Origin of the sequence: Nocardia sp. NPDC050378 (assembly GCF_040655675.1) — a bacterium.
Classification (GTDB): domain Bacteria; phylum Actinomycetota; class Actinomycetes; order Mycobacteriales; family Mycobacteriaceae; genus Nocardia; species Nocardia coubleae.
Map to the genome: position 1 here is coordinate 1 of NZ_JBFAKI010000014.1, position 57,671 is coordinate 57,671.

41 protein-coding genes (1 of these 41 running past the window's edge) are annotated in these 57,671 nt (G+C 67.8%); 25 read left to right on the forward strand and 16 right to left on the reverse strand.

Translation table 11 applies throughout. The features are described 5' to 3' along the window. The first annotated feature begins 118 nt into the window (after positions 1 to 118). Positions 119 to 1,759, forward strand: a complete 1,641-nt coding sequence (gene pgi, locus AB0I35_RS25095; RefSeq protein ID WP_357398725.1) for a glucose-6-phosphate isomerase — start codon at positions 119 to 121, stop codon at positions 1,757 to 1,759. On the opposite strand, the gene AB0I35_RS25100 is transcribed toward pgi, so the two are convergent. From AB0I35_RS25100 to AB0I35_RS25115, 4 genes are all read right to left on the reverse strand, one after another. After that, complete coding sequence (locus AB0I35_RS25100) at positions 1,728 to 2,276, reverse strand: potassium channel family protein (protein ID WP_357398726.1); 549 nt, start codon at positions 2,274 to 2,276, stop codon at positions 1,728 to 1,730. The genes pgi and AB0I35_RS25100 overlap by 32 nt on opposite strands. A gap of 110 nt (positions 2,277 to 2,386) precedes the next feature. After that, positions 2,387 to 3,046, reverse strand: coding sequence for a nucleoside/nucleotide kinase family protein (locus AB0I35_RS25105; protein ID WP_357398728.1), 660 nt, complete (start codon positions 3,044 to 3,046; stop codon positions 2,387 to 2,389). Positions 3,047 to 3,229: 183 nt separating this feature from the next. Then, positions 3,230 to 4,858: an acyl-CoA dehydrogenase family protein gene (locus AB0I35_RS25110; RefSeq protein ID WP_357398730.1), complete on the reverse strand. Its 1,629-nt coding sequence runs from the start codon at positions 4,856 to 4,858 to the stop codon at positions 3,230 to 3,232. Between the two features lie 17 nt (positions 4,859 to 4,875). Next, a complete protein-coding gene (locus AB0I35_RS25115) occupies positions 4,876 to 5,481 on the reverse strand; it encodes a TetR/AcrR family transcriptional regulator (protein ID WP_357398731.1) in 606 nt (201 codons plus the stop codon). Positions 5,482 to 5,545: 64 nt separating this feature from the next. Between AB0I35_RS25115 and AB0I35_RS25120 the strand changes: the two genes are divergently transcribed. Together AB0I35_RS25120 and AB0I35_RS25125 are read left to right on the forward strand one after the other, a co-directional pair. Next, entirely contained in the window at positions 5,546 to 6,334 is a 789-nt protein-coding gene (locus AB0I35_RS25120; protein WP_357398732.1) for a crotonase/enoyl-CoA hydratase family protein, read from the forward strand. After that, complete coding sequence (locus AB0I35_RS25125) at positions 6,334 to 7,614, forward strand: hypothetical protein (RefSeq protein WP_357398733.1); 1,281 nt, start codon at positions 6,334 to 6,336, stop codon at positions 7,612 to 7,614. Before AB0I35_RS25120 ends, AB0I35_RS25125 begins: the two co-directional genes overlap by 1 nt. Before the next feature lie 29 nt (positions 7,615 to 7,643). Here the strand turns inward: AB0I35_RS25125 and AB0I35_RS25130 are convergent, their stop codons facing one another. Further along, positions 7,644 to 8,333: a TetR/AcrR family transcriptional regulator C-terminal domain-containing protein gene (locus tag AB0I35_RS25130; protein ID WP_357398734.1), complete on the reverse strand. Its 690-nt coding sequence runs from the start codon at positions 8,331 to 8,333 to the stop codon at positions 7,644 to 7,646. 146 nt (positions 8,334 to 8,479) lie between these two features. Further along, positions 8,480 to 9,169 (reverse strand): pyridoxamine 5'-phosphate oxidase family protein, encoded by a 690-nt coding sequence (locus AB0I35_RS25135; protein WP_357398735.1) that lies wholly within the window; start codon positions 9,167 to 9,169, stop codon positions 8,480 to 8,482. Between the two features lie 79 nt (positions 9,170 to 9,248). Between AB0I35_RS25135 and AB0I35_RS25140 the strand changes: the two genes are divergently transcribed. From AB0I35_RS25140 to AB0I35_RS25155, 4 genes are all read left to right on the forward strand, one after another. Next, the gene (locus tag AB0I35_RS25140; protein ID WP_357398736.1) at positions 9,249 to 9,671 is read left to right on the forward strand and encodes a GntR family transcriptional regulator; all 423 of its coding nucleotides are present in this window, start codon (positions 9,249 to 9,251) and stop codon (positions 9,669 to 9,671) included. After that, positions 9,634 to 10,629, forward strand: a complete 996-nt coding sequence (locus tag AB0I35_RS25145) for a PLP-dependent aminotransferase family protein (protein ID WP_357398737.1) — start codon at positions 9,634 to 9,636, stop codon at positions 10,627 to 10,629. The genes AB0I35_RS25140 and AB0I35_RS25145 overlap by 38 nt, the downstream gene beginning before the upstream one ends. A gap of 71 nt (positions 10,630 to 10,700) precedes the next feature. Then, complete coding sequence (locus AB0I35_RS25150; RefSeq protein ID WP_067485911.1) at positions 10,701 to 10,946, forward strand: DUF2630 family protein; 246 nt, start codon at positions 10,701 to 10,703, stop codon at positions 10,944 to 10,946. After that, positions 10,943 to 12,376: an NAD(P)/FAD-dependent oxidoreductase gene (locus tag AB0I35_RS25155; RefSeq protein ID WP_357398738.1), complete on the forward strand. Its 1,434-nt coding sequence runs from the start codon at positions 10,943 to 10,945 to the stop codon at positions 12,374 to 12,376. The genes AB0I35_RS25150 and AB0I35_RS25155 overlap by 4 nt, the downstream gene beginning before the upstream one ends. On the opposite strand, the gene AB0I35_RS25160 is transcribed toward AB0I35_RS25155, so the two are convergent. After that, positions 12,377 to 13,246 carry a DNA-formamidopyrimidine glycosylase family protein gene (locus AB0I35_RS25160; protein WP_357398739.1) on the reverse strand — a complete coding sequence of 290 codons (870 nt, stop codon included), beginning with the start codon at positions 13,244 to 13,246 and terminating at the stop codon, positions 12,377 to 12,379. It lies immediately after the preceding gene. Between the two features lie 14 nt (positions 13,247 to 13,260). After that, entirely contained in the window at positions 13,261 to 14,001 is a 741-nt protein-coding gene (cobF, locus tag AB0I35_RS25165) for a precorrin-6A synthase (deacetylating) (protein WP_357398740.1), read from the reverse strand. Between the two features lie 45 nt (positions 14,002 to 14,046). On the opposite strand from cobF, the gene AB0I35_RS25170 reads away from it, so the two are divergent. The 6 genes from AB0I35_RS25170 (at position 14,047) to AB0I35_RS25195 (ending at position 18,249) form a co-directional block, all read left to right on the forward strand. Next, entirely contained in the window at positions 14,047 to 14,850 is an 804-nt protein-coding gene (locus AB0I35_RS25170; protein WP_067641800.1) for a thymidylate synthase, read from the forward strand. Then, on the forward strand, positions 14,847 to 15,338 hold the full coding sequence (locus tag AB0I35_RS25175) for a dihydrofolate reductase (protein WP_357398742.1): 492 nt from the start codon (positions 14,847 to 14,849) through the stop codon (positions 15,336 to 15,338). The genes AB0I35_RS25170 and AB0I35_RS25175 overlap by 4 nt, the downstream gene beginning before the upstream one ends. A gap of 107 nt (positions 15,339 to 15,445) precedes the next feature. Next, positions 15,446 to 15,772 (forward strand): cupin domain-containing protein, encoded by a 327-nt coding sequence (locus tag AB0I35_RS25180; RefSeq protein ID WP_067485336.1) that lies wholly within the window; start codon positions 15,446 to 15,448, stop codon positions 15,770 to 15,772. A 34-nt stretch (positions 15,773 to 15,806) separates the two neighbouring features. Beyond that, positions 15,807 to 16,856 carry a Dyp-type peroxidase gene (locus AB0I35_RS25185; RefSeq protein WP_357398744.1) on the forward strand — a complete coding sequence of 350 codons (1,050 nt, stop codon included), beginning with the start codon at positions 15,807 to 15,809 and terminating at the stop codon, positions 16,854 to 16,856. Positions 16,857 to 16,870: 14 nt separating this feature from the next. Beyond that, on the forward strand, positions 16,871 to 17,668 hold the full coding sequence (locus tag AB0I35_RS25190; protein WP_357148260.1) for a family 1 encapsulin nanocompartment shell protein: 798 nt from the start codon (positions 16,871 to 16,873) through the stop codon (positions 17,666 to 17,668). Between the two features lie 56 nt (positions 17,669 to 17,724). Further along, positions 17,725 to 18,249: a PH domain-containing protein gene (locus AB0I35_RS25195; RefSeq protein WP_357398746.1), complete on the forward strand. Its 525-nt coding sequence runs from the start codon at positions 17,725 to 17,727 to the stop codon at positions 18,247 to 18,249. Position 18,250: 1 nt separating this feature from the next. On the opposite strand, the gene AB0I35_RS25200 is transcribed toward AB0I35_RS25195, so the two are convergent. Continuing rightward, positions 18,251 to 19,249, reverse strand: a complete 999-nt coding sequence (locus AB0I35_RS25200; protein WP_357398748.1) for a DJ-1/PfpI family protein — start codon at positions 19,247 to 19,249, stop codon at positions 18,251 to 18,253. A gap of 121 nt (positions 19,250 to 19,370) precedes the next feature. On the opposite strand from AB0I35_RS25200, the gene AB0I35_RS25205 reads away from it, so the two are divergent. Further along, positions 19,371 to 20,192 (forward strand): alpha/beta hydrolase, encoded by an 822-nt coding sequence (locus AB0I35_RS25205; protein WP_357398749.1) that lies wholly within the window; start codon positions 19,371 to 19,373, stop codon positions 20,190 to 20,192. 35 nt (positions 20,193 to 20,227) lie between these two features. Here AB0I35_RS25205 and AB0I35_RS25210 read toward each other — a convergent pair whose 3' ends face one another. Next, positions 20,228 to 20,887 carry a helix-turn-helix domain-containing protein gene (locus tag AB0I35_RS25210; protein ID WP_357398750.1) on the reverse strand — a complete coding sequence of 220 codons (660 nt, stop codon included), beginning with the start codon at positions 20,885 to 20,887 and terminating at the stop codon, positions 20,228 to 20,230. A 217-nt stretch (positions 20,888 to 21,104) separates the two neighbouring features. Here AB0I35_RS25210 and AB0I35_RS25215 point away from each other — a divergent pair, with 217 nt between their 5' ends. The 4 genes from AB0I35_RS25215 (at position 21,105) to AB0I35_RS25230 (ending at position 26,408) form a co-directional block, all read left to right on the forward strand. Then, on the forward strand, positions 21,105 to 22,634 hold the full coding sequence (locus AB0I35_RS25215; RefSeq protein ID WP_357398751.1) for an amino acid permease: 1,530 nt from the start codon (positions 21,105 to 21,107) through the stop codon (positions 22,632 to 22,634). Positions 22,635 to 22,918: 284 nt separating this feature from the next. Beyond that, positions 22,919 to 23,653 carry a DUF1989 domain-containing protein gene (locus AB0I35_RS25220; protein ID WP_357398812.1) on the forward strand — a complete coding sequence of 245 codons (735 nt, stop codon included), beginning with the start codon at positions 22,919 to 22,921 and terminating at the stop codon, positions 23,651 to 23,653. Continuing rightward, entirely contained in the window at positions 23,650 to 24,267 is a 618-nt protein-coding gene (locus AB0I35_RS25225) for an urea amidolyase associated protein UAAP2 (RefSeq protein ID WP_067485316.1), read from the forward strand. The genes AB0I35_RS25220 and AB0I35_RS25225 overlap by 4 nt, the downstream gene beginning before the upstream one ends. Next, entirely contained in the window at positions 24,264 to 26,408 is a 2,145-nt protein-coding gene (locus tag AB0I35_RS25230) for a 5-oxoprolinase/urea amidolyase family protein (RefSeq protein WP_357398753.1), read from the forward strand. Before AB0I35_RS25225 ends, AB0I35_RS25230 begins: the two co-directional genes overlap by 4 nt. A gap of 9 nt (positions 26,409 to 26,417) precedes the next feature. On the opposite strand, the gene AB0I35_RS25235 is transcribed toward AB0I35_RS25230, so the two are convergent. After that, positions 26,418 to 26,585 carry a hypothetical protein gene (locus AB0I35_RS25235; protein ID WP_357398754.1) on the reverse strand — a complete coding sequence of 56 codons (168 nt, stop codon included), beginning with the start codon at positions 26,583 to 26,585 and terminating at the stop codon, positions 26,418 to 26,420. A 215-nt stretch (positions 26,586 to 26,800) separates the two neighbouring features. Between AB0I35_RS25235 and AB0I35_RS25240 the strand changes: the two genes are divergently transcribed. From AB0I35_RS25240 to AB0I35_RS25255, 4 genes are all read left to right on the forward strand, one after another. Then, positions 26,801 to 27,202: a hypothetical protein gene (locus tag AB0I35_RS25240; RefSeq protein ID WP_357398756.1), complete on the forward strand. Its 402-nt coding sequence runs from the start codon at positions 26,801 to 26,803 to the stop codon at positions 27,200 to 27,202. Then, on the forward strand, positions 27,202 to 27,822 hold the full coding sequence (locus tag AB0I35_RS25245) for a hypothetical protein (RefSeq protein WP_357398814.1): 621 nt from the start codon (positions 27,202 to 27,204) through the stop codon (positions 27,820 to 27,822). Before AB0I35_RS25240 ends, AB0I35_RS25245 begins: the two co-directional genes overlap by 1 nt. Positions 27,823 to 27,824: 2 nt before the next feature. After that, the gene (locus AB0I35_RS25250; RefSeq protein WP_357398757.1) at positions 27,825 to 33,320 is read left to right on the forward strand and encodes a putative T7SS-secreted protein; all 5,496 of its coding nucleotides are present in this window, start codon (positions 27,825 to 27,827) and stop codon (positions 33,318 to 33,320) included. Positions 33,321 to 33,456: 136 nt separating this feature from the next. Continuing rightward, a complete protein-coding gene (locus AB0I35_RS25255) occupies positions 33,457 to 34,023 on the forward strand; it encodes a hypothetical protein (RefSeq protein ID WP_357398758.1) in 567 nt (188 codons plus the stop codon). An 847-nt stretch (positions 34,024 to 34,870) separates the two neighbouring features. On the opposite strand, the gene AB0I35_RS25260 is transcribed toward AB0I35_RS25255, so the two are convergent. Then, positions 34,871 to 35,338, reverse strand: a complete 468-nt coding sequence (locus tag AB0I35_RS25260) for a MarR family transcriptional regulator (protein WP_357398759.1) — start codon at positions 35,336 to 35,338, stop codon at positions 34,871 to 34,873. Between the two features lie 107 nt (positions 35,339 to 35,445). Between AB0I35_RS25260 and AB0I35_RS25265 the strand changes: the two genes are divergently transcribed. Continuing rightward, positions 35,446 to 36,588: a GDSL-type esterase/lipase family protein gene (locus AB0I35_RS25265; RefSeq protein ID WP_357398761.1), complete on the forward strand. Its 1,143-nt coding sequence runs from the start codon at positions 35,446 to 35,448 to the stop codon at positions 36,586 to 36,588. Between the two features lie 24 nt (positions 36,589 to 36,612). On the opposite strand, the gene AB0I35_RS25270 is transcribed toward AB0I35_RS25265, so the two are convergent. From AB0I35_RS25270 to AB0I35_RS25280, 3 genes are all read right to left on the reverse strand, one after another. Continuing rightward, on the reverse strand, positions 36,613 to 37,068 hold the full coding sequence (locus tag AB0I35_RS25270) for a hypothetical protein (RefSeq protein ID WP_357398762.1): 456 nt from the start codon (positions 37,066 to 37,068) through the stop codon (positions 36,613 to 36,615). Beyond that, positions 36,989 to 37,645 (reverse strand): DUF433 domain-containing protein, encoded by a 657-nt coding sequence (locus tag AB0I35_RS25275; protein ID WP_357398764.1) that lies wholly within the window; start codon positions 37,643 to 37,645, stop codon positions 36,989 to 36,991. The genes AB0I35_RS25270 and AB0I35_RS25275 overlap by 80 nt, the downstream gene beginning before the upstream one ends. A 113-nt stretch (positions 37,646 to 37,758) precedes the next feature. Next, positions 37,759 to 38,766, reverse strand: a complete 1,008-nt coding sequence (locus AB0I35_RS25280; protein WP_357398766.1) for an NAD(P)-dependent alcohol dehydrogenase — start codon at positions 38,764 to 38,766, stop codon at positions 37,759 to 37,761. An 83-nt stretch (positions 38,767 to 38,849) separates the two neighbouring features. Between AB0I35_RS25280 and AB0I35_RS25285 the strand changes: the two genes are divergently transcribed. Then, positions 38,850 to 39,491 carry a TetR/AcrR family transcriptional regulator C-terminal domain-containing protein gene (locus AB0I35_RS25285; RefSeq protein WP_357398767.1) on the forward strand — a complete coding sequence of 214 codons (642 nt, stop codon included), beginning with the start codon at positions 38,850 to 38,852 and terminating at the stop codon, positions 39,489 to 39,491. An 85-nt stretch (positions 39,492 to 39,576) separates the two neighbouring features. Next, positions 39,577 to 40,029: an SRPBCC family protein gene (locus AB0I35_RS25290; RefSeq protein WP_357398768.1), complete on the forward strand. Its 453-nt coding sequence runs from the start codon at positions 39,577 to 39,579 to the stop codon at positions 40,027 to 40,029. Positions 40,030 to 40,100: 71 nt separating this feature from the next. Here AB0I35_RS25290 and AB0I35_RS25295 read toward each other — a convergent pair whose 3' ends face one another. Next, positions 40,101 to 57,671 carry the final stretch of a non-ribosomal peptide synthase/polyketide synthase gene (locus AB0I35_RS25295; protein ID WP_357398769.1) on the reverse strand. Its footprint extends 26,424 nt past the window's final position, so the window shows 17,571 of its 43,995 coding nt (coding positions 26,425–43,995); its start codon lies off the right edge, out of view; the stop codon is at positions 40,101 to 40,103.

Genomic DNA, 57,671 nt, shown 5'->3' on the forward strand with positions numbered 1-57,671 from the left:
ATACCGCTGGGCCCAAGGTAGGCGACGAAGGAGCAAGCAACGGCGCCTGATCGTCGGGACTTGCGGGGCCGCCGACTCGAGCGCGCCAGCGCTCCACAAACACAGTAGTCTCGGGCGGGTGAGCAGCGACATCACCGCGTCGGCGGCCTGGCAGGCACTGCAAACCAATCACCGCACTGTCGCACCCCTGCATCTGCGGCAGTTGTTCGCCGAGGATCCGGCGCGCGGGCGGGAGTTGACCGTGCAGGTCGCCGATCTGCACATCGACTACAGCAAACATCGCGTGACCCGCGAAACCTTGCGCCTGCTGGTGGATCTCGCGCGCGCGGCCGGGGTGCCGCAGCGCCGCGACGAGATGTATTCCGGCAAGCACATCAACACCTCCGAGGACCGCGCGGTGGGGCATATCGCGTTGCGTCTGCCGGTGGGCGAGCAGCTCGACATCGACGGGACCGACGCCGATGCCGCCGTGCACGACGTGCTGCGCCGGATGGGTGAGTTCGCCGATTCGGTGCGCTCGGGTGCGTGGCGCGGGGCGACCGGTGAGCGCATCACCACGGTGGTCAATATCGGTATCGGTGGCTCGGATCTGGGGCCGGACATGGTGTATCGCGCGTTGCGCCACTATGCCGATCCGGAGATCGAGGCCCGGTTCGTGTCGAATGTCGACCCGGCCGATCTGGTGTCCAAGCTGGCGGGTCTCGATCCGGCGCGCACGCTCTTCATCGTCGCGTCGAAGACGTTCTCCACCTTGGAGACGCTCACCAATGCGACCGCGGCGCGGCGCTGGCTGGTCGCGGCGCTCGGTGAGGACGCGGTGGCCAAGCATTTCGTCGCGGTGTCGACGAACGCGGAGCGGGTGGCGGCTTTCGGTATCGACACCGCGCACATGTTCGGTTTCTGGGATTGGGTCGGCGGCCGCTACTCGGTGGATTCGGCGATCGGTCTCTCGGTGATGGTGACCATCGGCAAGGAACGGTTCGGCGAGTTCCTCAGCGGAATGCACGCCGTGGACCGGCATTTCGCGGCGGCGCCGTTGGAGTCGAACGGTCCTGTGCTGCTGGCGATGCTCGGCGTCTGGTATTCGAACTTCTTCGGTGCGGAATCGCGTGTGGTGCTGCCGTACTCGAACGATATGGCGCGGTTCCCCGCGTATCTGCAGCAGTTGACGATGGAGTCCAACGGCAAATCGGTGCGCGCCGACGGCACTGCGGTCACGTCGTCGACGGGCGAGATCTTCTGGGGTGAGCCGGGTACCAACGGCCAGCACGCCTTCTATCAGCTGCTGCACCAGGGCACCCGGCTGATTCCGGCCGATTTCGTCGGTTTCGCCCGGTCGACCGACGACCTGCCGACCCGCGACGGCACCGGCAGCATGCACGACATCCTGATGAGCAACCTGTTGGCGCAGACCAAAGTGCTCGCGTTCGGCAAGACCGCCGAGGAGATCGCGGCCGAGGGCACCGATCCGAAGCTGGTGCCGCACAAGGTGATGCCCGGCAATCGGCCGAGCACCACGATCATGGCGCCGGAGCTCACACCGTCGACGATGGGTCAGCTGATCGCGCTGTACGAGCACCAGGTGTTCGTCGAGGGGATCATCTGGGGCATCGACAGTTTCGATCAGTGGGGTGTGGAGCTGGGCAAGCAGCAGGCGCTGGCCCTGATGCCGTTGCTGAGCGGGCCGGAAAAGCCCGAGTCGGTGGGTGACTCGTCGACCGACTCGCTCATCGAGTGGTATCGCGCGCGGCGGCGCTGACTTCGTTCGCGGCGCGGATCCGACTGGTGACGCTGGTGGTGACGATGGCGAGCAGGGTGCCGAGCACCACCAGGTCGAACACGATCTGCACCATGGTCACGATGCGGGCGGCCTGGCCGGTGGCGTGGATGTCGCCGTAACCGATGGTCCCGAGGGTGACGAGCGTGTAATACAGTGCGTCGGTTCGGGTCTCGAGCCCGGTGAACTGGTTCGGGTGTAGCTGCTGCATGCGGTAGTAGACGAGGGCGAACACCACGCACACGATGCACAGCACGAGCAGCACCCCGTCGACCCGTTCCCCCAACGCGGTCGACTCCTCGAGGAGGTGCTCGATCCGCTGCCACACGAGCCAGCCGAGTCCGGCGACGCTCGCGGCGAAGACGACCACCCCGAGGACCTGCCCCGGCCACGCGTCGAGTTCGAACACCCACCCCACCGGGACGCTGTAGTACAGCAGCAACGCGCAGACCGCTGCCGCGCCGTTGCGGACCGCGTGCACGGGGACTCGTCGCTTCATCAGTCCATGATCGCGCCGAGTCCGCCGCTTTCCGCGCGGCACACGCCCGGCGTGCCGCGCCGCAACGGGCACCACGGCGGACCGAGCGCAGCCGAGAGGTTCAGCGGCGGTCAGGCCAGGGCGTAGCCACGGCCCGTCGCGATCAGGACGCGATCCGCGCGGCTTCGGGTGGCGGCGATGAGGTCGGCATTGCGCAGGTCGCTGTCCATCACTTTCACCCGCGCCTCATCCCGGGTGCGCCCGCCTGCGGTGTGCCGGTCGAGCAGGCGTTCGGTGAGCACCTGCCGTGGCGCGTCGAGATACCAGCATTCGTCGAGCAGTCCGCGTACCGGCGCCCAACCCGGTGCGTCGGTGAGCAGCAGGTAGTTCCCCTCGACGACGACCACGCGCTCGTCGCGCACCACGACACCGCCCTCGGTCGGTTCGTCGACGGCCCGGTCGAACAGCGGCCACGGCACCGGTTCGCCGACGGGTGTTTCCCGGAGCAGGCGAAGGCCGGTGACGAACGCGGCCGCGTCGAAGGTGTCGGGCTCGCCTTTGCGGGCCAGCGCCCCCCTGGCTCTCAGCACGTCGTTGCGCAGGTGATAACCGTCCATCGGCGCAACGACCGCACTGCGCCCGAGACGATTCAGCTCGTGGCAAAGACGTTGCGCGAGAGTCGATTTACCGGCTCCCGGCGGGCCGGCGATACCGAGGAGAAACCGGTCCGCGCGCGTCGGCACCAACCCGGTGAGGTCGCCTGCCGTCAACACATCGTCCGCTCGAGCCACGCGATCACGGTACCGTCACCTGGATCGTCCACGAAGGAATCGGCCGGGCCACAGGATTCCCGGTCCCCGCGGCGGCATGATGCCCCCTTTCACGGCGGCTGGGTGCAGGCACCCGACCGAACCGCCGGCGAAGACACGCACGTCGCCCTCGGCTCAGGGCGAACGGCACCGCGCGAAGCCGGCTCAGTGTGTATCGACGAATCCTCGTTCGAGAATCGCGCCGGTATCGACACCCACCGGCAGGGTGCCGTAGGCGATCCCCCAGTCGCCGCTCAGCCGCGTCGCGCAGAACGCGTCGGCGACGGCCGGATGACCGTGGCGTACCAACTGCGCTCCCTGCAACACCAGCGCCATCAACTCGACCACCCGGCGCGCCCGGTACTCGATATCGGACAGGTCGGTGAGTTCCTTGCCGACCCGGTCGATGGCGTCGTCGAGACGCGGGTCCACGCCACGAGCCAGGCCGACCTCGGCGAAGTAGGCTTCGACGGTCTCCGGCTGACGCCCCATGGCGCGCAGGGCGTCCAGCGCCGCCACATTGCCCGACCCCTCCCAGATCGACATGAGCGGCGCCTCCCGGTACAGGCGCGGCATCCCCGATTCCTCGGCATACCCGTTGCCGCCGAGGCATTCCAGCGCTTCGGCGGCGTGCGCGGGCGCCCGCTTGCACACCCAGTACTTGGTGATGGCCAGCGCGATCCGGCGCAGCGCCGCCTCGGCCGGGTCGCTGCCCGCGCGGTCGGTGGCCCCGGCCAGACGCATCATCACGGTGGTCGCCGCGTCGGATTCGACGATCAGGTCGGCCAGCACGTTGCGCATGGCGGGCTGGTCGATCAGCTTCGCGCCGAACGCTTCTCGATGCCTGGCGTGATGCACGGCGGTGACCGCACCGACCCGCATGCCGGTGGCCGAGCCGATCACGCAGTCGAGGCGGGTCATGTTGACCATCTCGATGATCGTCTTCACTCCGGCACCTTCGGCGCCGACGAGCCACCCGGTGGCGTTCTCGTATTCGATCTCCGAGGAGGCGTTCGACTTGTTGCCGAGCTTGTCCTTGAGCCGCTGGATCCGGATCGGGTTGCGGGTGCCGTCGGGCAGCACGCGCGGCAGCAGGAAGCACGACAGCCCGCCCGGCGCCTGCGCGAGGGTGAGGAACATGTCCGACATGGGCGCCGAGGTGAACCACTTGTGCCCGACGATGCGGTACGACCCGTCCGATTGCGGCGTGGCGGTGGTGGTGTTGGCGCGCACGTCCGAGCCGCCCTGCTTCTCGGTCATCGACATGCCCGCGATCAACCCCGCTTTCGACGAGGGCTCACGTAACCCGAAATCGTAAGTGCGCGAGCCGAGCAGCGGCTCGAAGCGGGCGGCGAGTTCGGGGTTGTGGCGCAGCGCGGGCACCACCGCGTAGGTCATCGAGATGGGACACATGTGCCCGGCGTCGGCCACACCCCAGGTGTAGAACTTGGCCGCGCGGGCGGTGTGCGCGCCGGGGCGCTCGTCGAGCCACGGCGAGCCGTGCAGGCCGTGCGTGACCGCCACATTCATCAGGTCGTGCCAGTGCGGATGGAACTCGACCTCGTCGACGCGGTGTCCCCACCGGTCGTGGGTGTGCAGCACCGGCGGGTAATCGTTGGCCAGCCTGCCCCACTCCTGTGCGGCGAACCCACCTGCGAGAGCACCGAGTTCACGTACCTCGGCCTCGGCCCAACCCGCACCTTCCCGGTGCAGGCCCTCGATGAGCGCGGGATTGCGCGAGGCGTCGAAGGGGACGAGCGGTGGTACCTGATTGAACACGTCATGGGTGATCACGGCGGAACTCCTTAGGGCTACAACGATTCCGGGCGCGCACCGAGCGCGCGAACGGCGAAAGCGACCAGGCCGGGAACGACCGACTCGGCGGGCGGGGCCGTGGCGAGGGGGCCGACCAGCACCTCGCCGATGGCGCCGACGAGCGCGGCCGCGGACAGGTGCGAATCCTGCGGTGGCAGTGCGCCTTCGGCGACGCCGTGCGTGATGGCCGCTTCGAACGAGGCGGTGAAGGCGCGGCGGAATTCCAGGCGTTGCACGTCGACGGCGGCGTCGACGGGTTCGGCCAGCAATACGTAGGCGAGTCGCGGATTCTTGAGCGCACGCCCGGCGAAGGTCTCCACGGCCGCGCTGACCCGCTGCATCACGTCACCCTCGGCGACCGCCGCGCGCACCGCGGCGACCTCGCGGGCGACCACCTTCTCGAACACGGCCGACACCAGCGCGGCCTTGTTCTCGAACTGCTTGTACACCGTGCCGGTAGCGATACCCGCCTCGGCGGCCACCGCGGCCATCGACAAGCCGGCGAACCCGTCGCGCGAGAGCACGGCCGTCGCACCCTGCACGATCAGCGCACGTTGCGCGTCGAGCCGGGCCTGCACGGCGGGCGTCCTCCGGTACACCATACGAAGAAGTGAACCACCGATTCACCTCTTCACACAAGGGTGGGTTTCGTCGTATGGTCAAGCTATGAGCTCAGGTCCCGCATCCGATTCGGTGCGTGTCGAGAAGGCGGGGCCGGTCACCACGGTGGTCCTGAACCGTCCCCACGCCCGCAACGCCGTCGACGGGCCGACGGCCCGCGCCCTGGCGGAGGCTTTCCGCGCGTTCGACGCCGACCCGACCGCCTCGGTGGCGGTGCTGTGGGGCGAGCACGGCACGTTCTGCGCGGGCGCGGATCTGAAGTCGCTCGGCACCGAGCGCAGCAACCAGGCGAGGCCCGACGGTGACGGACCGATGGGTCCCACCAGGATGCGGCTGTCCAAACCGGTGATCGCGGCGGTCTCCGGGCACGCGGTAGCCGGTGGGCTCGAGCTGGCGCTGTGGTGCGACCTGCGCGTGGCCGAGCAGGATGCTGTGTTCGGGGTGTTCTGCCGCCGCTGGGGTGTGCCGCTCATCGACGGCGGCACGGTGCGTCTGCCACGCATCGTCGGCGAGGGCCGGGCGCTGGACATGATTCTCACCGGTCGGCCGGTGAGCGCGCCCGAAGCGTTGCAGATCGGGCTGGTCACCCGTGTGGTTCCCACCGGGGATGCGCGCCGGGTGGCCGAGGAGCTGGCCGCGCAACTCGCGGCGCTCCCACAGACCTGCCTGCGTTCCGACCGCGAATCCGTGTACGACCAGGTCGGTCATTCCGAAGACGAGGCGCTGCGCATCGAATTCGCGCACGGTGTCAAGGCTCTCGCCGACGGTGCGCTCCAGGGTGCGGCCCGCTTCGCCGCGGGCGCGGGCAGGCACGGCGCCGCCTCCACGTCGTAATGGACCGCCTGACCGTCGTCGACGAGATCTTCCTGCGTACCCATCGAAGAATGGGCACGCCGATCGCCCTGCAGGGACTGTGGCGAACGCCGGACACGATGGATCAGGCTCTGCTGCGACAGATCCACCGCGAGCTGAGTCATGGTCAGCTCGGCCGCAGAGTTGTCCGCGCCCGCGTCCCCGGCGCCCGCCGTGCCTGGCAACCCACCGTCCGCGCCCACCCGCTCGACTATCTCGCGTCCGATGCCCACCCTGCTCCCCTGCGTGAGGGGGAAATCCTGCCGTGGGCCGATACGCTCGGCGCCGACCTCGATCCCGAGTTCTTCCCCGGTTGGCGGTTGTCGGCGGCACCTCTGGCAGGCGGTGGAACCGTTGTCGCCCTGACCTGTTCGCATGCCCTTGCCGACGCGCGGGGACTGATCCACGCCGTCGCGCTGGCCTTGCGATCACTGAACGGCGCGTCTACGGAACCCCCGTCGACCGCGGTCGCCTCCACCGCACACCACCCGCGCCGCGAACGGTCCGCGGACGCGGCCCGTTCGGACTGGGCCGATGCTCGGGCGCAGTGGGCCACGGTGCTCGGTGGGACCGCGCGCGCACTGCGCAACGGAGTTCCCAGACCGCCCGAGACCACCGTTTTCTCGGTGGCTCCAGGGCGCACCGTCCGCAGCTCCCTGCTGGCTTTCGACGCGCGACAATGGGATTCCGTCGCGGCAGCAGCCGGTGGCACGCCGAACAGTCTGTTCATCTACCTGGTCGCGAATATCCTGTGGGAGAACGGCTTCGGTGACGACACCATCACCGCGAGCCTGCCGGTGGATACCCGCGACGAACCACGCGTGGACAACGATCTCGCCGTGACCGAGATCCGGATCGACCGTGCCGACACCCCGGCGACCATTCGCGTCCAAGCCCGCGACGCCTATCTACGCCGGATGTCGGCGCCCGCCGGGTTGCCCGAGGAAATCCTGCAGGTGATCCCCGACCGCCTGGCCTACGCACTGAGCAAAGGCGCTGGCGAGCGCGACATCCTGTGCTCCAATATCGGCACGATGCCCGACGCCCTGCGTACCGTCGGCCCGCATGAATGCACCCGCGTGGCCGCCCGCGCCATCCATCCGGGCATCACGGTTTTTCCACGTACTCGCCTCTGCGGTTACCTCTCCCGTCTGGCCGACACCTACACGCTGGCACTGGTCGGCTCGGATACCCACGAAACACTCAGCGCGGCAGCGAATCGTGTGCTGTCGAAGGCCAGGTTGTCCGCAGAGCCCTGGTGAGATCGCCGTGACCCCGGGGTTGCGGCGACTCAATTCGCCGTCATACCGACGAGCAGAACCCTCAGCCCCCACACGAATTGGTCGACGGAGGTCCACGCCGCGATCTCGTCCACATGCGCGGCGGTACGCGTCCAGCGATCCACATCCAGCTCCCTGAGCTGCTCGCGCCGCCGCGCGATCCGTTCCGAATCAGCCGGCAGCGGCGGTATTCCGCCGGTCTCCGCGATATCGAGCGCCGTGGAACCGAGGATATAGACGAGCACCGCGTAGACCCCGCGCGCCCGCATCTGCGTATGCAGGCCGCCGCGCGCGAAGCAGGCGAACAACGCCTCCTCGATATCGCGTGCGGCGGGCCCGTCCGCCGCCGGACCGTCGTGCGGACCCGACATCATCAGTACCGCGACCGCCGGATGCTCCCACAGCCGCGACCGCATACTCAGTGCCAACTGGATCACCGCCGAGACCCACTCGACACCCCGGTCGTAGAGCGGCCCGAGCCGCACCGTCGAGAGCACGCGTTCGATGGCGGCCCGTTCCAGTCCGCTCCGATCGCAAGCCAGCGCGGCCGGGTCGACGCCGAGTCGCGCGGCCACCGCCTCGACCGTGAGCGCACCCGCCCCACCCTCGTCGAGCACTGCCAAGGCCGCGTCCACCACCCGGTCCTCGGTGCACGACAACTGTTCGGGCGGCTCGCCCCCGCTGAGCGGACTCGACGGCATAGGCCGGACTGTACCGAGCGCGCACCCGCCCACCGAGGTGCCACGACGAGCGAATGGCACGACTGGGTCGCCGCACTGCGCGACCTGATCGAATCACCCGGTCCCGGCGGCCGTGCGCAGCGGTCTGCGGAACGTCGACCCCTTCCCTATCGCAGCGCGACCGGCGTCGCCGAATCCGCCCGATCCACCACCTCGGCGGGCACCGCGATCCCCGGTTCCAGGTCCGCCGACGGCACCGGCGCACCCCATACCTGCCGCAGCGGGAGCTCCCCGGCCCACACCCCACCTGCGGCGACATCGTCCTCGTCGTCCTTAGGCCCGCCGGTCCGGACTTTCACCGACGCCTCGGTGAGGTCGAGAGCCAGCACCATCGTGGCCGCCATCTCCTTGCGACTCGGCGGGCGGACCCGGTCCCAGGATCCGGGCGCCGCATGCTCGACGATCACCCGCAGCGCTTCGCGGCGTTCGTCCTCGTCGGTGACCAGTCCGGCCCGCCCGCGCACCACCGCCGACCGGTAGTTCATCGAGAAGTGCATCGCGGAGCGGGCATAGATCAGGCCGTCGACATGGGTCACCGCGATGCTGATATCGGTGCCGATGGCGGCGCGCATATTGCCCGCGCCGGTGGAACCGTGCAGGTAGATCGTGTCGCCCGCGCGGCCGTACACGGTCGGCAGCACCACCGGCGAACCACCGAGCACCACTCCGAGGTGACAGATCAGCCCCGCGTCGAGCACCGCGTCCAGTTCGGCCCGGTCGCTGCGGGCGCGTTCCTTGGCTCGGGTCACCGTGGTGCGCGGGGTCGGGGACAGCGGCGTTCTGGTGTGCGTGCTCATACGATGAGCATCGCCGCACGATTGGCCCTCGCACAGGTCCAATTCGATGCGGGAATGACAGTCCAATCAGAGGTGGGCGATGCTCGACGACTTCCCGATCCCGCTCGACCGCTCCGCCACCGAGCCCCTGTCGGTGCAGGTAGCCGATGCCCTGCGCACCGCCGCGACCACCCGCGTCCTGCGCGTCGGCGACCGGCTCCCGCCCTCGCGCACCCTCGCGCAACGGCTGGGAGTGAGCCGGGCCGTGATCGCCGCCGCCTACGACCAATTGCACGCCGAGGGCTGGCTCACCGGTCGGCGCGGGTCCGGCACCTACCTGAGCACCGCCCCCGCGACAGCACCGCCGAGTACCGTCGCGATGCAGGGCATCGAGGACGAACCGGCCCTGCTCGACCTCGCCGCGGGCGCACCGTGCATCGAGGCCCTCGACCGCGCGGCGTGGCGTCGCGCGTGGCGCTCGGCCGGTGACCGCGCACCCGAGGCCCAAGGATCGAGCGGGTGAGCCCGGCTATCGCGATGCCGTCGCCGAGCATCTGCTCCGGCATCGCGGACTGGCCGCGGGCGCGGCGTCGGTGGTACTGGCGACCGCGGGCACGAGCACCGCCGTCGGCGAACTCGCCGCGGCCCTGCTCCGTCCCGGCGACACCGTGGCCATCGAAGACCCCGGCTATCTGCGCGCGGTCGGCGCGTTCCAGGCCGCGGGAATGACGGTGCTCCCGGTGCCCGTCGACGCGCACGGGCTGTGTGTCGACCGCATTCCGCCGGGTGTCCGTGCCGTGTACTGCACACCGGCACACCAGTTCCCGATGGGCGCGCGGATGCCCGCCGGACGCCGGGTGGAACTGGTCGAATTCGCCCGCAGCACCGGCACTCTGGTCATCGAGGACGACTACGACGGCGAATTGCGCTACGACACGGCACCCTTGCCCCTGTTGGCGGCGATGGCGCCGGACGTGGTGGTCCACCTCGGCACCACGAGCAAGATCATCGCCCCCACCCTCGGTGTCGGCTGGCTCGTCGCTCGTCCTGACATCACCGAGGCCGTCCTCGCACACCGCGCCCGCATCGGCAGTTCACCGAGCCCGGCCGGCCAACTGGTGCTCGCCGAATTCGCCCGCAACGGCGACCTCGCCCGGCATCTGCGTCGCCTGCGCCGGGTGGTTCCGCCCCGGCGCGCCCTGCTCGTCGGTGAACTCGCCGACCGCGGCCTGCCGGTCCTCGGTGACGACGCCGGGTCGCATGTGGTCGTGGAACTACCCGACGCCGCCGCCGAGGCCGCCGCGGTCGATGCCGCCCGAAGCCGCGGAGTTCTGCTCGACGGGTTGGCCCGCCACCACCTCGCCACGCCGCACAAGTTCGGTGTCGCCCTCGGCTACACGGCCCTGACCAGCACCGAATTGGCCCGGGCCGTCCCGATCGCGGCCGACTGTCTCGCCGCCCATGTCACCGGGCGGTCGTAGCATGGACCACGACCCCGCGCGGGTCGCGGTTCGCCCGGCACTACCCCTCCGAGAATCGAAGTGGTGAGCACATGACCGATCAGGACATCCTGGCCAAGATCAAGCAGCTGGTCGACGAAGAACACGAACTGCGGTCCAAGGCGACGGCGGGCGAGATCGACCCGGTCAGCGAGCGCAAGCAGCTCGCCCAGCTGGAAGTGATGCTCGACCAGGCCTGGGATCTGCTGCGCCAGCGCCGCGCCCGCGCAGGCGCCGACGCCTCTCCCGAAGACACCCAGATGCGCTCGCCCCGTGAGGTCGAGGGTTACTTGCAGTGACCGACGAGTACGACGTCATCGTGATCGGTGGCGGCCCGGCGGGCGAGAACGCCGCCGCGTACGCCATCGCGGGTAGCGACCGCACCGCCGCGCTCGTGGAACGGGAACTGTTCGGCGGCGAATGCAGCTACTGGGCGTGCATACCCAGCAAGACACTGCTGCGCACAGGCGCCGTGCTCGATCTCGCCGCCGGGTTGCCCGGGCTGACGGCGAGCGGCCCCGAGGTGGCCGATGTGCTGGCCCGTCGCGACACCTTCGTCCACCACCGCGACGACACCTCCCAGGTCGACTGGGCGAAATCGGCGCGCATCGACCCGGTACGCGGTGCGGCCAGGCTCGCCGGGGAGCGGCGGGTCGAAGTGCACACCGACGCGGGGGTGCGGGAACTGCGCGCCAGGCACGCCGTCGTGATCGCGACCGGAACAACAGCCGCGATTCCCGACACTCCCGGTCTGCGCGATGCCCTGCCCTGGATTTCGCGCGACGCCACGAACCTGACGGTCGTACCGCGCCGGGTCGCGATCATCGGCGGCGGTGTCGTCGCGTGCGAGACGGCGACCTGGCTGATCGAACTGGGCGCGGCCGAGGTGACCATGCTGGTGCGCGGTGACCGACTGCTGCCACGGGTGGAACCCTTCGCCGCCGATCTGGTGCTGCGAGGTCTGCGTGACAAGGGCGTCGAGGTTCGCCTGAACGCCGAGGCGCTGATGGTGTCGCGCCGCGACCCCGCCGACACCGGGGTCGGCCGCATCCACGGCGGTCCGGTCACGCTGGTGCTCGACAACGGTGAGCTCGAGGCCGACGAGTTGGTCGTCGCGACCGGTCGCGCACCCGCGACCGACGACCTCGGCCTGGATACCGTCGGCCTGTCGGCAGGCTATCTCGACGTCGACGATCACCTGACTGTCCGCGATGTCCCCGGTGAATGGCTGTACGCGGTGGGCGATGTGAACCGCCGTGCGGCACTGACACATATGGGCAAATACCAGGCCCGCGTGTGCGGGGATGTCATCGCCGCCCGCGCACAGGGAACGGCGCTGGACAAGAGCCGCTACACCGCGAGCGCCGACCACGAGCAGATTCCCCAAGTCGTCTACACCGCACCGGAACTCGCCGCCATCGGCCTCACCGAGCAGCAGGCCCGTAAGGCGGGATATGCGGTCGACACCGTCGAAATGGATATCTCGGTAGCCGGTTCCGCATTGTCGCGCGACGATTTTCACGGCCGCGCGAAGATCGTCGTCGATACCACCGAAAACCGCCTTCTCGGCGCCACTTTCGTCGGCCCCGACATGGGCGAACAATTGCACGCCGCCACCATCGCGGTGGTCGGACGGGTGCCCCTGGACACCCTGTGGCACGCGGTACCCGCGTTTCCCGCGGTCAGCGAATTCTGGTTACGGCTGCTGGAAACCTGGCGGGACCGCTGACTACTTGAGCAACCGCGACATCCGCCGGTCGGCGAGCACCTTGCCGCCGGTCTGACAGGTCGGGCAGTACTGAAAAGAGCGCTCCGCGTAGGACACCTCGCGTACCGTGTCGCCACACACTGGACACGGCTGCCCGGTCCTGGCGTGCACCCGCATGCCGGATCGCTTCTCCCCCTTCAACCGGGCCGCGTCCTGCCCGGTCGAACGGTCGACGGCATCGAGCAATACCGAACGCATCGCCGCGTACAACTGTGAAACGGTTTCCGAAGGCATCGTTTTCGTATTGGCGAACGGCGAGATGCGCGCGGTGTGCAGTATCTCGTCGGAATAGGCATCACCGATCCCGGCCAGCAGGGTCTGATCCACCAGTGCGGTCTTGATGCGTTGCGATGTGCCGCGCAGCAGGGCCGCGAATTCGTCCTCGGTCACCGCGAGCGCGTCGGGACCGAGCCGGGCGATGCCCGGAACCGACTGCGGGTCCTCCACGACATACACCGCGAGGCGTTTCTTGGTTCCCGCCTCGGTGAGGTCGATGGCGGGTGTCGCGCCTTCGGGAGTGAAGAAATGCACGCGCAAGGCGAGCGGGCTCTTACCGCCGGGCTTGGGCGGCAACGGGTTCGGTTCGTCGACCCATCGCAGCCAGCCGCCACGTGACAGGTGGGTGATCAGCCACAGCCCACCACAATCCATGCCGAGAAACTTGCCCCACCGGCCCGCGCCGGTCACGTCCCGGCCGGACAGTGCGGTCACCGGCGGATCGAATGTCTTCACCGCACTCAACGCGGCCACGTCGACGCGACCGACCACCGCACCGACCGCATGATCCCGGAGGAACTGCGCCAACGCCTCTACCTCGGGTAACTCGGGCACAAAGGTCAGTCTAGCTATTCGGGACGCAACAGGTAGACGTCCATGATCCAGCCCTTTTCGGCGCGCGCTCGCGTACGACGTTCGAGAATGGATTTCTCCACCTCGCGCACATTGCCTTCGATCAATATCTCGTCGGGCATACCGAGATAGGCGCCCCACCAGATGTGGATATCGTCGCCGGGCACCTCGGTGAACGAGCATTCGCCGTCGAGCATCACCACCGTCGAACCCGGGCCGAGGCCTTCTTCGCGCAGTTTGCGCCCGGTGGTGATGTGCACAGGTTCACCGATGCGGTGCAGCACCACCCGGTGGGCGGCAGCCAGAGCCGCGACGCTGGTGACGCCGGGAATCACCTCGTAATCGAACCGAACCCGCCTGCGGTCGAGCACCCGCTCCACCATGCGCAGGGTGCTGTCGTAGAGGGCCGGATCGCCCCAGACCAGGATCGCGCCGTCGCCGTCCACCTGCTCGAAGGCCTCTTCCAGCAGCACCGCGCGCCGTTCGTGCCAGTCCTGCACCACACCGGTGTAGTCGGCGGGTGCGCGGTCGCGGGGCGGATCGGCGATCTCGAGCACCCGGTGCGGGCCGTCGACGTATTCGCGCAGGATCGCGGTGCGCACATCGACGAGTTCCTGCTTCTCGGCGCCCTTGCCGATCACGAAGAACGCCTCGGCCCGCCGCATGGCCTTGACTGCCTGCATCGTCACCTGGTCGGGGTCACCGGCACCGATACCGATCACGTAGAGCTTGCGCATACGCGCAGAGCTTGCCAGGTGCGCACCGCAGTAGAATCGGCAGGCGTGGCCACCCCTGATACGCAGTACGAAGATCTGCTCCGGCGCGTGCTCGAACACGGCACGCCGAAAGCCGATCGGACCGGCACCGGCACCCGAAGCATCTTCGGCCATCAACTGCGCTACGACCTGGCCGAGGCGTTTCCGCTGATCACCACCAAGCGGGTGCACCTGAAATCCATCGTCTACGAGTTGCTGTGGTTCCTGCGCGGCGACTCCAATGTGTCGTGGCTGCGCGAGCACGGCGTCACCATCTGGGACGAGTGGGCGGATGCGGACGGCGAGCTCGGCCCGGTGTACGGCGTGCAGTGGCGTTCCTGGCCGACACCCGACGGCACCCACATCGACCAGATCGCCCAGGTCCTGCACACCCTGCGCACCGACCCGGATTCGCGCCGGATGATCGTGTCGGCGTGGAACGTGGCCGACCTGGACAAGATGGCGCTCGCCCCCTGCCACGCCTTCTTCCAGTTCTATGTCGCCGACGGCAAGCTGTCGTGCCAGCTGTACCAGCGCAGCGCCGACCTGTTCCTCGGTGTGCCGTTCAATATCGCCAGCTACGCGCTGCTCACCCTGATGGTCGCCCAGCAGACCGAGCTGGAGCCGGGCGAGTTCATCTGGACCGGTGGCGACGTACACATCTACGACAACCACGTCGACCAGGTGCGCGAGCAGCTCACCCGCGAGCCCTACCCCTTCCCCACCCTGCACCTGCGCCCGGCCACCAGCCTGTTCGACTACGCCTACGACGACATCGAACTGTCCGGGTACCAGCACCACCCGGCCATCAAGGCGCCGGTGGCGGTGTGAGCGAGCGCATGATCGGCCTGATCTGGGCGCAGGCCAACGACGGTGTGATCGGCGTCGACAACACCATCCCGTGGCGGCTGCCCGAGGACATGGCCAATTTCCGGGAGACGACCACCGGTCACCCGGTGATCATGGGCAGGCGCACCTGGGACTCGCTGCCCGCCGCCTTCCGGCCGCTGGCCGGTCGACGCAATATCGTCGTCACCCGCCAGTCCGACTGGGCCGCCGAGGGCGCCGAACGCGCCGCCTCGCTGCCCGACGCGCTGGCCATGACCGGCACCGCCGACACCTGGATCGCGGGTGGTGGCGAGATCTACCGCCAGGCGCTGCCGCTGGCGACCACGCTGCTGGTCACCGAGGTCGACACCACGGTGGCAGGCGATGCTTTCGCCCCGGTCATCGGCCCGGAATGGCAGGCACCGGATACCCCGTGGCGCACCGCCGAAAACGGCCTGCGCTACCGCATTCGGCACTACGTGCGGCAGTGACAACACGTCGCTAACGGTCGCGGCAAAACGCCCGGGCGCGGGTGTGATGTCGGGCATACTCCCAGGCGAAGACCTGCCCGCGAGAAGCCTGCGAAAGGCGCGTTCCCATGGACAAGAAATCGCTGACCGCGGTGGCCCGTCAACAGTTGAAGCTGGCGGCCACCTCGACGAGTGGTCGGAGTTCGCAAACCCTCATCGGCGGCCACACCCACGCCCTGCGCCAGACCGTCGTCGCGCTGGCCGAAGGGCAGAGCCTGGCCGAACACGACAATGCCGGCGACGCGACGATCCAGGTCCTCACCGGCACGCTCGTACTGATCGCGGGCACCGACGAGTGGAAGGGCTCGGCAGGCGATCTGATCGTGGTTCCGCGCGCCCGCCACAGCGTCAAAGCCATCGACGACGTGACCTTCCTGCTCACTGTCGCCAAATAAGTACCTGTCGGTACGGCGTCGTACTCTGGACGCCATGGGTGAGCCACAACCGATTCTCGATCCACTGTCGCCTGCCGCGCTCTTCCTCGTCGTCACCATCGACGAGGGCGGCGAATCGGTGGTGCGCGATGTGCTCGCCGATATCAACGGATTACGGCGATCGGTCGGATTCCGGGTGCCCGGCGAGGGCCTGAGTTGCATCACCTCGATCGGTTCCGCCGCGTGGGACCGCCTGTTCACCGGACCCAAACCGGCTGAGCTGCACGAGTTCCCGGGATACAACGGTCCGGTGCACAGCGCACCGGCCACCCCCGGCGACCTGCTTTTCCACATCCGCGCCGAAACCCAGGGTCCGTGCTTCGAATTGGGCATGGTGATCGCCGAACGGTTGCGTGGTGCGGCGACGGTCGTCGACGAGGTGGTCGGGTTCCGCTACTTCGAGCAGCGCGACCTGCTCGGCTTCGTCGACGGCACGGAGAACCCCGAGGGTGGTGCTGCGGCCGCCGCGGCCCTGATCGGTGCCGAGGACCCCGAATTCACCGGGGGCAGTTACGTGATCGTGCAGAAGTACACCCACCCGCTCGACCAGTGGAACGCCCTGTCGATCGAGGAGCAGGAGCGGGTGATCGGGCGTACCAAGCTCGGCGACTACGAACTGCCCGACGATGTGAAGCCCGCCGACTCGCATGTGGCGGTGAACACCATCGTCGACGACGACGGCACCGAGCGCCAGATCGTCCGTGCCAACATGCCTTTCGGCTCGGTCGCAGACGGCGAGTTCGGCACCTACTACGTCGCCTACGCCGCCACCCCGAGCGTCACCGAGCGGATGCTCGAGCGCATGTTCCTCGGCACCGAGGAAGCCGCCTACGACCGAATCCTCGACTTCTCCATCGCGGTCACCGGCACCCTGTTCTTCACCCCGACCGTCGATTTCCTCGACGATCTGCCCGACGCGCCCGCGAACATCGCCGACGAGGCGGAATCCGGACCGTTGCCCGAGATAATTCCGGTGGAACGGGCAAATACCTCCGCAGCGGGTTCCGACGGCGCCCTCGCCATCGGCTCGATGAAAACTCGATGAAAAGGAGTATCCGAATGAACAACCTGCATCGCGAACTCGCGCCGATCACCGACGAGGCCTGGGCCGAGATCGAGGAGGAGGCCACCCGCACGTTCAAGCGCAATATCGCCGGACGCCGGGTCGTCGATGTCTCGGGCCCGCACGGCGTCGGCTATTCGGCGCTCAACCGCGGCAGGCTCACCCCGATCGACTCCCCCGACGACGGTGTGCAGGCACACCAGCGCGTGGTGCAGCCGCTCGTGGAACTCCGGGTGCCCTTCACGTTGAAGCGCTCCGAACTCGACGACATCGAACGCGGCGCCCCCGACGCCGACCTCGACAACCTCAAAGACGCCGCCCAGAAGATCGCCTTCGCCGAAGACCGCGCGATCTTCGAGGGCTACGCCGCCGCGGGCATCACCGGCATCCGCGCCGCCGCCTCCTGCACCCCGATCACGCTACCGAGCAATGTGGTCGACATCCCCGACGCCATCTCGCGCGCCCTCACCGGGCTGCGTCTGGCCGGTGTCCAGGGACCCTACTCGGTCCTGCTCAGCGCCGACCTCTACACCAAGGTCAGCGAAACCTCCGACCACGGCCACCCGATCCGCACCCACATCGAACGGCTCATCGACGGCGAGATCATCTGGGCACCGGCCATCACCGGCGGATTCGCCCTCACCACCCGCGGCGGCGACTTCGAACTGGCCATCGGTCAGGACCTGTCGATCGGTTACCTCAGCCACGACGCCGAGACCGTCCAGCTGTACTTCCAGGAAACCTTCACCTTCCTGGTCGAGACCTCCGAAGCAGCGGTATCGCTCGGGTCGTGAGCCCGATCGCGTGACCGGCGCTAGGGTTGGCCACGAATCGTGAGAGGGAGGTCCGCATGGCCGACGTGCGTGCCGGGGTCGTGCCCGCGAGCAGGAGCCTGTTCTACTGCCTGATCGGGCTGCTGGTCACCATCGGAATCGCCGGGCTGATGGTGGCGATGTTCGGCGCCAACCGGGTGGTGACCGGCCTGCTGGTCGGCGCCGTCGGCGGTGTGGCGGCGGGTGTCGCGCTGTTCGTCCGCGATGTCGTCGAGCTCACCGAGCACGGTATCTACGTGCGGACCCCGTTCCGGTCGGCCACGGTGCCGTGGGACCGGGTGGTGGCCGGTCGATTCACCCTCGACGAGCGCGGCCGCTGGGCACTGGCCCTCGACCTCGCCGAGAACGGCGACGAACTCGTGTTGCTGTCGATCCCACCGGTCCTTGGCCCGGTCTCGGGCGCCTACGACATGCGCAAGCGGGAACAGGTGACCGAGATCCGGGAGATGTTGCGGGCCAAGCGGATTCCAATCACGGTGCTGCCCGGGATCGCCGCCGCCCTCAACGAGCACTGGCAGATCGCCCCGCCGACCTCCCGCTGACTCAGGCGCTGAGCCCCGAGGTGAACCGCCGCCGGTAGTCCGACGGCGACACACCGAGCCGCGCGACGAAGGTGCGACGCAACGCCTCGGGGCTGGTGAAGCCCGCGTCGGCGGCGGCCCGTCGCACCGAGCTGCCCGCCTCGAGCTGGGCGCGGGCCAGATCGAAGCGCATGTTGGCCGCGTATTCGGCCGGGCTGAGCCCGACCTCCTCGGTGAAGAGCCGGGTGAGGTGGCGTGGGCTCACGTTCACGTGGCGGGCGAGTTCCCGCACGCTGTGGCGTCGTGACGGATCGTCGGCGATCAGGTCCGTCACCGCGCGCACCGGGCCCGGCGGCAGCGCAACCGCGCGCAACGGGGTCGAGAACTGTGCCTGCCCACCGGATCGCTGGAGGTAGACCAGCAGACCCTGGGCGACTCGGCGGGCCACGGCGCTGCCGAGATCCTCGGCGACCAGCGCGAGCGCGAGGTCGATGCCCGCGGCGACGCCTGCCGAAGTCGCGATATCGGCCTCGCGGACGAAGATCTGATCTGCCAGCACCTGTACGCGCGGATACCGGCGGGCCAGCTCGGGGGCGAACTTCCAGTGGGTTGTCGCGCCGCGCCCGTCCAGCAGCCCGAATTCGGCGAGCACGAACGCACCGCTGCAGATCGACACCACCCGCCTGCTCCGCGCGGCGAGGACACGCGCCGCCTCGAGTAGTTCAGGACGGACGAACTGCGCTGGTCGCACCTCGCTGCCCGGCACGACCAGCGTGTCGAGCGCGAGCACATCGGCGGCCGCCGCGTCCACAGCAACTCCCCCGCCTACCGAGGTTTGCACGGGCGCGCCGGTGGGTGAGAGCAGAACGATCTCGTAGGCATCGGCGAACTGATTGGCCTCGACGAACACCTCGGCCGGGCCGACGTAATCGAGTGCCTTCACCCCGTCGAACAGGAGAAACCCGATACGCCGTGTCCCAGTAGATGCGTTGTGACGTGGTCGATCCGGGGCTGCAGACATAGCCACGAATCTACTGTTCGTCCGAAATAGCGGGATTCGCGGCCGTTCCGGTAGGCGACAGCCCACCTGCGCTCGACAACTATGAGCAACCTATCCATCCCCCTCGTTCGACAGGATCGCCATGCCTTATTTCACGACATCCGACGGCACCGAGATCTACTTCTCCGACTGGGGCACCGGGCAGCCCGTCGTCTTCAGCCACGGCTGGCCGCTGAGCTCCGACGCCTGGGCGCTCGAGCGGAAGACCTTCGCCGACGCGGGCTTTCGCGTCATCGCCCACGACCGGCGCGGACACGGCCGCTCCGCGCAGCCGTGGCAGGGCAACGACATGGACACCTACGCGCGTGATCTCGCCGAACTGATCGAGTCGCTCGATCTGCGTGACGTGATCGTCGTCGGGCATTCGACGGGCGGCGGCGAGGCCGTGCGCTACGCGGCCCGGCACGGCCGGGACCGGGTCGCCAAGGTCGTCACCATCGGTGCGGTGCCGCCGATCATGGTGGCCACCGAGGCCTACCCCGACGGTCTGCCCATGTCGGTGTTCGACAACATCCGCGCGGGGGTGCTGGCCGACCGGTCCAACTTCTACCAGGAGTTGGCCCCGTCGTTCTTCGGCTTCAACCGCGAGGGTGCGGCCGTGTCCAAGGGCGCCGTGGACGACTTCTGGCGGCAGGGCATGCTCGCCGGTATCCAGGCCGCCTACGAGTGTGTCGCCGCGTTCTCGGCGACCGATTTCACCGAGGACCTGCGGGCACTCGAGGTACCGATCCTCATCGCGCACGGTGACGACGATCAGATCGTGCCGATCGCGAATTCGGCGCACAAGTCGATCGAGCTGGTGAAAGACGGCACGCTGAAGGTGTACCCCGGTGCGCCGCACGGCATTTTCGGTTCCTACCAGCAGGAGCTCATCAGCGACATCCTCGCGTTCATCAAGGGCTGAGGGTTTCCGGCGCGGCCTCGCGCCGCGCCGGTCACTCAGTCCGACAGACGGTCGAGCAGTGCGTCAGCCGCGGCTCGCACCGCATCCATCCCACCCTGGTGACCGACGATGCGCACGATCGCGTCCGGGATGACGCGCTCGGCCTCCTCGCCCGCGGCCCCTTCGTCGGACCTGATCGCGATCACCGTCTCCACCAGCCGGAACGGCAGAATCCGCGCGTCGTCGGATTGCCCTGCCGCAGCGCAGGATTCGGCGGCGAGACGCTCGTAGTGTTCGCGCAGTTCGTCGCGGCGGCGACGGAAGGCGACGAATCGTTCGGTGCGCAGTTCCGGCAGCAGGTACAGGGCGCCGAGATTCCAGCGCGCGCCGCGCAGTTGGCGCACATCGAACAGGGCGAGCGCGTAGAGCTTGGTCGTGGCGTCCTCGGGCTCGGCGTGCAGCTCTTGCGCCAATTCCACCGGCCCCGCGACGGTTTCGGCGAGCAGTGCGTCGAGGATGTCGTCCTTGGCCGCGAAGTGGTGATACAGCGAGGCCTGCCGGATCCCGACCGCGTCGGCGACCGCGCGGGTGGAGGTGTTGGCATACCCCTTGGTGGTGAACAGCTCCGCCGCGGCGTCGAGGATTTCCGCGCGCGGCGTCGTCCCGCGCCGACGGCGCTGTTCCAGCCGGGGACGCCCGGGTCCGAGGTTTGCCACGTCGTCGATTGTGTCACCGATGCGTCACCGGTCCCGCGATGGGCACCTCACCAGGTCCGATGCGGGCTCGTTCAATTTCTGTCACTCGACAGAAACGCAGGCAACACAGAAGTTACGGCACGCCTCGGAGTCGATACACGCCCGACACCGTTCGAGCGATCGCGAGCGCAAAACTATCGACTGATAGATATTGGCCGCACCGCCGAAGGACTCCGATATGGCCACGACGCTCGCCACCCCAGCCCCGCCCGACGCCGCGCGCGACGGCGCCGACCTCGCCCGATTCGGCTACGAACCCGTCCTGCACCGCAAGCTCGGGCGCTACGCGTCCTTCGCGGCGGGCTTCTCGTTCGTCTCCATCCTCACCACCATCTTCCAGTTCTTCGGTTTCGGCTATTCGTTCGGCGGTGCCGCGTTCTTCTGGACGTGGCCGCTGGTTTTCGCCGGACAGTTCCTCGTCGCCCTGAACTTCGCCGAGCTCGCCGCGCGGTACCCGATCTCGGGCTGCATCTATCAGTGGTCGCGCCGGTTGGCCGGTGGCCTGGTCGGCTGGTTCGCCGGCTGGATGATGGTGATCGCCCAGGTGGTCACCGCGGCGGCCGCCGCCATCGCCCTGCAGGTGGTGCTGCCGACGATCTGGAGCGGTTTCCAGATCATCGGCTCCGACACCGCGCTCACCTCACGCGACGGCGCGATGAACGCGGTGCTGCTGGGCAGCGTGCTCCTCGTGATCACCACCACCGTCAATGTGATCGGGATCGATCTGATGGCGCGGATCAACTCGATCGGGGTCACCATCGAGATCGTCGGTGTGCTCGCCATCATCGGGCTGTTCTTCGCGGGCTCCGAACGCGGTCCGGCCGTAGTGTTGCAGACCGATCAGGCCGCGCCCGGTCCGTTCTGGGCGGCGTTCCTGATCTCGGGCCTGATGGCGGCGTACGTGATGGTCGGATTCGACTCCGCCGGTGAGCTTTCCGAGGAGACGAAGAATCCACGCCGGGTCGCCCCGCGCACGATTCTGCTCGCGCTGTCGGTGTCGGCGCTCGGCGGTGGGCTCATGCTGTTGGGCGCGCTGATGGCGGCGCCGAGTCTCACCGACGGCGAGTTGGCGTCCGGCGGACTGGCTTACGTCATCATGGCCAAGCTCGACAGTCCCGCCGGGTCGGTGCTGCTCGGCTGTGTCGCGGTGGCGGTGATCGTGTGCACGCTCGCGATTCAGACGGCCGGGTCGCGGTTGATCTTCTCGATGGCACGTGACGGCAAGCTGCCCTTCGCCAAGGCCCTTTCCACCGTGCATCCGAGGTTCGGTACGCCCGTGTGGCCCGCCGTGGTGATCGGTGCGCTCGGCATCGGGCTGCTGGTGCTGAACCTGGGCAACCCGGCCATTTTCGCCACGCTGGCCAGTGTGTGCATCGTGAGCCTGTATCTGGCGTATCTGCTGGTCACGGTGCCGCTGCTGGTGCGGCGGATCAAGGGTTTGCCCGCACCCGAGGACGCGACGCTGTTCACCCTCGGCCGCTGGGGCGTTCCGGTCAACGCGCTGGCGGTGGTGTGGGGCATCGCGATGGTGATCAACCTGGCCTGGCCGCGACCCGAGGTGTACACGCCGACCGGTGGTAGCTGGTGGCAGTTGTGGGCGGGGCCGCTGTCGGTCGGCGTGATTCTCGCCGTCGGCGCGGTGGTGTACCGGGTCGTGGTCACCAAATCCGAGGCGGTCGAACCGGCGGTCGCACCAGCTCCCGCCTGAGCGCGTGGATCAAGATCACCACGCTCTGGTGGCGGCATCGCCCGAGAAGCCGACGCCACCAGAGCGTGGTGATCAACCGACCAGCACCTCAGACCTGCCTGGTGGCCGCCGCGACCCGGTCGCTGCGGTGCAGAGGTCGACGAATCACCCAGTCGATCAACCGTTTTGCCGAGAAGTCTCGGCCTGCATGTACGGAGGAGATCCTGATGACGGCTACCCCATCCGCAGACGCCGCGCGGACTCAGGACACCGCACCCACTCCCGCTCTTACGGAGGAAATCGCGATAGCGACCGGATCCACCGACGGCGCGCGAGCCCACGCGCGGGCCCAGGCTGCGGCGGCCACGATCGCCCGCCCGGAGATACCGCCGGGCGTCGAACCGACTCTGGCGCTGCGTATTCCGTCCGGCGGCTATGCGAATGTCGTCCTCGGCCGCGAAACCAGGCTTCGCTTGTCCGACCCCGCCGGGGCAACGTGCGCGCACCTGTTCCTGCTGCGCGCCGAATCGCCCTGGGAGCGCTTGAATGTCGCCGACACCGTGAAGGTCCCGTGGCAGGCGTATTTGAGCGCCGGTCATCCACTGTTGTCGGATCAGGGGCGGGTGTTGGCCACCGTGCTCACCGATACCTCCGGGCACCACGACGCCCTGTGCGGTCCGACCGGCGAAGCCCGCCACCAACTGCACCTGGCCGCGGCCAAGCAGGGGCTCGAGCCGCGCGATGTCGGGCCGTCGATCGCCTTGTTCCGTGGGGTGCGGGTGGGGGCCGACGGCGTCCTCGCGGCGACCGGCAATGGCCCGGCGGGCGGGGCGATCGACCTGTTCGTGCATCTTCCGCTGACCCTGCTGGTCGCCAATGCGGCCCACCCGCTCGACGATCGCCCTACCGGCGACCTCGATCTGATCGCCTGGGCCGCGGACACTTTCGACTCCCCGAACGACGACCCGGAGTACCGACGGGCAGTGGAGAACACCGAGGCCGCGTGGGCGGCCGCACAACACACGGAGGTTCCGGCATGACAACGTCCACCCGCACCGTCGTCCTGGACGAGACTGTTCCGGCGCGGGCGCCGTGGTCGGCGATCGTCCGGGCCGGCGAGCAACTCGAGATCATCGACCTGCACGGCAACCAGGCCGTCGACTGCCTGCTGTACTCGGCTGCCGACCACACCGACCGCTACAGCGCCCAGGCAACCATCGCCGCCCAGCGCAATATCTTCCTCACCACCGGCAGTGTGCTGCGCACCGAACGCGGCACCGCGCTGATGACCGTGGTCGCCGACGAGGTCGGTAACCACGACACCATCGCGGGCGCCTGCTCCCAGGAATCCAACACCCTCCGCTACGGACACCACACCCGCCACCAGCACGCCTGTGTGGAGAACTTCCTCACCGCCGCCCTCGAATGGGGCCTCGGCAAGCGGGATCTGGTGTCCAACATCAACTGGTTCATGAATGTGCCCGTGGAGGCGGACGGCACGCTCGGCATCGTCGACGGACTGTCGGCGCCGGGCAAGAAGGTGACCTTGCGCGCGGAGATCGACACCCTCGTCCTGGTCTCCAACTGCCCGCAGATCAACAACCCGTGCAACGGATTCGATCCCACTCCCGTCCGAATGGTGGTGACCCGATGAGCCGCACCCTCACAGATTCCAGTGTCACCGCGGCCCCGACCGAAGCCCTCTTCCCCACCACGGGTGCCGATGCCATCCAGGTCTCGAAGTCGCCGCCCGCGTCGGACACCGACACCGCAGACCAGGAGCCGTCCGTCCAGCGACGGATCGAGGTCGTCCGGCCCGGAATGCAGACCACCGTGCAGGACTGGCCCGGGCGAATCGGCTACTGGCACATCGGGGTTCCGCCCTCTGGGCCGATGGACGACCTCTCGTTCCGGCTCGGTAACCGGGTGCTCGGCAACGCCGAGGGGGCGGCCGGGCTGGAATGCACGCTCGGCGGGCCCGCGTTGCGGTTCGGTGCGGCGACGTGGGTGTGTGTCACCGGAGCGGTCGCCGAGGTGCGGGTCGACGGTCGTCCGGTCGAGCAATGGCGCACGGTAGAGGTGCCCGCCGGTGGCGTGCTCGACATCGGGGCGATCCGTGGGCCCGGCATGCGCACCTATGTGCTGGTTTCCGGCGGTATCCAGGTCGAGCAGTTCCTCGGTAGCGCGGCGACGTTCACCCTCGGCAAGTTCGGCGGCGGCACCGGCGCTGCCCTGCGCGCCGACGACACTCTCGGGCTGGGCGAGCCGAGAATCCGCCTGGCCGCCGCCGTCCCCATGACCGACATCCCCGCCTTCGGCAAGCGCTGGGAACTGGCCGTCACCGAAGGACCGCACGGCGCACCGGAGTTCTTCACCCGCAGGGACTTCGACACCATTCTCGGCACCGACTACGAGGTACATTTCAACTCCGACCGCACCGGTGTACGCCTGATCGGCCCGAAACCGGAGTGGGCGCGCACCGACGGCGGCGAAGCGGGACTGCACCCGTCGAACATCCACGACAACGCCTACTCGATCGGCGCGCTCGACTTCACCGGTGACACCCCCATCCTCCTCGGCCCCGACGGGCCGAGTCTCGGCGGTTTCGTCTGCCCGGTGACCGTGGTTGCCGCCGACCGATGGAAACTCGGCCAGCTCACTCCGGGCGACACCGTTCGTTTCGTCGCGATCCGATCCGAACATGCCGCTCCCCCACGAGCTTTGGGACCGCAGCGGCGTGCATCGATAGGCACGGTCGTCTCGGCGGGACGCGACGGCGACGACGGCATCCTGCGCCGCACCGAAGCCGACGACGAAACCAGCGTGACCTACCGCCGCCAGGGCGACGACGGTGTCCTCGTCGAATACGGCACCCTCACCCTCGATCTCGGCCTACGGGCCCGCGTACACGCCCTGCACCAGCACCTGATCGCCCTCGGCGCGCGCGGTGTCCTCGAACTCACCCCCGGCATCCGCTCGCTGCAGATCCGCGTCGACCCGGCTCTGCTTCCCATCCCGATGCTCCTCGACCTGCTCACCGAAGCCGAAGCGCAGCTGCCGAACTCGGATCGACTAATCGCCCCCAGCCGCACCGTTCACCTCCCACTCTCCTGGGACGATCCGGCCACCCGCGACGCGATCACCCGCTACATGCACGGCGTCCGCGCCGACGCCCCCTGGTGCCCGTGGAACATCGAGTTCATCCGCCGCATGAACGGACTCGCCTCCGTCGACGACGTGTACCGCACCGTCTTCGACGCCGAATACCTGGTGCTCGGCCTGGGCGACGTCTACCTCGGCGCCCCCGTCGCCACCCCCACCGACCCCCGCCACCGCCTGGTCACCACCAAATACAACCCCGCCCGCACCTGGACCCCCGAAAACGCCGTCGGCATCGGCGGCGCCTACCTGTGCATCTACGGCATGGAGGGCCCCGGCGGCTACCAGTTCGTCGGCCGGACCACCCAGGTCTGGAACCACCGCGCCCACCCGACCACCACCGCGGGCCCCGGTGTGGACCACCTCGCCACCGATGCCGAAACCCCCTGGCTCCTCCGCTACTTCGACCGCATCCGCTGGCACCCCGTCTCCGCCGAAGAACTCCTCGACCTCCGCGCCGACTTCGCCGCGGGCAATGTCGACATCCACACCGAACCAGGCGAATTCCGCCTAGCCGACTACCGCGACTTCCTCACCACCAACGCCGACTCCATCGCCACCTTCCGCACCACCCAGTCCGCAGCCTTCACCACAGAACGCCAATCCTGGCGCACCACAGGGGAACTCTCCGACTGAGCGCGCGGTTCAGAGCCCGTACTTGCGGACGAAATCCTCGGTGACGTCACCGACAGGAAACCCGTGGTCGGTCGCCTTGGTGTCGGTGGCGGTTTCCTCGATCAGCCGATCGGGCTCGGCGGGCAGCTGGCGCCACCGTGCTCGCGGATCGGATTCTTCGGCAGATTTGCTGGTCATCGTCCCTCCCAGGTCCTTACCTTCAGGATAGGCCAGCAGGCTCCGCTGTCGCGGTCGCTGACGGGTTGGTTGCGTCTCGGAGGATGCGGAGGGCGGTGACCAGGCCGTCGAGTTGGGTGGGGGGTGACGCCGGTGACTGGCGACACGGTGGAGGTGGCGCCGTTCGTTCGCTACCGTGGGTGCCTGATTTGTCCGAGGGGAGATCGGGAGCGGACATGACGATGGTCGAGGTCGATTCAGCGCGCCTGCGTTCGGAGATCGCCGCCTTCTACGCCGGATTCGGCGTGCCGAACGCACTGACGGCGGCGTTCGACGCGTCGACGCTGCTGGTGCCCCTGGTCGGGCCCGAAGACCGGGTCTTCACGATGGAGTCCGGCGGGGTTGCGTGGTTGTGCGCATTCACGGGTCTGCCGGAGTACGCGCGGTTCATGAGTGCCCGCGGTGTGGTCGCGGATCAGGAGTACCGGTTCCACACCTTCCTCGGTCGACGTCTGCGTGAGTTCGCCGAGGGGCAGCAGGAGCCGACCGGGGTGGCGGTCGACATGTCGGGTGCGGTGCCGATGGTGTTCCCGCCGGTGGTGGCGGAGGAACCGTCGGCTGATGGTGGGCGTGGTTGATGTCGGATCTGAATGTCGATCCGGCCCTGCTCACCCAGGCCGCGAACGGAATCAACACCATCATCAGCGAGCTCAAAAAACTCGGTATCGAGGAGACCGCTGCGGCCGGGCGCGGGTTCGCGGAGTTGACGATGTCGGCGATGGAGGCAGGTAAGGCGAATGTACAAGCCTCCTTCGAAACGTTCGCCGAACGCTGGTCGTGGGGTGTCCGGGCGTTGGTGCAGTCGGGTAACGCCATCGCCGAGATTCTCGACTTGTCCGCAGGTCGTTACCACCTGATCGACGACCAGGTCTCTACCTCGTTCAAGCAGATGTTCACCCACCTCGCGGGGAATCCGCATCTGAGCAAAGCGGAGATCGAGGCGATGGACTGGGGCGAGGTGTTGTCGAACAATACCTGGAATCTCGCCACCCAAGCCGACTACAGCGCGGATTCTTTCGGCAAAGCGTTCTCGCATATGGGTGACAACGTCTCGACGTTGGGGCAGGTGGGCGAGTACCTGGTGTCCGGTGACACGCCTGATCAGAGCGGTTTGGGCAGCATGTTCCTGCCGGATACCGGTGTCGCGGCCAAGGTCGCAGAAATTCAGCAAGCAAAGCAATCCGCCGGGGGGCAGTAGCTATGGGTATCGGCGATTTCATCAATGATCTCGGTGACTCCATCGAAGAGGGTCTCGAGTCCGCGACCGAAAAGGTCGGTCAGGCCTACAACTCTGCGTTGGACACGTGGTCGGGCGCGGCGAAAGCGGTTGGTGCGGACGGGTTGTCGGAGTGGCTCGACGACGCGGGCGACAAGATCGTCGACGCCACCGGCGGCGCGGTGCCGGAGAAGGAGCTCGGCGAAACCACCGATCCGAAAGAGCTGATCCGCGGTGAGCCGGCCAAGATCCGAGAGGTTGCCGAACAACTCGGTCAGATCGGTACGGCGATTGACCAAACCGGTGACGCTCTCCGAAAGATCGATGTCTCCGACTGGACCGGTGACGCATCCACGGCATTCCACGAGGAATTCGCCAAGCAGCCGAAGCTGTGGTGGGACGGCGCAGATGCGATGGGCAAGGCCAAGGGCGCCCTGGAAGCCTGGGTGCACGAGGTCGAGGCCGCGCAAACCAAGGCCGCCGAGGCGATCGCGAAATGGCAAGCCGCCGACAACGAGGAACGCGATCGGAAAAACGAGTGGAACGCCAAGTCCGACGAGGATCGCAAGGACAAGAGCCTGACCGACACATGGACCGCCATGCGCGACGAGGCCCGATCCATTCTCAACGGTGCTCGGACACAACGGGACAATGCGGCGAACACGGCCGTCACGGCAATCACCGCCGCCACGGAGACCGCGCCGCAAGAGCCGCCTTTCCTGTCCCGTTGGGGAAGCAATTTCGAAGACCTCGGCGCGATGATGGAGCACGCTCAGGCAAATATCACGACCGGGCTGCTGACCTCGCTGACCGGCCTGGTGCAATTCGTACGGTCGGTCAATCCATTGGATCTGTACAACGCGACGCACCCCGCGGAGTACATGTCGAAGATGTCGGACATGAGCACGGGGATGATCCTCGCGGCCGCAGACCCGAAAGCGACTGCCTCGGCAATGCTCGCCGGGTTCAAGGCGAATCCGACCGAGGCATTGGGAGCCCTCACCGGCGATGCCCTGACGACCCTCGCGACGGGTGGCGCCGGTGGCGCCGCGAAGCTGACTGCCAGCACCGTGAATCGGGTCACCGATGTGGCTGATGCGGGCAACACCGCCCGCAATGTCCTCGACAACGCCGCCGGTGCAGGCGGGCGAAACGCGCCCGAGGCGCCATCCGCGCCTGCCCAGTCGGTTGCCGATCCCCCGGACAATCCCTCCGCACCGGCAACTAACCCCGCGGCCACTGTCGGCGATCCACCGGCAGCCAACCCGCCCGCCACGCCCGAAGCTCCCGCCGCGAACCCGGCGAACACGTCTCCTGACGCGCCACCGACCAACCCAGCCGCGCAAGCGGGCGACCCGGCCCCCACCAACCCCGACGCGCAATCGGGCGAGCCTGCTGTTGTGAACCCCGCTGAAAAACCGGGCGACGGCACGAACACCGCTGACAACCCGTCGACCCTCACCAGCGATTCCACACCCGACAACAATGGTCCCGAGAACGGGAAGCCGGAACCACCCGCCGCTGCGACACCGGACAACGATGCGCCCAATGAACCGGCACCGAACCCGAACAACGCTGACGAGCCGCCTGCCGGCCAACCGAAGCCGGATACAGACGAGTCGTCCCAGAGCGGCGACGACACCACGCCGGACGGAAATGACAACACTCCTCCCAAACAAGAGGGGGCACCCTCCCCCGATGCCGACGATCCCGCTACCGTCAATGACGGCGACCCGTCCCACAGCACCGAACCGGGTGGTCAAGATGGCTCGAACAACAACGGTGATCCTCACGTTCGTTCCGAGGTAGACGCCGGTGGCGACGGCAAACCCAGTGTGGGCGAAGAGGCGGGCGACGGCGGTCCCGCCAGTAACAGCACGCGCGACCAGACCTCAGAAGGCGGCGATCCGGTCAACTTGGCCACCGGCGAATTCCTCCTTCCGCTCACCGATCTCGATCTGCCCGGCGTCCTTCGGTTGGTGCTGAAACGCGCCCACCATTCCAACTACCGGTTCGGCCGCTGGTTCGGCCCTTCCTGGTCGGCGACGTTGGACATGCGTGTCGTCGTCGAAGACGAGTGCGTCACGGTCGTTTTCGATGACGGCATGCTTCTGCCTTATCCGCATGCCGAGGTCGGTGTCGGTGTCGAGCCGATCACCGGTGGTCAGCGCTGGAAACTCACTCGCACCGAGACGGGTGGATACCGTCTATGGGACCCCGACCGCGAGTTGGTGTGGCACTTCGCACCCGAACCCGTGCTCGGCGGTATCGATACTCTTCTCGGCAATTTCGCGATCTCTGCGATAACCGACCGCCACCAGAATCGAATCAGGTTCCACTACAACAGCAATGGTGATCCGGTAGAGGTCACCCATTCCGGTGGCTACCGAGTTCTTCTTGATACCCACAACGGTCGCGTCACCACAATCTCTATGGCAGACGAAGAAGCTGACACCGTTGTGCCGGTGCGTGAATTCGGCTACGAGAACGGCGAATTAACCTCGGAGGTCAACGGAGTCGGTGGAATCACCCGCTTCGCCTACGACGAACACCACCGGATGCTGTCCTGGACGGATTCCAACGGCAGCTGGGTGGTCAACATTTACGACGAAGCAGGCCGCGTCATCACGCAGCGCGGCGCCGACGGTGTGTTCAACGCGGATTACGAATACCTCGAGCTCGGCGGCGGTACGGGTCGTCTCACGCGGCTCACCGACTCCCGCGGCGGCGTCACAGGCTACGGATTCGACAACGACTTACGGCTGCGCGACTTCCGCGCCGCCGACGGCGGCCGCCGTCACATCGACTACAACACCGCGCGCAAACCGCTGAAGGTCACCGAGCCGGACGGCGCGATCACCCGCTACGAATACACCGCCGACGGCGACGTAGCCAAGATCATCCGCCCCGACGGCACCGCCATCGCCGTCGAGTACGCCTACACCAACCGCCCCACCACCATCACCCACCCCGACGGCACGACCGTGCATCGCGAGTGGGACAAAGCAGGCAACCTCGTCGCCGTCGTCGACCAGGCCGGTGCCCGCACCGAATTCACCCACCACCCCTGCGGATCCGTAGCCGAAGTGCGCGACCCGGACGGTGCCGTCACCCGGATCGACGTCGACGCGGCAGGTCTGCCGGTCACCATTACCGATCCCTACGGCGCGACTACCGAAATCCGCCGCGACCCCTTCGGCCGTCCCGTCGAGGTCACCGACCCACTAGGCCAGACGACCCGCTACGAGTGGACGCCCTCAGGTCGCCCCGCCCGGCGGATCGACCCCGACGGCTTCGCCGAAACCTGGACCTACGACGGCGAGAACAACCTCCTCACCCACACCGACCGCAACGGCGGCGTCACCCGCTACACCTACGGCGGCTTCGACAAAGTCTCCACCCGCACCGACCCTGACGGCTCGACCACCCGCTACCTCTACAACACCGAACGCCAACTCATCGCCGTCATCAACCCACTCGGCCAACGCTGGACCTACGAATACGACCTCGCGGGCCGGCTCATCGCCGAAACCGACTACACCGGCGCCACCACCACCTACACCCACACCATCACCGGCCGCGTCGCGACGGTCACGCCCGCCACCGGCATCACCCGCCACCACCGCTACGACATCCTCGGCAATCTGACGTCCATCACCGCCGACACCGGCGAATACCTCTCCTACACCCACGACCCCGCGGGCCGCGTCCTCACCGCCGTCAACGGCCCCGACGAAACCATCACCCACACCCTGCGATTCACCTACACCCCCACCGGCCAAGTCGCCACCCAACAACTCGACGACCAATCGCCCCTGGTCAACGACTACGACCACCGCGGCCGCCGCATCCGCCGCACCACCCCCACCGGCTCCGTCACCACCTGGCGCCACAACACCCTCGGCCAGGTCACCACCCTCCACGCCGACGACACCGAGATCTCGTTCAACCACGACCCTGCAGGCCGCCTCACCGGCTGGCGCGTCGGTGAAGTCCAAATCGACCGAACCTTCACACCCATCGGCAACATCGCCACCCAACAAGTCACCGGCTTCCCCGCCCAAGAATTCACCCTCGACCTCGGCGACTTCGGCCCCTCGACCACAAACCGCCCCGCCCCCTTCACCATCCGCCGCGACGACTACACCTACCGCCCCGACGGCTACCTCACCCACCACACCACCACCCGCCCCAACCAAACCCCCACCCACGCCACCTACACCCTCGACCCCATCGGCCGAGTCAACACCATCACCCGCAACAACACCCTCACAGAAGCCTACGAATACGACCCCCTCTCCAACATCACCGCCAGCCTCCCCACCCCTTCACCCGACCCCGCCGAACCAACCGCCCCCCAGCGACTGGAAGGCCGCGAATACCACAACAACCTCCTCATCCGAGACGGCCGCAACCACTACTACTACGACCCCGCCGGCCGCCTCATCCGCAAAGTCACCACCCGAATCTCCCGAAAACCCGCCGTCTGGCACTACCGCTACAACGCCTTCGACCAGTTGACCGATGTCTTTACACCGGAGCAGCGGTGGTGGCGGTATAGCTACGACGCACTTGGACGCCGCACGACCAAAGGTTTCTGGAGCCATCCGACACAGGCACCCCAGGAACTAGCCACATATACATATGACGCAAGTAATTTGATCGAGCAGAATACCACCGATGCTACAGTACGGTGGAACTACCTGCCTCGAGCAAGCACGCCGCTGACACAATCCACCGACTCCGCTGATGCAAGCGCCTACACAGTACTGCTTTGTGACATCTCGGGCATGCCGACTGAAATCGTCGAGCTATCGACAGCCCGATCGCTATCATTTGCGTTTCATGGACTTTGGGGAAATTGCACCTGGTTCGGCACCCAAAGCACTCCTCTTCGTTATCCTGGACAATACGCAGATGCAGAATCCGGCCTGCACTATAACTACTATCGGACATACGACCCGGAGACCGGGCGATATCTCAGCATCGATCCTCTTGGGCTGTTTCCATCTTCCAATCCGCACGCCTATCCTCGAAATCCAACGGTCTGGTCCGACCCGCTCGGACTCCAACCCGACTACATCGCCCGCGGTGACCATGCCAACCCTTTCCCAGATAGAGAATCTGCCGAAAGGGCAGCTTTCGAACTCGCAGGTGTGCCATACGACACTACCCCCGACTTCGAATGGTCAGTCAACGGCGATGTCGCCAGTCGCGGTATGCCAGGGAACATATACTCATCAGACCCGTCCCACTGGGGCACATTCCGGCAGTTCGAGATCGATGGCATGGGTTCCAGAGTGGTTGTAGAGCATACCCACGACCCCAAAGGCCCACATTTCCACGCAGGAATGCCCAAAGGTGATCCCGACAGGAATTTCGTCAACTTCGGTTGGGACATCAGCATCAACGCAGATCCGCTGGAAAGATATGGCAAAATAGACAAGCCGCGCGGCGATCACCACTTCTTCTACGAATAGCGAGGTTCTTGTGGACGACACAAATACAGTCCTCGATCAGCTCCGATCGGCGGGATTCGAAATTCTGTCATACGAGCCTCAACCATCGGGGCCGACGATATCTACTACGTGGCGCATTATCGCGAGGGCAGACACAGTGCCGTACGCCGAGATCTCCTATTCCGAGCCTGGAACAGCACTTACCGACCGTTGGCTACTCGCCGTCCAGGAGGAACATATAGTTTCCGACTCTGGCACACTACTGCTGGCGGCGCCAGACACCCCCCGAACTGCAGACTTCCGCTGGTTCTCAGCGAAGCTGACCGAACGCGTAGATGTATCTAAACTAGTAAACTCGGTTGGAAGCGTAGAATTTGCTGCTCGCTCTGAAGACGGACGCTTTTACTGCGGTGTGACAAGCGAGGAGAACGGTCATTGGATAGTCGCGGGCACCTACCCGCTCGACCAACCTCCACGCTGGATAGAACTTATTGAATGGCCATCTAAACATACGGCGACCTTTGCGGCGATCCTGCAAATTTTCCAATCGGTCGACGACGTTCCTCGATTGAAGATCGCGCTCATGAAAGTCTTGCATGAAGTCTATTTGCTACCCATAGGCAAAGCCAAGAAGTTGGCCGAGGCGTTGGATGAGGGCCTTCATCCTCTTATCCCCGAAGATCAGCTAGAGCTACTGTGGCGGTGCAGTCTCCACCCTACATAGATCATTTCTCGACAGTCGTTGTGGGCAGCGACGGGGCATGGCGATCCCACCCGGCTGCCTGCATGGACTCTATAATGCTCCTGGAGCGACTTTCAGGCATGCAGAGTTCGTATGAGGAGGTGCAATCATCTACGGAATGGCGTAATTAAGTTCAACGATGACTGGAGAATACGTCGCGCGGCAGATTGCGCGACAGAGCCTGAAAGACTCCCCATTCTCGCCGATCATATCTACACGAATTCATCAGGCGATAGGCGGGCATGGCATATAGCGCAACACTTGAGGTTGTCGAGATTGTCCCTCGCGAAAACTCAGCAACAGAGTGTATCGTTCGCTGCTTAAGCGGGACGGTTGAACCGGGCGACCATGTGGTCCGCATCGAAGGCCTGATACAACGGTGCCCACTGAAATGGTGGTCTTGCGCATCCTTCGATATGGTCGCGAGTGCGATCTTCTCGACGCGCCGCACAACGCTCTCGTACGCCTGTCCGGAACTGCGCCCGAGGAGCTCCTTCAGCGCTGCGGCTGATTCTCTCACGGTAACCGTCGGAATTGGGTGGACCGTGCTGCCGAGTCCACCCGCAATCTTGCTCCGCACAGAATTCGACTGTCGCCTACAACTGATGTCTGCACATCGCCGGTGGAAGCTGCGCCGCACGATACGGACGGACTCTGGAACGAAGTGCGGCGCGCAGGGCGAGTAACCCGCCGCCTTCACTGTCACTACCCGAGGGCAGTTGCGGAACAACCACGATTGCAACGGTGGATTGCCTCGCCGAGGCGATCGAGCTGTCGCTCAATCATCGGTGCATTCATCGTCGACGCCGCTCCTGCGTTCGGCGGGACATCACTCCTCGATGGCGGTTGCCGACGGGTTGGTTGCGTCGCGGAGGATGCGGAGGGCGGTGACCAGGTCGTCGAGTTGGGTGGGGGTTAGTACGTCGATGAGCCAGGTGTCGAGGGCTGAGAGATAGTCGGGGAGGACTTCTTCGAGGCGGTGGAGGCCGGTGGGGGTGAGGGATGCGTAGGCGATGCGGCGGTCGGTGGGGTCTAGTTGGCGTTCGACGAGGTCGGATTTGGTCAGGCGGTCGACCAGGCGGGTGACTCCGCTGGTGGAGAGTTCGGTTTGGGCTGCCAGGTCGGACATGCGTAGGCGGCGGTTGGGGGATCGGCTCAGGCGGAGCAGGGCGTTGAGGTCGAGGCCGGACAGGCCGTGGGCGTGCCAGGTGGGTTCGAGCTTCGCGATGAGTCCGCTGTGCGCCTCGAAGAGCAGGCCGGAGATGGTCAGCCGGGGGTCGTCGAACAGTTCGGGCATGTGAAGCACTCTAGTAGATGGTTGCTGCGAGGATAGTTGACACGAGGAATATCTCCGAGTAGACCTATGCGTACGCAATATTCCGCGCAGCAAGTATCGGAGTGGTCATGCAGTACAACTGGGTCGCCGGGTTCCGGAACGGTGTCATCAGCCCCGATGAGCAGATCAAGCTCGCCGAATCACGCGAGTTCGCGGACGAGACTGTGCGCCATGTCCTCCACATGGCGGGCGGCGGTACGGCGGTCAGGGTGCGACTGACCAACCGCTACGGCGCGACGCCTCTGCACATCGACGCCGCTCGGGTGGCGCTGCGCAAGGCCGGTTCGGTGATCGACTCCGACGCCGATCACGAGATTCGCTTCGGTGGTGATCCGCGCGCGGTCATCGAGCCGGGTGCGGATCTCGTGAGCGATCCCATCGACCTCCCGGTCGCCGCTGGTCAAGACCTGTTGCTCAGCCTGTACCTGCCTGAATCGACGGGGTTGGCGACGTTTGCCCATCAACCGGGCGAGATCTCCTATCTCGTCACCGGCGACCGGACCGCTGACGTGGAACTCCCCGATGCGCAGGAAGTCCCGTTCCGGTTCTTCGTCACCGGCGTGGACGTTCTCGTCGTCACCCCGCCGCCGCCGATCGCGGTGGCGTTCGGCGACTCCTGGTTCGAAGGGGTCGGCTCTACAGTGAGCGCCAACCGTCGCTCCGTCGATGTCCTCAACGACCGACTCACTCATGGATGGGTGGTCAACAACGGCATCGCGGGCAACCGGCTCACTGCTACCGAGATCGGTGAATCCGGTATCGCACGTTTCGATTCCGATGCCCTCACAGTTCCCGGTGTCACCGACATCCTCGTGAATTTCGGCATCAACGACCTGATTCTCGGTGCGATGGGCGGGCAACCCTCGGCGACCGCCGACGAACTGATCGCCGGCTTCACCGATCTGGCGAACCGCGCGCACGCCGCAGGACTACGCATCCACGTCGCGACCATCGGCCCCTACGCCGGTTGCGTCTACCCCGGGATGCCACTCGTGGAGACTCAGCCCACCCGGCACACGGTCAACGAATGGTTGCGCCGCACAGACATTTTCGACTCCGTCTTCGATGTCGACCGTGCGGTGGCCGACCCCGCGCGCCCCGACTTCATCCGTCCCGAATTCGACAGCGGCGACGGTATGCACCTCAACGACGCGGGTGCCGCGGCGATGGCCCACACGGTCGACCTTGCCGCGCTCTTCGGCGCGGACTAGGACCCGCTCACCGGCACGGCAGGTTTATGGCCAGGTCCGGCGGATGCCCTGCGCTGTCACGGCGTAGGCCGCTGGGCCACCGCGCTCGACGGCGTGATGGATCGCTGCTCGAGCATTGTGCACCCGCTCGATCATCGCGCTGATCGTCAGTTGCTGGTTGTCCAGGTAGAACATCACCGCAGCGTGCTTTCCGAGCGGGGCGCGCTCGACGGCGCGACCTTTGATTCTTCCGTCCTTGCAGAGCGGAACCCAGCCCCGAGTCAGGCCGAACTCGATCCAGGTCTCGTCTGTCGTCTCCTGAGCATCATTGGGGAAGTGGTCGACGATCCGGTGGATGTGCCACCCCAGTTCGATCAGGCCTGCCGCAACCCCCTTGCCGAGTCCCCGATCCAGGAAGAATTCAGGCGGCTGCTGGTAGCTCGGCTCGGACGATGGATTGGACTTCTTGTTCGTCGAGCTCGTATTCCCCCGCGACGACATTGATGGGCTCTCCGGCCTTGAAGAGGTCGATGATTGCGCTGACCGGGACTTTTGTCCGTTCGAGAACCGGGCTACCCCAGTTGAACTGTGGATCTATAACTACGGGCGCGGCCGCGGGAAAGCGCGGTAGATGCAGGCGGGTGGCGTACCCGGCCTCGCCCCAGTCGATGTAGCGCAGATAGTCGCTGATGAACTCGCGCACCGGTATCTGCCGATCGTGCACGCGGGCGAACTCGCCGTCGCTGTATTCGACGAAAAGGTCGATACCGTCGGTGGCGATCCGCTTACTCGCCAGGGCGTACTCGGTGTCGAACTCTGCTCGCAGCGCCGACACCGCGGCCTGGATCCGAGGCGTGCTGAACCGCAATTCGGTCCGTAGTGCCCGCAGCACGTAGGCCTCGACCATCGCTATGAACGGCACGCTCGCTCGACCACGTCGTTCAGGCTGTACCCGGTGGACCAGAGGGTGGCCATCGGCGTCCTTCGAGAGCCACGAGTAGACGGTGCTCTTCGGGATCACCAGCTGGCGCGCCACATCAGCCGGGGTGAACAGCGCATCGGTGAACACATCGACCATCGGCACACCTCCTCGACCTCATCCGAGTATGTCACTACGACGATTGATAGCAGATGATCCGTCGACACGCTCAGACGAGCGCGCCGATCGACGGTGAGGACACACCGCCGTGGTCATCGGACAGGCAACGCGGTCAGCAATGTCTTCCCAGATGCGTGCCCTTCGGCGAAAAGGCCGATCGCGGCCGCGGCCTCCGAGAGAGGTAGGTGGCGCTGAATCACGGGTCGCAGGGATCCGGTGGTCGCTAGTTCGGCAAGGTACTGCAGGTCCGCTGTCACGGGGCGCATGAGGAGTGGTTTGAGGGTTTGGCGGGTGAAAAGGTTGGTGAGGAGGACTGAGCCCAACCAGCGGATAGGGCCCAGCCAGTTGCCCCCCGGTGCGCCTGCGGAGGAGATGAAGACTCCTTCGGGGGTGAGGGCGCGGCGGTGGTCGCGGAGTTTTCGGTTGCCTGCCAGGTCGAAGATGATGTCGTAGGTTTCGTTGCGGGCAGCGAAATCGGTTGTGGTGTAGTCGATGACGGTGTCGGCGCCGATTTCGCGGACCATGTCGAGGTGGCGGGTGCTGCATACGGCGGTGACGTGGGCGCCGAAGGCTTTCGCTATCTGCACCGCGAAGGTTCCCACCCCGCCCGACGCGCCGTTGACGAGCACTCGGTGCCCGGGCGCGAGCTTGCCTATGTCTCGTAAGCCCTGGAGGGCGGTCATGCCCGAATCCGGCATGGCAGCGGCTGTTTCCATGTCCAGGCCGTCGGGCACGAGGGCGAACCATTTCACGTCGGCGCGGACGAACTCGGCGAACGCCCCGCTGGGTACTTCACCGAAAACCCGGTCTCCGACCTGGAATTCACCGACCTCGGCACCGACAGCAACCACCTCACCGGCGAGATTCTGGCCGATCATTCGATTCTTCGGCCTGCGCAACCCGAAGCCCAAACGGAGCAGATACGGTGTGCCACTGAGTAAATGCAGGTCACCGCTGCACAGCGATGCCGCGTGCACACGGACGACCACGTCCCGTTCACCGGGCTCCGGCCGAGGCACGATTTCCGTGCGCAGCACTTCCCCACCCCCGTAGCGCGGCGCCACCCATGCCGTCATCCGTTCGGTATCCACATCGGTCATGAGCGACCCCTCCTTCGCACTTACAGCGTAAGTCGCTGGCCTCAGACGCTACGCTTACGCCGTAAGTAGGTCAAGGAGGAAACATGCCGCCACGTACCCCGTTGAGCAGGGAACGCATCCTGCGGGCAGCGATCGCCCTGGCCGACGCGGAGAGCCTCGACGCGCTGTCGATGCGCAAGCTCGCCAAGGCTCTCGGCGTCGAAGCCATGTCGCTGTACAACCATGTCGCCCACAAGGAGGACATCCTCGACGGGCTCATCGACCTGGTGGTCGAGGAGATCTACGTGCCCGAGGCGGGTGGCGACTGGCAGGAAGAATTACGCCGCCGCGCGATTTCGGCCCATGAGGTCCTGCTCCGGCACCGATGGGCCACCGGCCTGCTGGGCTCCCGGGTGAATGTCGGTCCCGCGATGCTGCGCTATGTCGAAGCCACCCTGGCCTGCCTGATCGCCGCGGGCTTCACCTACGAACAAGCCGACCGGGCCTGGAACGCCCTCGACAGCCACATCTACGGCTTCACTCTCCAAGCCATCAATTTCCCCCTCGACCCCTCCGAATACGCCTCGTCCGCAGAGGAATTCCTTCCGCTCATCCCCACTGAAACGCATCCACACATGCATGATCTCGCCTCCCTCGTCATCGACGGAAAGCATTCGGGTACAGCTGATTTCACCTTCGGTTTGAATCTGCTGATCGAAGGGCTCGCCGGCCTGCTCCGTCGCTGACAACCCGGATCGAATTCCCGGGTGGCAGCGGTTTCTGGCGCACGAGCCGCATTTCGGCCGGACCCGTAGGACTACTCTCCAAGCGATGAAGACCATCACGGTGCGGCGCGAGATCGAAGCCCCTGTTCAGCGCGTGTGGGATGTGCTGACCGACCTGGACAACGCCCCAGCCAACCTGACGGGAATCGTCCAGGTGGAGCGAGTGGCCGGCGATACGTATGCGGTCGGCACTCGATGGCGGGAAACGCGAAAAGTGTTCGGTAAGGAGGCGACCGAAGAGATGACGGTTGCCGAGGTCGAACCCCTCCAACGCACGGTGATCCTCGCGGAATCCGGTGGTATGCGGTACCGCAGCGAGTTCACGCTCGCCCCGACCCCCACCGGCACCGCCCTGACGATGACTTTCGGCGGAGATTCGGACGCCACAGGGTTGCGCGCGCTGCTCGAAAAGATGATGTCCCTGGTGGGAATCACGATCACACGCAGGATGATGACCGCCGATCTCACGGATATCGCCAGGGCCGCGGAAGGCCGCTGACGGCGCGGCAACATCGCGCCGCTCGCCGTCGTCGGCCGGCCGGCACAGGGCCGGCCGGCCGACGCGCTCGACTATTCGGCGATGATCACCGACACTTCACCGTCCGCCGCGTCGGTCGCCTCGCCTGCCACCACGAACCAGTGGGTGACCTCGCCGTCGGCCAGGTCGTCCTCGACCGAGCCGGCGGGCAGCACCGCCAGGGCGCCCGCGGTGGCCGAGACCAGGAATTCCTGGATGGCGGCTGGGCCGGAGGCGTGGGTGGTGTAGGTGGTGCATTCGTAGTCGATGCCGTATTCGTCGCGCAGGCGTTCGGCCAGGGCGACGGCTTCGGACTGGGTGAGCACCGTCCTGGCGTCGCCCACGACCTGGACGAAGGCCGGGTGGTCTTCGGCCAGGGGCCGGACGCGGTCGGCGTAGGAGACGGGGTGTGTCGCGGCTGCGGCGATCTCGTCTTCCACGTCGGCCAGGACCAGCCATTGACCGGCCACCCCCGCGAGCGGGGCCGCGCTGATGCCGAACGCCGCACCGGCGGCGGCCAGCTCGACTCCGGTCTCCTCGCCCGCGAACAGCACCGCGGCACCGGCCTTCTGCACCGCCCAGGCGGCGAGCACCGAATCCACACCACGCGGCAGTGAGACAGCCACCACGTCGCCCGGACCGGCACCGCGCGCGATGAGCACGCGGGCCAGCTGCGAGGACTTGCGATCCAACGCGCTGTAGGCGATCTCGCTGTCACCGCGCAGCAGGGCGGGTGCCTGCGGGTCGGCTTCCACGACCTCGGCCAGCACCTTGGCCACCGTCTGCGCACCGACACCGGTCACCGAAGTGGGTGCCGAACCAGCCGCTGTCACTCCGGATTCGGCGAGCAGCTTGGCGCGTTCGGTGGCATCGAGGATGTCGATGTCACCGACCAGGCCGGTCGGGTTCTCGAGCAGTTCGTCGAGCACGCGCAGCAACCGGGCGGACAGGGTGCGGACCTCGTCCTCGGTGAAGGTGCTGCGCAGGTAGCGCATGGTGATCTCGATGGTCGACTCGGCCATCACCACCAGCGTGAGCGGGTAGTGGGTGGCGTCGTCGAGGCCGACACCGGTGACCTGCATACCGTCGATCGAGCTCGCCGCGGTGACCGCGTCCTTGTCCATGGGGTAGGACTCGAACACCAGCAGCGTGTCGAACTGCGAACCGGCACCGGCCACCCGCTGGATGTCGGACAGGCCGACGAAGTGGTGGCTGAGCAGTTCGGCCTGCTCGGACTGCACCTTCTGGGTGAGCTTCTCCGCCGTCATCCGGTCGTCGATCTGGATGCGCACCGGCAGGGTGTTGATGAACAGGCCGACCATCGACTCCACGCCGGGCAACTCGGCCGGGCGACCGGAGACGGTCGCGCCGAACACCACGTCGTCGCGGCCGGTGAGGCGCCCGACGACGATGCCCCACGCGGTCTGCAGCAGCGTGTTCACGGTGACACCGAGCTCGCCGGCGAACTTGCCGAGCGCCCGGGTGCGATCGTTGTCGATCTCGACGACGACCTTGTCGATCTCGAAGCGCTCCTCGGTGCGCGGCGGCGGCGCCAGCTGGGTGGGTCCTTCCACCCCGGCCAGCGCGTCGGCCCAGGCCCGCAGCGACACTTCGCGATCCCAGCCCGAGAGCCAGGACAGGAAGTTGCGGTAGGACGCCACGCGCGGCAGGGCGGTGAGGTCGCCGTGCACCGCGTAGAGCACGAGCAGGTCGCGCATGAGCAGCGGCATCGACCAGCCGTCGACCAGGATGTGGTGCACCGTGATCGACAGGTGCGCCTTGTCCTCGGCGGTCTTGAACAGGCCGAAGCGGATCAGCGGCGCGGTCGCCATGTCGAATTGGTCGGCCCGGTCGGCGGCGAGCAGTTGCCGCATGCGCGGCATGCGCACGTCCTCGGGCAGCTCGGTCAGGTCGACCTCACGCCACGGCACCTCCAGCTCGCCGAGCACCACCTGCACCGGCTGACCGGCCGAGTCGGTGACGAACGCGGTCCGCAGGTTCGGGTAGCGGTCGAGCACGCCCTGGGCGGCCTTGCGCAGCCGCTCGGCGTCGAGGGTGCCGGTCAGGTCGAGCACGGCCTGCACGGTGTACACGTCGACGGTCGCCGAGCTGAGCATGGCGTGGAACATCAGGCCCGCCTGCAGCGGCGAGAGCGGCCAGACCTCCGACAGCGCGGGGTAATCGCGTTCCCACACATCGAGATCGGACTGTTCGACACGCACCAGCGGCATATCGGACGGGGTGAAACCGCCCGCGTCGGACCGCCGCGCGTGCGTGGCGAGCGCGGTGAGCGCGGCCACGAACAGATCGGCGAACTCCTGTGCCCGCTCGGCGGTGAGCAGCCCGGTCGGGAAGGCGATGTTCGCGCCGAGCTGCGGGCCCTCGTCGCCGTCGTCGACGATGGCGTTGATGTCCAGCGTCGCGTTGGCGGGCATGTCGAGGTCCATCTCGGCGTCGAGCTGACCGAGGTCGGCCACCGGGATCCAACCGAGTTCGGCGAGTTCGGCGGGGATCTCGCCCGTGCCTGCCCGGCCGAGGTAGTTGAAGCTGATCTGGCCGACGCTCGGCAGATCGGCACCCTGCTCGGTCAGGTACTTGAGCATGCCGTAGCCGATGCCCTTGTCCGGCACCGCGAGCATCTGCTCCTTGACCGACTTGATCACGTCGCCGAGCACGGCACCGCCGGCGAAGGCGTCGTCGAGGTCGGCGGCCGCCAGGTCGAGCCGCACCGGGAAGGCGGTGGTGAACCAGCCGACGGTGCGCGACAGGTCGGCACCGGCGACGATCTCTTCCTGGCGGCCGTGGCCCTCCAGCTTGATCAACGCCGCGGTACCGGATTCGTCTCCGCGCCAACGGGATACGGCCAACGCCAAAGCGGTGAGCAGACCGTCGTTGACACCGCCGTGGTACAGGCCCGGGATCGCGGTGAGCACCGCGTCGGTGACCTCCGCCGACAGGGTGACCTGCACTCGGTCGACGGTCGCGAAAGTGTCGACCTTCGGATCGAACGGACGCGAACCCAGCAGCGGGTCGGGCGTGGCGGACACTTCACGCCAGAACGGCAGTTCCGTGCGACGATCCTCGGCCTGCTCGACCAGGCTGTGCGCCCAGCGCCGCATGGACGTGCCGTTGGCGGGCAGGTTCACCGGCTGACCGGCCGCGATCTGACCCCAGGCCATGCCGAGGTCCGGGATGAGGATGCGCCAGGACACACCGTCGATCACGAAGTGGTGGCCGACGATGAGCAAGGCGTCGCGGCGGCGCGGGCTCTGCGTCGGCGCGCCGAAGGCGAACCAGACGAACTGCACCATGGCGGCACCGGCCGGGTCGAGGCGGCCCATGGCCTGGTCGTACTCGGCGCTGGCCAGCGCCGACAGCTCGTCGTCGGTGACGTCACCGGACACCTCGACGCGACGCACCAGGGCGCTCACATCGACCGCGCCGGGCGCCAAAGCCTCGAACTCCCAGCCCTTCTCACCGTTGGCGACGCGCGAGCGGAGCACGTCGTGGTGATCGAAGACCGCACCGATGGTGGCGTGCAGCACCTCTTCGGAGATGTTCTCCGGCAGGCGGAGCACCATCGACTGGGAGAACCGGTCGTAGGTGGAGCCGCTGCTGAGGATCTGGCGCATGATCGGCAGCATCGGGATGTCGCCGACACCGCCGCCGGGCAGTTCCTCGAGCACGATCTGCTCGGTGTCGCCCGCGAGGACCGCGATCTCGGCCAGCCCGGCCACGCTGCGCTTCTCGAACACGTCGCGCGGCTTGAACAGCACGCCACGGTCCTTGGCTCGCGAGACCAGCTGAATGGACAGGATCGAGTCACCACCGAGGGCGAAGAACGAATCGTCCAGGCCGACCGCGTCGACACCGAGCACCTCGGCGAAGACGGCTGCGATGATCGCCTCGATATCGCTTGTCGGCGTGCGGAACTCGCGCGGGGCGAGAACCGGCTCGGGCAGGGCGCGACGATCCAGCTTGCCCGCGGGGGTCAGCGGGATCTCGTCGAGCACCATCACCGAGGCCGGCACCATGTGCGCGGGCAACTGCTGCGCCACGAACTCGACCAGGGCGGCGGGTTCGACGGCACGGCCGGGGACCGGGCGAACGTAGGACACCAGGATGGTCGCGCCCGCGTCGGTGGTGCGGCCGATGGTGGCCGCGAAATCGACGTCGTCGTGTGCGGTGAGCACGGCGTCGATCTCGCCCAGTTCGATGCGGAAGCCGCGGATCTTCACCTGGAAGTCGTTGCGGCCCACGTATTCCACGACGGACTTGCCGTTGACGGTGCGCCAGGTGACTACGTCACCGGTGCGGTAGAGGCGCGAGCCCGGTTCGCCGTAGGGGTTGGCCACGAAGCGTTCGGCGGTCAGGCCGAGGCGGTCGTGGTACCCGCGTGCCAGCGGCACGCCACCCAGGTACAGCTCGCCTGCGACGCCCTCGGGCACCGGATGCAGGCGGCTGTCGAGCACCAGCACGGTCGCGCCGGGGATCGGGCCACCGATGTTCATGGTGTCACCGGGCAGCAGCGCGTCGGACAGGTTGGTCGCGATGGTCGCCTCGGTGGGGCCGTAGGCGTTGTAGAACCGGTGGCGCGCCGGGTCGGTGCCCGCGCTGTGCCAGTTCGCCACCAGGTCGACCGGCGCCTTGTCACCACCGACGATCAGGGCTTCCAGCCCGGCCAGTGCCGACGGTTCCATCGACGCCGCGACGAGCGGGGTGAGGAACACGTGGGTCAGGCCCTGGCCGACGATGATCTCGGCCAGTTCCTCACCACCGACCACACCGACCGGCGTGATCACCAGGGTGCCCGCCGATCCGACGGCCAGCAGGAACTCGAGGATCGACGCGTCGAACGACGGCGAGGCGAACGCGAGGGTCCGCGCGTCCTTGCCGAGCCCGAACCGCGCCACCTCGGCGGCGGCGAAGTTGGCCACACCGGTGTGGGTGACGACGACGCCCTTGGGCAGACCCGTCGAACCCGAGGTGTAGATCATGTACGCCGTGTTGCCCGCGCGCACGACGCCGCGACGGTCCGCGTCGGTGATCGGCTCGGCGGACTGCTCGGCGATGCCCGCGTGCAGTGCCGCGTCGTCGAGGACCAGCCAGTCGGCCAGCGCGGGCGCGGGCAGGTGCTCGACCTCGGCCGACACCGTGATGCCGAGGGCCGCACCCGAATCCGACATCATGTGCGCGATGCGCTCGGCCGGGTACTTCGGGTCGACCGGCAGGAACGCCGCACCCGACTTGACGACCGCCCAGATAGCGAGGGTGGTCTCGAGCGAGCGCTGCATGGCGATGGCGACGACCGTCTCCGGTGCGGCGCCGCGCTCGATGAGCACCCGGGCCAGCCGCGAGGACGCGGCGTCGAGCTCGGCGTAGGTCAGCGAGCGGACATCGCCCGACTGCCCTGCCGAGAGCGCGCGGAGCAGGCCCGTGTCGACGGCCTCGCCCGGCGCGACGATCGCCTGCCCGGTCGGGTTGGTCGCCACCGCCTGCGCCAGCAGCTCGGGCAGCGTGCTCGTGGCGAGCGCGGGACCACCTGTGCGGGTGAGCAGTTCGCTGCGCTCGACGGTGTCGAGGAGTTCCAGATCGCCCACCGGGGTGGTGGTGTCGGCGACGACCTCGGCGAGCAGACGGCGGAACCGCTGCGCGAACTTCTCCACGGTCGACTGATCGAACAGCGCGGTGGCGTAGGAGAACTCGGCATAGGCACCGGCCTCGTCGCCTGCCCCGGCCTCGCGGACGGTGAGCAGCAGGTCGAACTTGGCGGTGTCGACGTCGAAGTCGACCGCCGAGACCGAAAGGCCGGGCAGTTCGAAGCCGGCGTCGGGCAGGTTCTCGAACGACAGCGCCACCTGGAACAGCGGGTGCCGCGCGGTGGAGCGCTCGGGGTTGAGCAGTTCGACCAGCCGCTCGAACGGGATGTCGGCGTGGGCGAAGGCGGCCAGGTCGGCCTCCTTGGCCTGGGCGAGCAGGTCACCGAAGCTCTGCCGGCCACCGACCTGCGTGCGCAGGGCCAGGGTGTTGACGAACATGCCGATCACGTCGTCGAGCTCGGCCTCGCCACGGCCGGCGATCGGGGTGCCGATGACGATGTCCTCGGTACCCGACAGGCGCGCCAGGAAGATCGCGAGCGCGGTGTGCACGACCATGAACAGCGTCGCGTTCTGCTCGCGGGCGATGGCGGTGAGCCCGGCGTGGACGTCGGCGTCGATCGGGAACAGCACCCGGCCACCGGCGAAGGACTGCGTGCTCGGACGCGGCCGGTCCAGCGGCAGGTTCAGCTCGTCGGGCACACCGGCCAGCGCGCGCTTCCAGTACGCGGCCTGCTGGGCGAGCAGGCTGTTCTCGTCGGTCTCCGAGCCGAGCACCTCACGCTGCCAGATGCTGAAGTCGGCGTACTGCACCGGCAGCGGCGCCCAGCCCGGCGCCTCGCCGTTGGCACGCGCGGCGTAGGCGATCATCACATCGCGGGTGAGCGGGCCCATGGACCAGCCATCCGCACTGATGTGGTGGGCGACGAACACGAGGACGTATTCGCCCGTGCCGACAGCAGAGTCGGCGTCACCGAGCGACGCGGCAGCCGCTGCCGACGCGATCGGCGAGACGACACGCATCAGCTTGGCGCGCAACGGAACTTCACCGATCACGTCGAAACCGGCCGTGATGACCTCGGCGATCTTGTCCCGGATCTGGTCCGGCGCGACATCTTCCGGCGTCAAGTCCGGCACGTTGCCCTCGACCGGCAGGATCACCTGGTGCGGTGTGCCGTTGGCCGACGGATACACCGTGCGCAGGGTCTCGTGGCGGGCGAGCACGTCGGCGACGGCCAGCTGCAACGCCTCGACATCCAGCGCGCCCGACAGGCGGACGGCCACGGGGATGTTGTTCACCGAGGAACTGGTGTCGAACTGGTTCAGGAACCACATGCGCTGCTGAGCCAGCGACAGCGGCACCTGATCCGGGCGCGGTGCGGCGACGAGCGCGCGACGGCCACCGACACCGGCACCCTGCTCGACCTTCACCGCGAGCCCCGCCACCGTCGACGCCTCGAACAGCAGGCGCACCGGCACCCGGCTGTCCAGGGCCGCGCCGAGGCGGGCCGCGACCTGGGTGGCCAGCAGCGAGTTGCCGCCGAGGGCGAAGAAGTCGTCGTCGGCACCGACCCGCTCGACGCCGAGCACATCGGCGAACACCCCGGCCACGATCTCCTCGATCGGGGTGGACGGTGCGCGGAACGCCTGTGCCTCGAACTCCGGCTCCGGCAGCGCCTTGCGGTCGAGCTTGCCGTTCACATTGAGCGGCAGCGCGTCGAGCACGACGAACGCGGCAGGCACCATGTACGACGGCAGGCTCTCGGCCAACGTCGACTTCACCTGTGCCACATCCACATCCGCACCGACCAGGTACGCGACGAGACGGTCACCGGTGCGCGGATCGGACTTGGCGATGACGGCCGCCTGCGCGATCTCCGGCAGCGCGAGCAACGCGGCCTCGATCTCACCGAGCTCGATGCGGAAGCCGCGGATCTTCACCTGGAAGTCGGTGCGGCCCCGGTAGTCGAGTTCGCCGTTGTGCCAGGCCACCAGGTCACCGGTGCGGTACATGCGGGTGCCGGTACCGAACGGGTTGGCGACGAAGCGGTCGGCGGTGAGGTCGGCGCGGCCGAAGTAGCCGCGGGCCAGCTGGGCGCCCGCGAGGTACAGCTCACCGGCGACACCGTCGGGTACCGGGCGCAGCCGCTCGTCGAGCACGTAGACCTGGCTGTTCCATTCGGGCGAACCGATGGACACCGAACCCTGGTCGGCCGCGTTCACCCGGTGCGAGGTGATCGAGACCGCGGCCTCGGTGGGGCCGTACAGGTTGAACAGCTCGGTGCGCGGGAACGCGGTGCGGAACCGCTGGGCCAGCGAACCGGGCAGCGCCTCACCGATGGCGAGGACCCGCCACAGCGAATCCGGCATGCCGGCGGCCAGCAGCGCGTCCAGCATCGACGGCACCACATGCAGCGTGGTGACCCATTCGCTGGTCATCAGCTCGTTGAGGTAGGCCGGGTCGCGATGTCCGTCGGGCGCCGCGATCACCAGGCGACCACCGCACACCGCCGCCGACCAGAACTCCCAGACCGAGAGGTCGAAGGTGGCCGCGGTCTTGAGCAGCACCGCGTCGGCGGCGTCCATGCCGAATTCGACCAGCTTCCACTGCAGCTGGTTGGCGATGGCACAGTGCGGCACCGCGACGCCCTTCGGACGACCGGTCGAACCGGACGTGAAGATCACGTACGCGGTGTTCGACGGACGCAGCGGCTCGGTGCGCTCGTCATCGGAAACCGGTGCCGCGCTGAGGTTCTCCAGGGCGAGTTCGTCGATGCGCACGACCGGTGCGGCATCGGTGGTGAACTCGTCGTTGGTGAGCACGCAGACCGGTGCCGCGGTGGTGAGGATGTAGTCGGTGCGCTCGGCCGCCTGATCGGGATCGACCGGCACGTACGCGCCACCGGACTTGGCCACCGCGTACATCGCGACGATCAGATCCACCGAGCGGCGCATGGCGAGCGCCACGCGCGCCTCCGGGCCGACACCGAGCGAGATCAGGTGGCGGGCGAGGCGGTTCACCTTCGCGTCGAGTTCGGCGTAGGTGAGCTGGTTGCCGTCGTCGGTGACCAGGGCGGTCGCCTTCGGGTCGGCGGCCACGGTGGCGTCGAGCAGCGAGACCAGGGTGGCCTCGGTGTCGACCGCGTTGGCCGTGTTGTTGCGGCCGTCGAGCAGTTCGGCGCGCTCGGCCGGGGCGAGCAGTTCGATATCGCCCACGGCGGTGCGCGGCGTGACGACGATCGCCTCGAGCAGGCGCTCGAAGCGGCGCAGGAACCCCTCGACCGTGGCGCGGTCGAACAGGTCCGTTGCGTAGGTGAGCAGACCCGAAATGCCTTCGGGCTCACCGGTTTCGTCGTAGACGTCGCTGATGATGAGGTGCAGGTCGAACTGCGACAGGTTGCTGTCGATGTCCAGGCCCGCGACCGTCAGACCCGGCAGTTCCAGGGTGGCGCGGCTGAGGTTCTGGAACGACAGACCGACCTGGAACAGCGGGTGGCGCGCGGTGGAGCGCACCGGGTTGAGCACCTCGACGAGCCGCTCGAACGGCACGTCGGCGTTGGCGAAGGCGGCGATGTCGTCCTCGCGCTGGCGGGCCAGCAGGTCGGCGAAGGCCTCACCGCTGTCGACCTTGGTGCGGAACACCAGGGTGTTGACGAACATGCCGATCATGTCGTCGAGCACGGCCTCGCCACGACCCGCCATCGGGGTGCCGATGGCGATGTCGTCGGTGCCGGACAGGCGCGCGAGCAGCACCGCGAGGGCGGTGTGCACGACCATGAACAGGGTCGCGCCCTCCCCACGGGCGAGCTCGACGAGCGCGCGGTGGGTCTCGGCGCTGATCCGCACGTCGACCTTGCTGCCCGCGAAGCTCTGCACGGCCGGACGCGGCCGGTCGGCGGGCAGGTCGAGCTGGTCGGGCAGCTCGGCGAGAGCCTGCTTCCAGTAGGCCACCTGCTTGCTGGCCATCGAGTCCGGATCGTCCTCGCTGCCGAGCAGCTCGCGCTGCCAGATGCTGTAGTCCGCGTACTGCACGGGCAGCGGCGCCCAACCGGGTTCGGACCCGGCGGCGCGGGCGGCGTAGGCCGTCATCAGGTCGCGGGTCAGCGGGGCGACCGACGAGCCGTCACCCGAGATGTGGTGCACGACCATGGCCAGCACGAAGTCGTCGCTGTTCTCGACACGGAACAGAGCGACCTTCAGCGGTACCTCGACGGTGACGTCGAAGATGGTGGCGAGCAGCTCGCCGACCGCCGTCTCCACCTCGTCGGCGGCGACGGTGCGTTCGAGCAGTTCCGGGGCGGCCTGTGCGGGCGACAGGATCACCTGTGCCGCACCGGCTTCGGTCTGCGGGTAGACCGTGCGCAGGATCTCGTGGCGGCTCACCAGGTCGAGGATCGCGGCGCGCAGCGCGGCCACATCGAGCTCGCCGGACAGGCGGACCGCGACGGGCACGTTGTAGGCCGCCGACTGGGTGTCGAAGCGGTTGAGGAACCACATCCGCTGCTGGGCCAGCGAGAGCGGGATGTGCTCCGGACGCGGACCGGCCTTCAGCGCCTTGCGGTCACCGGTCTCGGCATGCTGCTCGATGCGGTGCGCCAGCGCCGACACGGTCGACGCCTCGAACAGCAGCCGCACCGGGATGCGGGTGTCGAGGGCCTCGCCGAGGCGGGCGGCGACCTGCGTGGCCAGCAGCGAGTTACCGCCCCAGGCGAAGAAGTCGTCGTCCAGGCCGAACCGCTTGTCGTCACCCAGGCGCAAGACCTCGGCGAAGGTGGCGGCCACGAGCTGTTCGCTCGGGCTCACCGGTGCGCGGAACACGGCCTTCTCGACCTCGGGCTCCGGCAGCGCCTTGCGATCGAGCTTGCCGTTGGCGTTCAGCGGCAGGGCGTCGAGCTGCAGGAACACGGTCGGAACCATGTAGGACGGCAGCTCGTCGGCCAGTGCGTTACGCAGCGCGACCTTGTCGATCTCGCCCGCGTCGGCCACGACGTAGGCGACGAGTCGATCGCCGACCACCGGATCGGTGTGGGCGAGCACGGCCGCCGCGGAGATGGTGTGCTGACGCAGCAGCGCCGCCTCGATCTCACCGAGTTCGATACGGAAGCCGCGGATCTTCACCTGGAAGTCGGTGCGGCCCCGGTAGTCGAGTTCACCGTCGACGTTCCAGGCCACCAGGTCGCCGGTGCGGTACATGCGCTCGCCGGTGGTGGAGAACGGGTCGGCGACGAAGCGGTCGGCGGTCAGGTCGGCGCGACCGTAGTAGCCGCGCGCCAGCTGGGCACCGGCGAGATACAGCTCACCGGAGACACCGACCGGAACCGGGCGCAGACGCGAATCCAGCACGTAGACACGGCTGTTCCACTCCGGGCCACCGATCGACACCGACACCTGGTCGGCATCGGTCACCGCGTGACTGGTGATCGAGACCGCGGCCTCGGTGGGGCCGTACAGGTTGAACAGCGCGGCCGTGTTGGCGGTGCGGAAGCGCTGCGCGGTCGCGGCGGGCAGCGCCTCACCGATCGCGAGCACCCGGCGCAGCGTGCGCGGCAGGGCGGCACCGGACTCGGTGAGCAACGCGTCGAGCATCGAGGGCACCACATGCAGCGTGGTGACACCGGTGGACCGCATCAGGTCGTTGAGGTACGCCGGGTCGCGGTGTCCGTCGGCGGTCGCGACCACCAGGCGGGCACCGGCGACGGCGGCGGTCCAGAACTCCCAGACCGACAGGTCGAAGGTGGCCGCGGTCTTGAGCAGCACCGCGTCGTCGGCGCCGATGCCGAATTCGGCTGTCTCCCACAGCAACTGGTTGACGATCGCGCCGTGCGAGACCGCGACACCCTTGGGCTTACCGGTGGAGCCGGAGGTGAAGATGATGTACGCGGTGTTCGCGGGCACGAGCGAACGCCCGGTGATCGCCTCGGCGCTCACCGCGCTCAGGTCGAGGTCGTCAAGGACGACCACTTCGGCCGCCGCCGTGGTGAATTCGGCACTCGCCGTGGTCAGCACGACAGCCGGTGCGGCGGTTTCCAGGATGTAGTCGGTGCGCTCGGCGGGCTGATCAGGGTCGATCGGCACGTAGGCCGCGCCCGTGCGGGCCACCGCGTACATCGCGATGATCAGCTCGGCGGAGCGGCGGATGGCCAGGGCCACCCGATCCTCGGCGCCGATCCCGCGCTCGATCAGGTACCGCGCGAGACGGTTCACCTCGGCGTCGAGCTCGGCGTACGTCAGCGTCGTGAAGCCTTCGGATCCCGCCTCGTCCACGACCAAGGCGGTCGCGTCGGGGGTCGCCGCCACGGTGGCGTCGAGCAGCGACACCAGGGTGGCGTCGGTGTCGACCGGGTGCGCGGTGTCGTTCCACGCGGTGACGATCCGCTCGGCCTCCGGCTCGGCGAGCAGGTCGATGTCGCCGACCGGGACGCTCGCGTCGGCGGTCACCGCGTCGAGCACCCGCACGAAACGGTCGGCGAAGCTCTGCACCGTCGACTCGTCGAACAGGTCGATGGCGTAACCGAATTCGGTGACCAGCTGGGCCGGTGCGCCGTCGTCGGTGTAGCGGTCGTACAGGGTGACGTGCAGGTCGGTCTTGGCCAGCTGCGAGTCGTAGTCGACCGGGCTCACCGTGAGACCGGGGAGTTCGAAGGTGGTCTCGGCCAGGTTCTGGAACGACAGACCGATCTGGAACAGCGGGTTGCGCGCGGTGGAACGCACCGGGTTGAGCACCTCGACGAGGCGCTCGAACGGCACGTCGGCGTTGGCGAAGGCTTCCAGGTCGCGTTCGCGCACGTCGGCGAGCAGCTCGGCGAAGGAGGCGCCGGAGTCGACGGCGGTGCGGAACACGAGGGTGTTGACGAACATGCCGATCAGGTCGTCGAGTTCACGCTCGCCACGACCCGCGATGGGGGTGCCGACGGCGATGTCGTCGGTGCCCGACAGGCGCGCGAGCAGCACCGCGAGCGCGGCGTGCACGACCATGAACAGCGAGGCGTTGTTGGCGCGGGCCAGGTTGTGCAGGGCGGCGTGCCGGTCGGGGTCGATCTCGAAGCGGATCGCCTTGCCCTGGAACGACTGCGCGGGCGGGCGCGGCCGGTCGGCGGGCAGTTCGAGCTGGTCGGGCAGGCCGGCCAGCGCCTCGGTCCAGTACGCCACCTGCTTGGCGGCCAGCGATTCCGGATCGGATTCGTCGCCGAGCACCTCGCGCTGCCACAGCGCGTAGTCGGCGTACTGCACGGGCAGCGGCGCCCACTGCGGCGCCTCACCCTGGGCGCGGGCCACGTAGGCGGCCATGATGTCACGCGCCAGCGGGCCCATGGAGGAACCGTCGGCGGAGACGTGGTGCACGGTGAAGGCGAGCACGTAGTCGGTCTCGCTCAGTTCGAACAGCGCGACGGCGAGCGGCACTTCCCGGGTGACATCGAACGTCGTCATTGCGAATTCGACGACCGCGCCGAGCAATTCGGACTCGTCGACCTCGATGTGGTGCACCTGCGCGCTGATCTGCGAGTTCGGCAGGATCACCTGGCGTGGGCCGTCGGGCGATGCCGGGTAGACGGTGCGCAGCATCTCGTGACGGGCGAACACGTCGCCGATGGCCTGCTCGAGCGCGGACACGTCGAGGTCGCCGGTGAGGCGGACCGCCAGCGGGATGTTGTCCACCGCGGAGGTGGAGGTGTCGAACTGGTTGAGGAACCAGTACCGCTGCTGGGCAGGCGAGAGCGGGATGACCTCGGGCCGCTCCCCCGCTTTCAGGCGCGGGCGGGCACGGCCGGAACCGGCGTTGTGCTCGGCGCGGGCGGCCAGCGCCGACACGGTCGAGGCCTCGAACAGGTCGCGGACCGCGAGCTGGGTGTCCAGGGCGGCGCCGATGCGGGCGGTGACCTGGGTGGCCAGCAGCGAGTTGCCGCCGAGTTCGAAGAAGTCGTCGTCGGCACCCACGCGGGTCACGCCGAGCACGTCGCCGAAGGTGCCCGCCACGATCTCCTCGATCGGGGTCGAGGGGGCGCGGAACACCTTCGTCTCGAACACCGGCGCGGGCAGCGCCTTGCGGTCGAGCTTGCCGGAGGCGTTGAGCGGGAAGGCGTCCAGGATCACGAACGCCGTCGGCACCATGTACGCGGGCAGGGCGCTGGCGAGTTCGGCGCGCACCGCGTCAATGTCGACAGTGGAACCGGCCGACGGGATCAGGTAGCCGACGAGCTGGTCGCCGAGGCGTTCGTCGCCACGGACCACGACCACCGACTGGGCGATCTCGGGCAGTGCGGTGAGCGCGGACTCGATCTCGCCGAGTTCGATGCGCAGACCGCGCAGCTTCACCTGGAAGTCGGTGCGGCCCAGGTACTCCAGCTCGCCTTGCGCGGTCCAGGTGACGAGGTCACCGGTGCGGTACATGCGAGCGCCGTCGGTGCCGAACGGGTCGGCGACGAAGCGGTCGGCGGTGAGATCGGGGCGGTTCACGTAGCCGCGAGCCAGTTGCACACCGGCCAGGTACAGCTCACCCGCGACACCGACCGGGACCGGGTGCAGGCGCGAATCCAGCACATACACCTGGGTGTTGAACACCGGCGCACCGATCGGCACCGAGGTGGTGTCGGCGTCGGTGACCTCGTGGAAGGTGACGTCGACGGCGGCCTCGGTCGGGCCGTACAGGTTGTGCACGGCCGCGCCGGTGAGGGCGCGCATCCGCTGGGCGGTCGGCGCTGGCAGCGCCTCACCGGAGGCGAAGACCAGGCGCAGGCTGTCGGCGCGGCCGTCGTCGGAGGCGAGTTCGGCCACGAACACCGACATCATCGACGGCACGAAGTGCGCGGTGGTGACGCTCTCGGCCGCGATGAGTTCGGCCAGGTAGGCCGGATCACGATGACCGTCCGGCTTAGCCACGACCAAGCGCGCACCGATCTGCAAGGGCCAGAAGAACTCCCACACCGACACATCGAAGGTAGCGGGCGTCTTCTGCAGCACCACGTCGTCGGCGGTCAGGCCGTACTGCTCCTGCATCCACACCAGACGGTTCACGATCGCGGCGTGGCTCACCGCCACACCCTTCGGACGACCCGTCGATCCGGAGGTGAAGATCACGTACGCGGTGTTCGACGGACGCAGCGGCGCGATCCGCTCGGCATCGGTGACCGGTGCGTCGGAGTAGCCGGCCAGGTCGAGGCTGTCGATGTGCAGCGCGGTGGTCGAGCCCGCGTCGAATTCGTCACGGGCCGTGGTCAATACGCACACCGGTGCCGCGGTCTCGAGCACGTAGTGGGTGCGCTCGGCCGGGTGGTCGGGGTCGAGCGGCACGTAGGCGCCGCCGGCCACGCTCACCGCGTACATGCCGATCACCAGGTCGAGCGAGCGGCGCATGCCGAGCGCGACCATGGTGTCCGGGCCGACGCCCTGGGCGATCAGGTGGCGGGCCAGGCGGTTCACCCGGGCGGTGAACCCGGCGTAGGACAGAGTTGTCCCCTCGAACGTGAGGGCCGGTGTGTTCGCGCTGGTCGCGGCCTGTGCCTGGAACATCGACACCAGGGTCGCGGCCTGGTCGACCGGGTGCGCGGTGGCATTCCAGTCGGCGACGACCTGGCGCTTTTCGACCGGTGCCAGCAGCTCCACGTCACCGATCGGGCGGGTCGGCTCGGCGACGACCGACGACAGCATCCGCACCAGGCGCTTGGCCAGGGCCGCGATGGTGTCGGCGTCGAACATGTCGGTCGCGTAGGCGAACTCGGCGGTCATGCCGTCGGCGGAACCGTCGGCGCGGTAGCGGTCGGTCAGGTTCAGGTGCAGATCGAACTTGGCCGTGACCACGTCCAGCGGGACGCCCGCGACCTCGAGGCCGGGCAGTTCGAACGAGGCCTCGCCGGTGTTCTGGAACGACAGCATCACCTGGAACAGCGGGTGGCGCGCCTGCGAACGGGCCGGGTTGAGGATTTCGACGAGCCGCTCGAACGGCAGGTCGGCGTGGCCGAAGGCGGCCAGGTCGTGCTCCCGCGTGGCGGCGAGCAGCTCGGCGAACGACTGCGCCGGGTCGACCGTGCTGCGCAGCACGAGGGTGTTGACGAACATGCCGATGGCGTCGTCGAGCACCGCTTCACCACGGCCGGCCACAGCGGTGCCGATGGCGATGTCGTCGCTGTTGGACAGGCGCGCGAGCAGGGCGGCGAACGCGGCGTGCACCACCATGAACAGGCTGGCGCCGTGTTCGCGGGCCAGCGCGTTGAGGCTGTGCGTCAGCGCCGGGTCGAGCGAGAACTCGTGCACCCCACCGCGGTTGGAGGCCACGGCCGGACGCGGGCGGTCGCTCGGCAGATCCAGCTGGTCGGGCAGCCCGGCGAGCGTGTTCGACCAGTAGGCCACCTGCTGGGCGATCATCGACGACGCGTCCGACTCGGAGCCGAGGGTTTCGCGCTGCCACAGCGCGAAGTCGGCGTACTGCACGGGCAGCGGCGCCCAGCCCGGTGCCTCGCCGCGCGAGCGGGCGGCGTAGGCGATCATCACGTCGCGGGCCAGCGGACGCACCGACCAGCCGTCGCCGGAGATGTGGTGCACCACGAAGACGAGCACGTGGGTGTCGGGGTGTGAGCCGTCCATGGAACCGGCCACGCGCAGCAGTTCGGCGCGCACCGGGACCTGTGCGGTCACGTCGAAACCGGCGAGCACGAGTTCGCTGATGCGGTCGCGGATCTCGTCCTCGCCGATGGTGATCGGGTCGATCGTGATCGGCACCTGGGCCGCGGGCAGGACGACCTGCACGCCCTGGCCGTCGGCGGTTTCCGGGTACACGGTGCGCAGCACTTCGTGCCGCTCGACCACGTCGGCCACGGCCTGGCGCAGCGCGTCGACGTCGAGGTCACCGGTCAGGCGGACAGCGAGCGGGATGTTGTTGACGCCGGTGGCGCTGTCGAACCGGTTGAGGAACCACATGCGCTGCTGGGCGAGCGAGAGCGGCACCTGCTCCGGGCGCGGCCCGGCGACGAGCTCGCGGCGGCTGCCGCTGCCCGCGTGGGTTTCCACCTTGGCGGCCAGCGCCGAGACCGACGGCGCTTCGAACAGCACCCGAACCGGAACCCGGGTGTCGAGTGCGGCGCCGAGGCGGGCGACGACCTGGGTGGCGATGAGCGAGTTGCCGCCGAGGTCGAAGAAGTCGTCGTCGCGGCCGACCGGCTGGTCTTCCGACAGGCCGAGCACCTCGGCGAAGGTGGCGGCGACGATCTCCTCGATCGGGGTGCTCGGCGCGCGGAACTCGCGGGCCTCGAACACCGGGTCGGGCAGGGCGCGGCGGTCGAGCTTGCCGTTGGCGCTCAGTGGCATCTCGTCGAGCACGACGAACGCGGCCGGAACCATGTACGACGGCAGTTGCGCACCGAGATGCGCACGCAGCGTTTCGGTTTCGACGGTCGCACCCGCCGAGGGCACGACGTAGCCGACCAGCTGATCGCCGGTGCGCGCGTCCGAACGCACGATCACCACGGCCTGGCCGACGGTGGGGTGCGCGGTGAGCGCGGCCTCGATCTCGCCGAGCTCGATGCGCAGACCGCGCAGCTTCACCTGGAAGTCGGTGCGGCCGAGGTAGGTGATCACGCCGTGCTCGTCGCGACGCACGAGGTCGCCCGTGCGGTACATGCGGGCGCCGTCGTCACCGAACGGGTCGGCGACGAAGCGGTCGGCGGTGAGGTCGGGGCGGCCGAAGTAGCCGCGCGCCAGCTGGGAACCGGCCAGGTACAGCTCACCCGCGACCCCGGCCGGGACCGGGTGCAGGCGGGCGTCGAGCACGTAGGCCTCGGCGTTCCAGACCGGCGCGCCGATCGGGACGGCGCCGTCGACCTGGTCGGCGACCGGGCCGTGCGTGGCGTGCACGGTGAACTCGGTGGGGCCGTACAGGTTGAACAGTTCGGCGTCGCTCACCCGCCGCAGCGCGGCCACGGCGTCACCGGTGAAGGCCTCACCGGCGATCAGCAGGGCACGCAGTGAGGACAGAGCGCCGCCCTCGACCGCAGCCGCATCGATGCTGCCCGCGAAGACGGTGAGCATCGACGGGAC

Excerpts from the sequence above, each read along its gene's own strand:
- AB0I35_RS25240 (WP_357398756.1), top strand. The coding sequence starts at position 26,801 with ATGACGATGGTCGAGGTCGATTCAGCGCGCCTGCGTTCGGAGATCGCC.
- AB0I35_RS25280 (WP_357398766.1), bottom strand. The coding sequence starts at position 38,766 with ATGACCGATGTGGATACCGAACGGATGACGGCATGGGTGGCGCCGCGC.
- cobF (WP_357398740.1), bottom strand. The coding sequence starts at position 14,001 with ATGCGCAAGCTCTACGTGATCGGTATCGGTGCCGGTGACCCCGACCAG.
- AB0I35_RS25225 (WP_067485316.1), top strand. The coding sequence starts at position 23,650 with ATGACAACGTCCACCCGCACCGTCGTCCTGGACGAGACTGTTCCGGCG.
- AB0I35_RS25260 (WP_357398759.1), bottom strand. The coding sequence starts at position 35,338 with ATGCCCGAACTGTTCGACGACCCCCGGCTGACCATCTCCGGCCTGCTC.
- AB0I35_RS25185 (WP_357398744.1), top strand. The coding sequence starts at position 15,807 with ATGGGTGAGCCACAACCGATTCTCGATCCACTGTCGCCTGCCGCGCTC.
- AB0I35_RS25290 (WP_357398768.1), top strand. The coding sequence starts at position 39,577 with ATGAAGACCATCACGGTGCGGCGCGAGATCGAAGCCCCTGTTCAGCGC.
- AB0I35_RS25115 (WP_357398731.1), bottom strand. The coding sequence starts at position 5,481 with ATGGTGTACCGGAGGACGCCCGCCGTGCAGGCCCGGCTCGACGCGCAA.
- AB0I35_RS25200 (WP_357398748.1), bottom strand. The coding sequence starts at position 19,249 with ATGTCTGCAGCCCCGGATCGACCACGTCACAACGCATCTACTGGGACA.
- AB0I35_RS25250 (WP_357398757.1), top strand. The coding sequence starts at position 27,825 with ATGGGTATCGGCGATTTCATCAATGATCTCGGTGACTCCATCGAAGAG.
- AB0I35_RS25135 (WP_357398735.1), bottom strand. The coding sequence starts at position 9,169 with ATGAGCACGCACACCAGAACGCCGCTGTCCCCGACCCCGCGCACCACG.
- AB0I35_RS25125 (WP_357398733.1), top strand. The coding sequence starts at position 6,334 with ATGGACCGCCTGACCGTCGTCGACGAGATCTTCCTGCGTACCCATCGA.
- AB0I35_RS25130 (WP_357398734.1), bottom strand. The coding sequence starts at position 8,333 with ATGCCGTCGAGTCCGCTCAGCGGGGGCGAGCCGCCCGAACAGTTGTCG.
- AB0I35_RS25195 (WP_357398746.1), top strand. The coding sequence starts at position 17,725 with ATGGCCGACGTGCGTGCCGGGGTCGTGCCCGCGAGCAGGAGCCTGTTC.
- AB0I35_RS25265 (WP_357398761.1), top strand. The coding sequence starts at position 35,446 with ATGCAGTACAACTGGGTCGCCGGGTTCCGGAACGGTGTCATCAGCCCC.
- AB0I35_RS25270 (WP_357398762.1), bottom strand. The coding sequence starts at position 37,068 with ATGTCGTCGCGGGGGAATACGAGCTCGACGAACAAGAAGTCCAATCCA.
- AB0I35_RS25235 (WP_357398754.1), bottom strand. The coding sequence starts at position 26,585 with ATGACCAGCAAATCTGCCGAAGAATCCGATCCGCGAGCACGGTGGCGC.
- AB0I35_RS25245 (WP_357398814.1), top strand. The coding sequence starts at position 27,202 with ATGTCGGATCTGAATGTCGATCCGGCCCTGCTCACCCAGGCCGCGAAC.
- AB0I35_RS25285 (WP_357398767.1), top strand. The coding sequence starts at position 38,850 with ATGCCGCCACGTACCCCGTTGAGCAGGGAACGCATCCTGCGGGCAGCG.
- AB0I35_RS25205 (WP_357398749.1), top strand. The coding sequence starts at position 19,371 with ATGCCTTATTTCACGACATCCGACGGCACCGAGATCTACTTCTCCGAC.
- AB0I35_RS25120 (WP_357398732.1), top strand. The coding sequence starts at position 5,546 with ATGAGCTCAGGTCCCGCATCCGATTCGGTGCGTGTCGAGAAGGCGGGG.
- AB0I35_RS25150 (WP_067485911.1), top strand. The coding sequence starts at position 10,701 with ATGACCGATCAGGACATCCTGGCCAAGATCAAGCAGCTGGTCGACGAA.
- AB0I35_RS25230 (WP_357398753.1), top strand. The coding sequence starts at position 24,264 with ATGAGCCGCACCCTCACAGATTCCAGTGTCACCGCGGCCCCGACCGAA.
- AB0I35_RS25190 (WP_357148260.1), top strand. The coding sequence starts at position 16,871 with ATGAACAACCTGCATCGCGAACTCGCGCCGATCACCGACGAGGCCTGG.
- AB0I35_RS25100 (WP_357398726.1), bottom strand. The coding sequence starts at position 2,276 with ATGAAGCGACGAGTCCCCGTGCACGCGGTCCGCAACGGCGCGGCAGCG.
- AB0I35_RS25275 (WP_357398764.1), bottom strand. The coding sequence starts at position 37,645 with ATGGTCGATGTGTTCACCGATGCGCTGTTCACCCCGGCTGATGTGGCG.
- AB0I35_RS25180 (WP_067485336.1), top strand. The coding sequence starts at position 15,446 with ATGGACAAGAAATCGCTGACCGCGGTGGCCCGTCAACAGTTGAAGCTG.
- AB0I35_RS25215 (WP_357398751.1), top strand. The coding sequence starts at position 21,105 with ATGGCCACGACGCTCGCCACCCCAGCCCCGCCCGACGCCGCGCGCGAC.
- AB0I35_RS25140 (WP_357398736.1), top strand. The coding sequence starts at position 9,249 with ATGCTCGACGACTTCCCGATCCCGCTCGACCGCTCCGCCACCGAGCCC.